This is a genomic window from Commensalibacter sp. M0268 (genome assembly GCF_016101925.1).
Taxonomy (GTDB): domain Bacteria; phylum Pseudomonadota; class Alphaproteobacteria; order Acetobacterales; family Acetobacteraceae; genus Commensalibacter; species Commensalibacter melissae.
On record NZ_JACFPQ010000001.1, the window covers coordinates 634,385 to 692,055 of the forward strand.

Annotated in this window: 55 protein-coding genes and 1 tRNA gene (2 of these 56 running past the window's edge); 35 read left to right on the forward strand and 21 right to left on the reverse strand. The window is 37.0% G+C overall.

Annotation, left to right across the window (positions count from 1 at the left end; genetic code table 11):
- The 5 genes in view from H3R28_RS02850 to H3R28_RS02870 are tightly spaced (each overlapping or abutting the next) and all read left to right on the forward strand, a layout consistent with a single transcriptional unit that may run on beyond the window.
- Positions 1–145, forward strand: partial view of a sel1 repeat family protein gene (locus H3R28_RS02850; protein WP_198208891.1) — the 3' end only. 1,091 nt of this gene lie to the left of the window's left edge; the window shows 145 of its 1,236 coding nt (coding positions 1,092–1,236); its start codon lies beyond the left edge, outside the window; the stop codon is at positions 143–145.
- Positions 142–2,094, forward strand: coding sequence for a vWA domain-containing protein (locus H3R28_RS02855; RefSeq protein ID WP_370552812.1), 1,953 nt, complete (start codon positions 142–144; stop codon positions 2,092–2,094). Before H3R28_RS02850 ends, H3R28_RS02855 begins: the two co-directional genes overlap by 4 nt.
- Complete coding sequence (locus H3R28_RS02860; protein ID WP_198208889.1) at positions 2,094–2,804, forward strand: ABC transporter ATP-binding protein; 711 nt, start codon at positions 2,094–2,096, stop codon at positions 2,802–2,804. The genes H3R28_RS02855 and H3R28_RS02860 overlap by 1 nt, the downstream gene beginning before the upstream one ends.
- Positions 2,797–4,023, forward strand: a complete 1,227-nt coding sequence (locus H3R28_RS02865) for an ABC transporter permease (RefSeq protein ID WP_198208887.1) — start codon at positions 2,797–2,799, stop codon at positions 4,021–4,023. The genes H3R28_RS02860 and H3R28_RS02865 overlap by 8 nt, the downstream gene beginning before the upstream one ends.
- On the forward strand, positions 4,020–5,594 hold the full coding sequence (locus H3R28_RS02870; RefSeq protein ID WP_198208885.1) for an SUMF1/EgtB/PvdO family nonheme iron enzyme: 1,575 nt from the start codon (positions 4,020–4,022) through the stop codon (positions 5,592–5,594). Before H3R28_RS02865 ends, H3R28_RS02870 begins: the two co-directional genes overlap by 4 nt.
- 78 nt (positions 5,595–5,672) lie before the next feature.
- On the opposite strand, the gene H3R28_RS02875 is transcribed toward H3R28_RS02870, so the two are convergent.
- Positions 5,673–7,181, reverse strand: a complete 1,509-nt coding sequence (locus tag H3R28_RS02875) for a carboxylesterase/lipase family protein (protein ID WP_198208879.1) — start codon at positions 7,179–7,181, stop codon at positions 5,673–5,675.
- A gap of 277 nt (positions 7,182–7,458) precedes the next feature.
- Between H3R28_RS02875 and H3R28_RS02880 the strand changes: the two genes are divergently transcribed.
- Entirely contained in the window at positions 7,459–8,130 is a 672-nt protein-coding gene (locus H3R28_RS02880) for a glycine zipper domain-containing protein (protein ID WP_232351169.1), read from the forward strand.
- A gap of 29 nt (positions 8,131–8,159) precedes the next feature.
- Positions 8,160–8,624 (forward strand): hypothetical protein, encoded by a 465-nt coding sequence (locus H3R28_RS02885; RefSeq protein WP_155565516.1) that lies wholly within the window; start codon positions 8,160–8,162, stop codon positions 8,622–8,624.
- 7 nt (positions 8,625–8,631) lie between these two features.
- On the opposite strand, the gene H3R28_RS02890 is transcribed toward H3R28_RS02885, so the two are convergent.
- The 7 genes from H3R28_RS02890 to H3R28_RS02920 all read right to left on the reverse strand — a co-directional run bounded on the left by H3R28_RS02890 (position 8,632) and on the right by H3R28_RS02920 (position 16,739).
- Positions 8,632–9,648: a HoxN/HupN/NixA family nickel/cobalt transporter gene (locus H3R28_RS02890; RefSeq protein ID WP_198208877.1), complete on the reverse strand. Its 1,017-nt coding sequence runs from the start codon at positions 9,646–9,648 to the stop codon at positions 8,632–8,634.
- 81 nt (positions 9,649–9,729) lie between these two features.
- The gene (locus H3R28_RS02895) at positions 9,730–10,065 is read right to left on the reverse strand and encodes a DoxX family protein (protein ID WP_110438064.1); all 336 of its coding nucleotides are present in this window, start codon (positions 10,063–10,065) and stop codon (positions 9,730–9,732) included.
- A 159-nt stretch (positions 10,066–10,224) separates the two neighbouring features.
- The gene (locus H3R28_RS02900) at positions 10,225–11,253 is read right to left on the reverse strand and encodes an isocitrate/isopropylmalate dehydrogenase family protein (RefSeq protein WP_198208875.1); all 1,029 of its coding nucleotides are present in this window, start codon (positions 11,251–11,253) and stop codon (positions 10,225–10,227) included.
- A 96-nt stretch (positions 11,254–11,349) separates the two neighbouring features.
- The gene (locus H3R28_RS02905; RefSeq protein ID WP_198208874.1) at positions 11,350–13,107 is read right to left on the reverse strand and encodes an aminopeptidase P family protein; all 1,758 of its coding nucleotides are present in this window, start codon (positions 13,105–13,107) and stop codon (positions 11,350–11,352) included.
- A 22-nt stretch (positions 13,108–13,129) separates the two neighbouring features.
- On the reverse strand, positions 13,130–13,636 hold the full coding sequence (locus H3R28_RS02910; protein WP_198208873.1) for a GNAT family N-acetyltransferase: 507 nt from the start codon (positions 13,634–13,636) through the stop codon (positions 13,130–13,132).
- Positions 13,633–14,538: a 50S ribosomal protein L11 methyltransferase gene (locus tag H3R28_RS02915; protein ID WP_198208872.1), complete on the reverse strand. Its 906-nt coding sequence runs from the start codon at positions 14,536–14,538 to the stop codon at positions 13,633–13,635. Before H3R28_RS02915 ends, H3R28_RS02910 begins: the two co-directional genes overlap by 4 nt.
- Positions 14,535–16,739 carry an ATP-dependent helicase gene (locus tag H3R28_RS02920; protein ID WP_198208871.1) on the reverse strand — a complete coding sequence of 735 codons (2,205 nt, stop codon included), beginning with the start codon at positions 16,737–16,739 and terminating at the stop codon, positions 14,535–14,537. Before H3R28_RS02920 ends, H3R28_RS02915 begins: the two co-directional genes overlap by 4 nt.
- Positions 16,740–16,822: 83 nt before the next feature.
- Between H3R28_RS02920 and H3R28_RS02925 the strand changes: the two genes are divergently transcribed.
- From H3R28_RS02925 to H3R28_RS02950, 6 genes are all read left to right on the forward strand, one after another.
- Positions 16,823–17,533 (forward strand): JAB domain-containing protein, encoded by a 711-nt coding sequence (locus tag H3R28_RS02925; RefSeq protein ID WP_198208870.1) that lies wholly within the window; start codon positions 16,823–16,825, stop codon positions 17,531–17,533.
- Positions 17,534–17,561: 28 nt separating this feature from the next.
- Positions 17,562–18,350 carry an N-formylglutamate amidohydrolase gene (locus H3R28_RS02930; protein WP_198208869.1) on the forward strand — a complete coding sequence of 263 codons (789 nt, stop codon included), beginning with the start codon at positions 17,562–17,564 and terminating at the stop codon, positions 18,348–18,350.
- The gene (locus H3R28_RS02935; protein WP_370552813.1) at positions 18,290–19,186 is read left to right on the forward strand and encodes a shikimate dehydrogenase; all 897 of its coding nucleotides are present in this window, start codon (positions 18,290–18,292) and stop codon (positions 19,184–19,186) included. The genes H3R28_RS02930 and H3R28_RS02935 overlap by 61 nt, the downstream gene beginning before the upstream one ends.
- A gap of 9 nt (positions 19,187–19,195) precedes the next feature.
- Positions 19,196–19,792, forward strand: a complete 597-nt coding sequence (gene coaE / locus H3R28_RS02940) for a dephospho-CoA kinase (RefSeq protein WP_198208867.1) — start codon at positions 19,196–19,198, stop codon at positions 19,790–19,792.
- Positions 19,789–20,484, forward strand: a complete 696-nt coding sequence (gene dnaQ / locus H3R28_RS02945) for a DNA polymerase III subunit epsilon (protein ID WP_155571953.1) — start codon at positions 19,789–19,791, stop codon at positions 20,482–20,484. The genes coaE and dnaQ overlap by 4 nt, the downstream gene beginning before the upstream one ends.
- A gap of 136 nt (positions 20,485–20,620) precedes the next feature.
- On the forward strand, positions 20,621–21,646 hold the full coding sequence (locus tag H3R28_RS02950; protein ID WP_198208865.1) for a lipid A deacylase LpxR family protein: 1,026 nt from the start codon (positions 20,621–20,623) through the stop codon (positions 21,644–21,646).
- A 7-nt stretch (positions 21,647–21,653) separates the two neighbouring features.
- Here the strand turns inward: H3R28_RS02950 and H3R28_RS02955 are convergent, their stop codons facing one another.
- Positions 21,654–23,033, reverse strand: coding sequence for an MATE family efflux transporter (locus H3R28_RS02955; protein ID WP_155580450.1), 1,380 nt, complete (start codon positions 23,031–23,033; stop codon positions 21,654–21,656).
- 92 nt (positions 23,034–23,125) lie between these two features.
- Between H3R28_RS02955 and cysS the strand changes: the two genes are divergently transcribed.
- Entirely contained in the window at positions 23,126–24,481 is a 1,356-nt protein-coding gene (cysS, locus tag H3R28_RS02960; protein WP_198209494.1) for a cysteine--tRNA ligase, read from the forward strand.
- The gene (locus H3R28_RS02965) at positions 24,478–25,245 is read left to right on the forward strand and encodes an RNA methyltransferase (RefSeq protein ID WP_196424250.1); all 768 of its coding nucleotides are present in this window, start codon (positions 24,478–24,480) and stop codon (positions 25,243–25,245) included. The genes cysS and H3R28_RS02965 overlap by 4 nt, the downstream gene beginning before the upstream one ends.
- A gap of 5 nt (positions 25,246–25,250) precedes the next feature.
- Here H3R28_RS02965 and H3R28_RS02970 read toward each other — a convergent pair whose 3' ends face one another.
- Positions 25,251–25,781 carry an HdeD family acid-resistance protein gene (locus H3R28_RS02970; RefSeq protein WP_110438050.1) on the reverse strand — a complete coding sequence of 177 codons (531 nt, stop codon included), beginning with the start codon at positions 25,779–25,781 and terminating at the stop codon, positions 25,251–25,253.
- A 172-nt stretch (positions 25,782–25,953) separates the two neighbouring features.
- Between H3R28_RS02970 and H3R28_RS02975 the strand changes: the two genes are divergently transcribed.
- The 3 genes from H3R28_RS02975 (at position 25,954) to H3R28_RS02985 (ending at position 29,380) form a co-directional block, all read left to right on the forward strand.
- Positions 25,954–26,880: an SEL1-like repeat protein gene (locus H3R28_RS02975; protein WP_198208864.1), complete on the forward strand. Its 927-nt coding sequence runs from the start codon at positions 25,954–25,956 to the stop codon at positions 26,878–26,880.
- A 243-nt stretch (positions 26,881–27,123) separates the two neighbouring features.
- Positions 27,124–27,741: a 30S ribosomal protein S4 gene (gene rpsD, locus H3R28_RS02980; RefSeq protein ID WP_155566844.1), complete on the forward strand. Its 618-nt coding sequence runs from the start codon at positions 27,124–27,126 to the stop codon at positions 27,739–27,741.
- Between the two features lie 91 nt (positions 27,742–27,832).
- On the forward strand, positions 27,833–29,380 hold the full coding sequence (locus tag H3R28_RS02985; RefSeq protein ID WP_198208862.1) for a peptide chain release factor 3: 1,548 nt from the start codon (positions 27,833–27,835) through the stop codon (positions 29,378–29,380).
- Here the strand turns inward: H3R28_RS02985 and H3R28_RS02990 are convergent, their stop codons facing one another.
- Positions 29,381–30,082 (reverse strand): NUDIX hydrolase, encoded by a 702-nt coding sequence (locus H3R28_RS02990; protein WP_198208860.1) that lies wholly within the window; start codon positions 30,080–30,082, stop codon positions 29,381–29,383.
- Between the two features lie 35 nt (positions 30,083–30,117).
- Positions 30,118–30,191: transfer RNA gene (locus H3R28_RS02995), tRNA-Gln, on the reverse strand.
- Between the two features lie 192 nt (positions 30,192–30,383).
- On the opposite strand from H3R28_RS02995, the gene H3R28_RS03000 reads away from it, so the two are divergent.
- From H3R28_RS03000 to H3R28_RS03015, 4 genes are all read left to right on the forward strand, one after another.
- Complete coding sequence (locus H3R28_RS03000; RefSeq protein ID WP_122123623.1) at positions 30,384–31,382, forward strand: Ppx/GppA family phosphatase; 999 nt, start codon at positions 30,384–30,386, stop codon at positions 31,380–31,382.
- A gap of 36 nt (positions 31,383–31,418) precedes the next feature.
- A complete protein-coding gene (locus H3R28_RS03005) occupies positions 31,419–32,138 on the forward strand; it encodes an RlmE family RNA methyltransferase (protein WP_198208858.1) in 720 nt (239 codons plus the stop codon).
- 179 nt (positions 32,139–32,317) lie between these two features.
- A complete protein-coding gene (gene guaB, locus H3R28_RS03010; RefSeq protein ID WP_155565499.1) occupies positions 32,318–33,802 on the forward strand; it encodes an IMP dehydrogenase in 1,485 nt (494 codons plus the stop codon).
- A 38-nt stretch (positions 33,803–33,840) separates the two neighbouring features.
- Positions 33,841–35,136, forward strand: coding sequence for an RsmB/NOP family class I SAM-dependent RNA methyltransferase (locus tag H3R28_RS03015; RefSeq protein ID WP_198208855.1), 1,296 nt, complete (start codon positions 33,841–33,843; stop codon positions 35,134–35,136).
- Here H3R28_RS03015 and H3R28_RS03020 read toward each other — a convergent pair.
- Entirely contained in the window at positions 35,133–36,377 is a 1,245-nt protein-coding gene (locus tag H3R28_RS03020; RefSeq protein WP_155565497.1) for a sodium:proton antiporter, read from the reverse strand. The genes H3R28_RS03015 and H3R28_RS03020 overlap by 4 nt on opposite strands.
- Before the next feature lie 204 nt (positions 36,378–36,581).
- On the opposite strand from H3R28_RS03020, the gene H3R28_RS03025 reads away from it, so the two are divergent.
- Complete coding sequence (locus H3R28_RS03025; RefSeq protein ID WP_110438040.1) at positions 36,582–37,298, forward strand: response regulator transcription factor; 717 nt, start codon at positions 36,582–36,584, stop codon at positions 37,296–37,298.
- Positions 37,299–37,302: 4 nt separating this feature from the next.
- On the opposite strand, the gene xth is transcribed toward H3R28_RS03025, so the two are convergent.
- Complete coding sequence (gene xth, locus H3R28_RS03030; RefSeq protein WP_198208853.1) at positions 37,303–38,097, reverse strand: exodeoxyribonuclease III; 795 nt, start codon at positions 38,095–38,097, stop codon at positions 37,303–37,305.
- Positions 38,098–38,546: 449 nt separating this feature from the next.
- On the opposite strand from xth, the gene uvrC reads away from it, so the two are divergent.
- The 3 genes from uvrC (at position 38,547) to H3R28_RS03045 (ending at position 41,802) form a co-directional block, all read left to right on the forward strand.
- Entirely contained in the window at positions 38,547–40,409 is a 1,863-nt protein-coding gene (uvrC, locus tag H3R28_RS03035; protein WP_198208852.1) for an excinuclease ABC subunit UvrC, read from the forward strand.
- Between the two features lie 94 nt (positions 40,410–40,503).
- Entirely contained in the window at positions 40,504–41,082 is a 579-nt protein-coding gene (gene pgsA / locus H3R28_RS03040) for a CDP-diacylglycerol--glycerol-3-phosphate 3-phosphatidyltransferase (protein ID WP_110438037.1), read from the forward strand.
- An 87-nt stretch (positions 41,083–41,169) separates the two neighbouring features.
- Positions 41,170–41,802: a hypothetical protein gene (locus H3R28_RS03045; protein ID WP_155565493.1), complete on the forward strand. Its 633-nt coding sequence runs from the start codon at positions 41,170–41,172 to the stop codon at positions 41,800–41,802.
- Here H3R28_RS03045 and H3R28_RS03050 read toward each other — a convergent pair.
- Complete coding sequence (locus tag H3R28_RS03050) at positions 41,799–43,049, reverse strand: adenosylmethionine--8-amino-7-oxononanoate transaminase (RefSeq protein ID WP_198208850.1); 1,251 nt, start codon at positions 43,047–43,049, stop codon at positions 41,799–41,801. The genes H3R28_RS03045 and H3R28_RS03050 overlap by 4 nt on opposite strands.
- 77 nt (positions 43,050–43,126) lie before the next feature.
- On the opposite strand from H3R28_RS03050, the gene H3R28_RS03055 reads away from it, so the two are divergent.
- The 4 genes from H3R28_RS03055 to rpmG all read left to right on the forward strand — a co-directional run bounded on the left by H3R28_RS03055 (position 43,127) and on the right by rpmG (position 46,699).
- Entirely contained in the window at positions 43,127–44,299 is a 1,173-nt protein-coding gene (locus H3R28_RS03055; protein WP_198208848.1) for a pyridoxal phosphate-dependent aminotransferase family protein, read from the forward strand.
- Between the two features lie 2 nt (positions 44,300–44,301).
- Positions 44,302–44,967 (forward strand): hypothetical protein, encoded by a 666-nt coding sequence (locus H3R28_RS03060; RefSeq protein WP_198208846.1) that lies wholly within the window; start codon positions 44,302–44,304, stop codon positions 44,965–44,967.
- Positions 44,960–46,375 (forward strand): dethiobiotin synthase, encoded by a 1,416-nt coding sequence (bioD, locus tag H3R28_RS03065; protein WP_198208844.1) that lies wholly within the window; start codon positions 44,960–44,962, stop codon positions 46,373–46,375. Before H3R28_RS03060 ends, bioD begins: the two co-directional genes overlap by 8 nt.
- A 156-nt stretch (positions 46,376–46,531) precedes the next feature.
- Positions 46,532–46,699 carry a 50S ribosomal protein L33 gene (gene rpmG, locus H3R28_RS03070; RefSeq protein ID WP_008853818.1) on the forward strand — a complete coding sequence of 56 codons (168 nt, stop codon included), beginning with the start codon at positions 46,532–46,534 and terminating at the stop codon, positions 46,697–46,699.
- Positions 46,700–46,798: 99 nt separating this feature from the next.
- On the opposite strand, the gene H3R28_RS03075 is transcribed toward rpmG, so the two are convergent.
- Together H3R28_RS03075 and eno are read right to left on the reverse strand one after the other, a co-directional pair.
- On the reverse strand, positions 46,799–47,128 hold the full coding sequence (locus H3R28_RS03075) for a septum formation initiator family protein (protein WP_122123610.1): 330 nt from the start codon (positions 47,126–47,128) through the stop codon (positions 46,799–46,801).
- A gap of 35 nt (positions 47,129–47,163) precedes the next feature.
- Positions 47,164–48,453 carry a phosphopyruvate hydratase gene (gene eno, locus H3R28_RS03080; RefSeq protein WP_198208842.1) on the reverse strand — a complete coding sequence of 430 codons (1,290 nt, stop codon included), beginning with the start codon at positions 48,451–48,453 and terminating at the stop codon, positions 47,164–47,166.
- Positions 48,454–48,661: 208 nt separating this feature from the next.
- On the opposite strand from eno, the gene H3R28_RS03085 reads away from it, so the two are divergent.
- Positions 48,662–49,138, forward strand: coding sequence for a DUF3429 domain-containing protein (locus H3R28_RS03085; protein WP_198208840.1), 477 nt, complete (start codon positions 48,662–48,664; stop codon positions 49,136–49,138).
- On the opposite strand, the gene kdsA is transcribed toward H3R28_RS03085, so the two are convergent.
- The 4 genes from kdsA to tpiA are packed head-to-tail and all read right to left on the reverse strand — an operon-like array spanning position 49,119 to position 52,729.
- The gene (gene kdsA, locus H3R28_RS03090; RefSeq protein ID WP_198208838.1) at positions 49,119–49,955 is read right to left on the reverse strand and encodes a 3-deoxy-8-phosphooctulonate synthase; all 837 of its coding nucleotides are present in this window, start codon (positions 49,953–49,955) and stop codon (positions 49,119–49,121) included. The two genes, H3R28_RS03085 and kdsA, sit on opposite strands and share 20 nt — an antisense overlap.
- Positions 49,952–51,583, reverse strand: a complete 1,632-nt coding sequence (locus H3R28_RS03095) for a CTP synthase (RefSeq protein ID WP_198193154.1) — start codon at positions 51,581–51,583, stop codon at positions 49,952–49,954. The genes kdsA and H3R28_RS03095 overlap by 4 nt, the downstream gene beginning before the upstream one ends.
- A gap of 56 nt (positions 51,584–51,639) precedes the next feature.
- Positions 51,640–51,933: a preprotein translocase subunit SecG gene (gene secG, locus H3R28_RS03100; protein ID WP_155580432.1), complete on the reverse strand. Its 294-nt coding sequence runs from the start codon at positions 51,931–51,933 to the stop codon at positions 51,640–51,642.
- A gap of 40 nt (positions 51,934–51,973) precedes the next feature.
- Positions 51,974–52,729 (reverse strand): triose-phosphate isomerase, encoded by a 756-nt coding sequence (gene tpiA / locus H3R28_RS03105; RefSeq protein ID WP_198208836.1) that lies wholly within the window; start codon positions 52,727–52,729, stop codon positions 51,974–51,976.
- Between the two features lie 210 nt (positions 52,730–52,939).
- Here tpiA and H3R28_RS03110 point away from each other — a divergent pair, with 210 nt between their 5' ends.
- The 4 genes in view from H3R28_RS03110 to trpD are tightly spaced (at most 39 nt apart) and all read left to right on the forward strand, a layout consistent with a single transcriptional unit that may run on beyond the window.
- Positions 52,940–54,862, forward strand: a complete 1,923-nt coding sequence (locus H3R28_RS03110) for a peptidylprolyl isomerase (RefSeq protein ID WP_198208834.1) — start codon at positions 52,940–52,942, stop codon at positions 54,860–54,862.
- A 21-nt stretch (positions 54,863–54,883) separates the two neighbouring features.
- Positions 54,884–56,395 (forward strand): anthranilate synthase component I, encoded by a 1,512-nt coding sequence (gene trpE, locus H3R28_RS03115; protein WP_198208832.1) that lies wholly within the window; start codon positions 54,884–54,886, stop codon positions 56,393–56,395.
- A 39-nt stretch (positions 56,396–56,434) separates the two neighbouring features.
- The gene (locus H3R28_RS03120; RefSeq protein ID WP_198208830.1) at positions 56,435–57,037 is read left to right on the forward strand and encodes an aminodeoxychorismate/anthranilate synthase component II; all 603 of its coding nucleotides are present in this window, start codon (positions 56,435–56,437) and stop codon (positions 57,035–57,037) included.
- A gap of 2 nt (positions 57,038–57,039) precedes the next feature.
- Positions 57,040–57,671, forward strand: the 5' portion of a protein-coding gene (trpD, locus tag H3R28_RS03125; protein ID WP_198208828.1) for an anthranilate phosphoribosyltransferase. It continues 445 nt past the right edge of the window; 632 of the gene's 1,077 nt are visible here — the first part of the coding sequence; its start codon is at positions 57,040–57,042; the stop codon falls past the right edge of the window.

A 57,671-nucleotide genomic window follows, 5' to 3' on the forward strand; every position in this document is an offset into this window, starting at 1 on the left:
AGCGGCACGATATTTCCAGATGGCTGCACAAAAAGGGTCTCAAGAAGTTAGTGCCCCACGTCAAGCATTGTATGACTGGTTAAGTAAAAAAGCTGAAACGGGGGACGAAATGGCCCGTCTTACGTTAAAGGATTTTTGGCAGTGAGAAAAATTCTGAATAAATCATTAATTCTTTCGCTATTGTATTTTTCAGCAATAGAAAGTTCCTCAGTTATTCTTGCTGATCCTGCTGTTTCCCCATCCTCCACACCATTGCTTATGGAAGGAAAACATAATCTTTATCAAAAAATCATAACTAGACCTGGTGTTGTCTTATCAGATTCACCTTCAAATCAGAATGCGAAACCGATTGAGGGCTTCAAGGTTTTTTATGTTTATAAACGTCAGAAAGATACACAGGGAAATGAAGATTGGTTGCAGGTTGGAAGCGATACCCAGGGTCATATTGTAGGCTGGGTGCCAGCTGATAAAGTAATTAACTGGGCGCATACAATGGTTGGTGCCTTTACCAATCCGGCTGGACGCGAGCGTTCATTGTTCATGAAAAATGAACAGGATGAAAAACAGATATTGCTGGATCAATCTGGTGGGGATAAAGCCAAGGAATTAGCAAGAAATGCACTGGCCGGTAATCCTGGTCCGGTGATAGCCATGGAACCTGAAACATATGTAGATATCACTCATAATTTCTATTTGTTGCCAATTCTTGATGCCCAGCAGATAGATCGTCCAAGTGGTCCTCCATTACGTTTGCTTCATGTCGTTTCTGCTCCGTCACAAAAAAGCAAACCTGATTCATCGCCAGCGAATTTGAGGAATTTCAAGGCCAGTTTGGTGTTTGTTATGGATACGACTGTAAGTATGGAACCCTATATTGAACAAACTCAGGCAGCGGTTAAATCATTGATTAATTCAATAAAAAATACAGCGGTTAAAAATAATTTTCGTTTTGGATTGGTTGCCTTTCGGGACAGTTTGAAAGATAATCCGTCACTGGAATATGAAACAAAGGTTTTTGCAAGACCCGATTTCAAGCAACCTGTGGATAGTGTTAACAATGCCATAGCTTCTGTTCATGATGCAAAAGTTTCGTCAAAATCTTTTGACGAGGATGCTATAGCTGGAATTAAAACCGCACTTGATGAAATTGACTGGAATCAATCAGCTGGTAAATATATTATTCTGGTGACGGATGCAGGTGCAAGGGAGGCAAATGATCCTCACAGTATAACTAAACTGGGAATTGAAGAGATCAAACAGCTTGCTGAATCAAAAGGTGTTGCTGTATTTGTTGTTCATTTATTAACACCTGCAGGTCAGAAAATCAATAACCATATCAGGGCCGCAAGCCAATATAGAAAGCTAAGTCAGTTTGGTACGGCTGGATCCTTATATTTTCCTGTTAGGGGGGGGACACCAGAGGCTTTTTCAGTAGTAATTCAGACCCTTACAATGGCATTATTGCAACAGGTAGCGGATACAACAGGTCGACCTATAGCAGGATTGAATCCGTCAAAGAAAAATGCTCAATCTAAAAAAGCAGAGGATCAAATCAAAGTTGTCAGCCAAGCTATGCGTCTTGCCTATATGGGTAAGGAAGAAAATACTTCCGTTCCTGATATGATTTCGAGTTATACAACAGATCGGGATCTGACTAATCCAGTAAAAAAGGCCATTGAAGTACGTGTTCTCTTAACCAAAAATCAGTTGTCAGATTTAGCCCAATCTTTACAGATCATCTTGAAAACAGGATTAGCGGGAAGAACCGAACCACAGACGTTTTTTACCCAACTTCGTTCAGCCTTTGCAACAGCGGCCCGTGATCCGCAAAAAATTTCCCAATCTAAAAATATTGGCGGGTTACTGGGAGAATATTTGCAAGGTTTACCTTATAAGTCGGATATCATGAACATTTCGGAACAGGATTGGCTGGCAATGGGAGCAATTGCGCAAAGAACAGTTCTGAATAATGTCGAAAGTCGTTTACGACTTTATCAGGAATATGAGTCTCATCCTGATCTTTGGGTACAGTTAACTGGAAGCAAAGATCCTGGTGAAGCGGTTTATCCTGTTCCCTTGGAAGCCTTGCCTTGATGAGAGAATTTTTGGGAAATCCCTTTATTTTTCTTGATAATGTTGCATATGAATTTTCTGACGGAATCAAAATCAATATTGATCATGCAGAAATTAAACAGGGTGATCGTATACTTATTTCCGGTCCTTCAGGATGTGGTAAAAGTACGGTATTGGGAATGTTATCCTTATCCTTGAAACCGACAAAAGGACGTAATTTCTATTTTGAACAAAATGATATTTTAAAATTATGGAATAATTACAGACGGGATCAATTGGCTCATTTAAGGTCAGCATATTTTGGTTTTGTTCCGCAAACAGCGGGCCTAATACCTTTTATAACTATAAAGGAAAATATAACTCTACCCTTATCGATTATTGGAAAAAAGAACAAAGTCTGGTTTGATCAGTTGATTACCTATCTTGAAATTGGACCAATTTTATCTAAAAAGCCATGTCAGGTATCTGTTGGCCAGCGTCAAAGGGTGGCTGTTGCAAGAGCATTAATCAATAGACCCATGATTGTTTTAGCGGATGAACCCACGGCTTCTGTTCATCCCACTCTAGCCGACGAAATTTTACATTTATTGGTTGAGACAGTAACGGAGGCTGGATCCGTTTTAATCATGACCTCACATGATGTTAAACGGGCGTTACAATATGGTCTAAAGGAGATGGCGTGTAATATTGACAATAAAACGAAAATAACACGGTTACGGATCCATGCATAAAAATCTGCATTTATTTTTATCCGCTAAACTTGCCTGGAAAGATTTGAAAAATGAACCAATTTTATCGTTATGCCATATTCTGGGCATTGTCGCAGTTTTAGCCCCTTTAATTGTCATTGCCGGATTAAGAAGTGGTGTATTAACCAGTATTAGGCAATCATTGCTTGAAGATCCTCATGTCAGGGAAATAGTCACAATATCCAATCGTAGTTTTTCCCTTAATGATATAAAGAACATTAATTCAAATAACGATATTGCATTTATCATGCCTCGAACCCGTACACTGGCAGCAAGTTTGTTTATGGAAAATATGACTGACAAGAATAATGGTGATGGCAGGCATATCATGTTAGTACCTTCAGCCAAGGGTGACCCCTTGTTAGGTAATATTTCAGCTTTTATACAAAAAAATGATGAAATTTTTTTATCAGCCTCAGCGGCCAGCTATTTGCATATTCATGAGGGAGACCAAGTAAATGCCATTCTTGAAAGAATATATCATAATACTAAACAGCAAATAAATTTTCCTTTGAAAGTCGTATCTGTATTGCAACCCTCCGTTACAGATAAGGATTGCGCCTTTGTATCCTTGTCTTTGGCTGTTGCCGTGGAAACCTATCAGGATGGTATTGAAGACTGGCCCGTTCAAGTTAATAATTTCAAAATACCGCCAAATATCATGTATTCTGGTTTCCGGTTATATGCCAAAAATTTGACTGATGTGCCAAAATTAGACAGGAATCTACGTAATAACAATATAGATATCATATCAAGAGCAGGAGATGTTTCTGGATTATTATCGTTAACACAACGCTTGCAATATCTTTTCATTTTAATCGCGTCATTAGGAGGGGGCGGTTTATGTATTTCATTGGGATCTGGCCTTTGGGCAAATACCGAACGTAAACACAGATCTCTGGCTTTATTGCGCTATTCTGGATTTTGTTCATTGGATTTAATTTTTTTTCCACTTTTTCAATCTTTTATTCTTGCATTTTGCGGTCTGGCGATTTCGTTCGTTGCCGCGATAGGAGCAGGAGAACTGATTAATCATTTATTTAAAAATATTCTACCACAAAATCATGTTTTATTTTTGTTGAATAAGGAATTGATTTTGGCAACTATCTGTTTAACCTTTGGGGCAAGTTTCATAATCAGTTTTTTATCGGGAAAGAGAGCGGCCAAAATACAGCCATGGGAAGGGGTAATTGCTTTATGAAACAAATTGTTTTGATTATTGGACTTGGTATTGGATTTTTTCCTACTATTTCAAAAGCAATAAACGCATCATGGCCAAGTAAATTTATAGATATCCATCCAATGAAGGATGATTTTGCCTTGCCATTGCCTTGTGGAGGTAAAATGGTTTTTCGTAAGGTTGAAGTGCCAACAGAAGGTGGAGTTTTGGATGATTTACCAATTCAGATAGGACAATCTGAAACCCAGCAAGGTTATAGCGATTATATAAGGCAAGCGCAGCTTGCAGCACCATTTTCGAGCGGGGTGAATGGAAGTAATTTCTATTATATTGGGAAATATGACGTTACAAGAAATCAATATGATGCCATTCTAGATCAGGATTCATGTAAACAACCCGATCAGTCAGGACAGAAAGCAGTCAATAATATTTCATGGTTTGAGGCTCAAAATTTTGCGGAAAATTGGTCTGTTTGGCTATTGCAACATGCTAAAAATTCATTGCCAAAGCGTGGTAATAAATATGGTTATATCCGTTTACCTACAGAAGCGGAATGGTATTATGCTGCTCAGGGAGGCAACAAGGTTAGCGAAACGGATTTTCTTGCACCAACATGGCCAATGCCAGAAGGAATTGAAGAATATGTTATGGCTGGTTCGGAACTGGCAAATGGTCAGGTTCAAACGGTAGGTAGCATGAAACCAAATCCTTTGGGGTTATATGATATGTTGGGAGAAGTGGGGCAAATGATGCAGGATTATTATCACTTGAATCGTGTGGGACGTCAGCATGGATTAACAGGTGGAATAATAGTAAAAGGTGGAAATTATACATTTAATCCATCGGATCTCAATACGGCATTACGTGAGGAAATCCCTCTATATGACCAAAATACCAATCAACCGACACATCTCGCAACCATGGGTTTTAGAGTTGTTATTTCCGCACCTACATTGGGTAGCCTGCAAGAAACCAATCAGGCTTCATCAGAGTTTGATCAATTATTGCAAAAATCTCAAAAAGTGACAGCCAATACGCATCAGCTGATTGATAAGCTGAAGAAACAGACAACAGAGGCATCCTTAAAGGCCGGACTTGAACAGATATCAACACAACTGGATCAGGATGCCAGAGCTCGTAATGATTTCTTGGCGGCAACCATGCGTGCCCAAATTGAAGCGGCATCCGCTTTGGCATTAAATATTTGGGAAAATCAACATACAATATTGATTTTGGAAAAGGAATTATCGCTTTTGAATATGTTGAGCCAAAAACAAAAAAACGATATAAAATCAAACATTATCAATCATAAACAAATCTTAAATAATTCAATTGACGGGTATTTGGAAACTATCCGTAAAATAGCAGATTCATCATCGATTATTGATAGAAAAAAACAATTCACCATGATTGAAACAGCATATAAAGCTAGAAAACTCAATAATCTGGCGTTTTTTGCCAATCGAATACAGGTATTGCTCTCTTTACCAAAAAGTAAGTGGACAAATGTATATGTGCTGCAAGATATGAAAAATATTCAGTCAAATCAGGCAAGAGATTCTGTAAACATCAATAATAAAAACAATAATTGAAGTCCGTAAACTTAGTGTTACAGACCTCGAAAGAGAATCATGAGACAATACAGATTTGATCTCTTAGTCAGGATTTTTTTATTTTTTTAATGCATTTTCAATATAATCCAATCTCGATTGAAATGGATCAGTTTCAAATTTGATACCGGTTGTTGAAAAATTGAGTAATTTATCAGGATGAATTTTAAATTCGTAAAATTCCGATAATCCGTCTACTTTAGGTTTTGAATATTTTGCAAAATTGACCCAGTATTTTTTTATTGCTTCTGACATGGCATTGTCTTGAGGTGTCAAGGATGAGTATACTTTGTTCAACGTTCCAAAAACATAGGGTAATTCTGATGCATGAGGTGCCCCATAGGAAGTATAAGGACGGGCCGAACTGGTAATATAGGAAAAACGATAGCGATAGACAGGAACATTTTTACTGGCAATTTGTTGTGTCAATAACCGGGTCGGTTCAAGAATTTGAATATCGGCCATAAATTGATGCAAAATTCTGGTTTCGGATAATTTTCCATTCGGATTATAAATTTTATTGAGATCCTCTATATTCATTCCCAGCTTGCCTGCCATACCTTTCAAACCGGATTGGTTAATCATAAAACCATCACCACTCGTATCACCGATTAATGTAGGAACAGGATAAAAAGCACCTTTTTCAAAAGCACTATCAAGGGATTGCTTCAACATGATACCATCAATAATCAATCCTGAAAAATAGTCAGGTTGTAGATCATCTAAATTCAATTTATCGACAATGGTTTCAGCAGGTAGCTTACGCAAGTTTTCCAAAGCATATTCATCGTTTTGGATATTATTTTTTTTTGCGAAATTTAGGCCTGTTTTTTCTGCGTCATCAATGGTTCTGGGTGGGAAAAAGCGTGAATGCCCTGTTCCAGATTGAATAATGGCCTTATTAAATAAACCTTTTGCCTCTGAAATGGTCATTAGGGATATAATTGAGGCGCCGCCGGCAGATTCGCCAAATAAGGTGATATTATCGCTATCCCCCCCAAAAGAGGAAATATTTTTCTGTACCCATTGTAAAGCTGCAATTTGGTCCATAATTCCATAGTTTGCCCATTTGTTCTCCTCATTTTCTTGCTGCAAGTCCGGACGTGCAAAAAAACCAAAACGTCCAAGTCTGTAATTGAAAGTGACAACTATAACCCCTTCATTTGCCATTGAACTGCCATCGAAGATTTCCTGATTACTTCCGCCGGAAACAAAACCACCGCCATGAATCCAGACCATTACAGGATATTTTTTTTGGGTTTCGTTTTTTTCAAAAAAGGATTTTGGCATCCAGATATTAAGATATAGACAATCCTCGCTTGTTATAGGAAAGGTTTCTTTCTTATCCCATCGATTGGGATACTGACTGCAATTTGGTCCATATTCAGTGGTTGTTTTGATTCCCTGCCAAGGCTGAACAGGCTGTGGGGGAAACCACCTGAATGAACGAACAGGAGGCGTGGCATAAGGAATCCCTTTGAAAATAGCTAGTTGGTTATCAAAATATCCCTGAAGTTTTCCTTGATTATTTAATTCAATAAAAGGATGTGATGTTGATGCTGAAGTCATTGTAATAAGTGCCAAAGATGATAAAAATGTGAGAAAAAATTGAAATATTACTTTTTTTAAAAAAGGGTATTCATACATGCGTATTGTACTTTTTTATGAAATGAACAAATCTGAATGTTTATAGGCCAGTTAACTCAAATAGTATAAATAAATATCTCTTTTATGATATAATTATCACCTTACAACAATTATCGTGATTCCAAAATTTATTAAAGGATTGGATCATGAACTTATTTGGTTTAGATTATTTGTATTTAATAAAATATTAAGGTAACGTATGTCCAGATCCTATTTTACTAAAATTATTATTGGCTGTTTCTGTTTTTCATTAATGGCATGTACACCTGCCTATAATCCAAATCTATCTCCCGAACAAAATCGACAAATACAAAGAAATTCCCAATTCAATCAAACGCTTGGGACAGGAGCATTGAGCGGTGCAGCTCTTGGGGCTTTGGTGGGAGGTTTGGCTGGTCATGGTAAGGGGGCTTTGATTGGTTCATTAAGTGGAGCGGCATTGGGAACCGGTGCTGGATATGCTGTTGCACATCGTACAGAAAATCAGCAGTTACAGGAAGATCAATTGAACAAACAAATTGCCGCCGCTCATCAGATAGCTTTGAATGCAAGTAATGACGCGCAACAGGCATCGCTTCAGGTTGCTCAGTTACAGAGACAACTGGCAAACCTTAATAAACAGATAGCGTCAAAACAAATTACTGTTAGACAATATAAACAACAATTATCTCATTTTAATAATCAAAAAGCCCAATTAAACAATAAGATAAATTATTATTCTAAACAAAGTGACCAAATGCACCAATACGCTCAGATAGCTCATGATAATCGTTTTGAGCAGGAAGCACAATCAACAGATGCAGCAGTTAGCCGTTTAAAATATGCCGAGAATATTTTAGTGAATGGCATGAACAATCAACCTGCAGGTTGATTAAAATAAATTTTCAAAAGGATTTATTAATGAAATTCTATCAATTTATCATACCCTTAACTTCATTCATGATATTAACAAACTGTTCCAATCCTCAAAGTTGTGATCCTGATAAAACAAATTTTTTTAGCGGATTGGGATGTTCTGTTGGTAATGGTTATAATAAACGCTCCCAGAATTTGAATAATCAATTGCAATATGAACAGCAAAATGCGGTAAACCAACAACAGAATGCGGCTCAGGCTCATTCACAATCCATTGAATTGCAGTCCAGGTTAGAACAAAGACGCAATCAATTGACTCAAATAGATAATCAGGCTTGGGCTGCACGGAAAAAATTGCAGGATGCTCGAGCGAATCATAGTTTGACGCAACAACAGTTAAATCAGAAACAAAAATTGCTGGATAATTACAATGCAAGAAGATCCAGGGTAAATGATGATCCTTCACAACAGGATCTAAATGCTCTGTCAGCAATCTTGGGTAAAATGTAATGAATAATTAGGTAGCTTTCCTAAATTTATGAAATATTGTAAAGGATGAGATCCAGCAGAGTATAAATATACTGATAATTATGAAACCTGCAGACCCTAGATTTTCTTGTAATTCTTGAATTTGATCCCAAAAAAATCCGGAAAGCTTGAATTTTTCCTGTAACAACCCTAGAATTTCAATTCCACCAATGACAGTCGCGATAAAAATTGAAAGGCCAGTCATGGTTAGATTATACCATAATTTCCTTAGTGGTTCTTTAAATGCCCAATTATAGGCACCTGTCATAACAATACTGTCTGTAGTGTCAATCAGGGTCATTCCGCAAGTAAATAAAAGCGGAAAAACCATAATATCCCACGTGGCCATGCCTTTAGCTGCCTGTATGGCGGCAATTCCCAATAAACCGATCTCGGTTGCAGTATCAAATCCCAAACCGAAAAGAAAACCCAATGGTAACATATGCCATTCCTTGGACACCATGCGAAAGGCGGGTTTTAAAATTCTCGATATAAATCCTCTTGAAGCGAGTATATTATCCATATCCTCGACTGAATAGAATTTATTTGCACGAAAATCTTTGAATATTTTCCAAATTTTCAAAAATATAAAAAAATTGATAAATGCTATAATCAACAAGAAACTGCCGGATACCAAAGTCGCTAGGGTACCACCAATTAATTGGAATTCATCAATTTGTGTTTTGAACCGATTGGCAAAAATTGCAACGAGCAGACAAAAAAGAATAACTATACTTGAATGACCAAGAGCAAACCATAATCCAGTGGCAAGGGAAGGTTTTTTATGTTGGGTAAATTGTCTGACAACATTATCAATGGCAGCAATGTGGTCTGCATCCACTGCATGACGCAAACCGAATACCCAAGCCAAAAACGCTGTGTTGAGAAGAAGAGGTGATTGGTAAAATGATTTCAGGGCCCAAATCCATGCAAATATATTTGCAAGTATCAAGAAAAAATAAATGGAAATGACAGATTTTACCGGACGTTTAGGAGAAATTCGCATCAAAATCCTTGAGATATATATTAAAACCCCTTTTATTAAAGTAATTTAACCTTAAATAAAAGGGGCATTAAGATTCAGATTTTAATTTTTTTTACACCGTAAAAGCGAGAGAGCGGCAAAAATACCAACACCATCAAGAGCGAGATCCTGTTTTCTTTTATGCTTCAAACCTGCAGCAAACATGCATGTTGCAGCTGCCAATAGGGTAAGAGCGCCCAATTTAGAGGTTTTTTTGCATAAAAGCATTGATGCCCCAGCAACTTCAAGGCCACCAACTATTTTCATATTGGTTTGAGACCAATTCATTTCAGAAAATCTTTTTTCTTGGATGCTAGCGCCTAAAACCTTGCTTGTTCCACATGCAGCAAATCCCAAACCAACAAGGGTTTTAAAGATTTTTTTGCAACATTTAGCCATAATTATAATCTCCTAAATATGAATATTTTGTAAATAAGTGTAACAATTACCATTCCAAGAAATTAAGTAAATAAATTTGAAATGAACTTATTTAAAACTGTAAATATATTTTACAAAATGCCTGTAAGAAAATCTATATAAATCGAAGATTATGATAAATTAAGCTACAGCTTGTTTTAATGCCGCCGTAATTTCTTTCGTAGTTACATTACCTCCCAGATCACGGGTTCTGACTTTATCCTCGACAACAACCTTATGAATTGCCTTATCAATTCTTTTTGCAAGATCGTCACGTTTAACATGTTTCAACATTAAGGCTGCGGCTCTCAACACAGCGATAGGATTGGCGCAGTTTTTACCTGCTATATCTGGAGCGGAACCATGAACAGCCTCAAACATGGCCGCTTTTTCACCGATATTAGCGCCTGGTGCAAGACCCAGCCCACCTGTTAAACCTGATGTCAGGTCTGATAGAATATCCCCGAAGAGATTGGTTGTAACGATTACATCGTAGGTTTCGGGTTTTATAACCAGTTCCATCGAACAGGCATCAACAATACGTTCCTCACAGGCAATTTTACCTTCGTATTCCTTGGCAACCTTGCGACCCTCTTCAAGAAACAGACCGCATAATTCTTTAAGAATATTGGCCTTGTGAACAAGTGTAACCTTTTTACGATTGTTTTGCACTGCATAATCAAAGGCAAATTTAACAATTCTCCGGCATTCTTTACGTGAGGTGTAACCTGCACATGTGGCGATGGCTTTCAGATCATTATCAACAGGAATATGATTTTCCATGGCAGCATAAAAACCTTCGAGATTTTCACGTACTACAACAATGTCAATATTATCAAATCTGCCACCCTGAATAAGAGTTTTGGTGGGACGAACATTTGCATAAAGTCCGAATTCCCTGCGTAGGGTAACATTGATTGAACGGTAACCTTTACCTACAGGTGTTGTCAGGGGCCCTTTCAATACCAGGCCAGTTTTGTGAATACTCTCGATTGTTGACTGAGGTAATGGATCGCCTGATGCATCCACGCCAGCCATGCCCGCAAGTTGTCTGTCCCATTTGAATGGTGCCTGAATGGTATCGAGAATTTCGATAGTTGCACCAACAATTTCGGGACCTATTCCATCGCCTGGGATAAGGGTGGCTGGAATTAGAGATAGATTTGACATGATTGTACCTTTGAATGATTCTAAATAAAAATTAAATCTATGTTAATTTCATATATTTTTTATCATCGATCTCGGGGTTAATAAAGGCATCAACTATCAAATGAACGTGCACATTTTCATGAGCCATGTTTGCTCGTTTTTATTCAGATGAGGATAGATCAAATCGGTAATTTGTTTATGATAATTGTTTAACCAATTTTTTTCCTGTGGGGTTAACAAAGTTGAATTTATGATTTTCCAGTCAAAAGGGACAAGCGTTAAGGGTTTAAATTTCAAAAAGTTATCATAAGGAGCCTTGCAAACAAGTAAAAGGTTTTCAAGACGGATACCATGATGTCCAGCAAGATAGTATCCTGGTTCATTGGAAAGAATCATTCCTTCTTTTAGGGAAATAGGAAAGGGTTGTGATGATATTCGACAGGGACCTTCATGTACGGAAAGATAACTTCCCACACCATGACCAGTTCCGTGATCATAATTCAAACCGTTCTGCCATAAAGCGTAACGTGCCAATACGTCAAGTTGACTCCCTGTTGTTCCAATTGGAAAAACGGCTGATGAAAGTGCGATATGGCCTTTTAGAACCATTGTTGCCTGTTCACGAATTAAGGAGGAAGCAAATTTTTTTCCCATCCAAATGGTGCGGGTGATATCTGTGGTTCCGTCTTTGTACTGTCCGCCACTGTCAATAAGGTAAAGCTGATTTTCCCTTATAATCGAGTGGTTTGTTTTTGTTGCTTGGTAATGGATAATCGCACCGTTGGAACCGGTGGCAGAGATTGCCGGAAAACTCTCTTCTTTGTAAAATTTTCCCCCGGTTTCTATTCTGAACTGGTTGAGTTTTTCTGCCACTACAGTTTCAGATTTATCAATACCATGTTTCTCAAGCCAGAATAAAAAACGGCATATTGCAATACCATCCCTGATATGGGCATTTATGGCACCTTTTTGCTCAACTTGATTTTTGCATGACTTGGGCAACAGAATGGGATTTGTACGATAATGAATTGATATTTCTTGTTTTTTGAGAAGTTGAATAAATCCTATCGGTGTCTGATTTTTATCCAATCCTATGACAAAAGATTTGATTTTTCTTAAATCTGCATATATATCATTTCGTGAACATAATTTTACAGTGTGACCGAGAAAATCTGACAGTGTTTCGGAACATTGTTCCTGATCTGCATATAAACATACGTGATCTCTATATAAAATTGCATAAACAAGTGGGATAGGGCTATATGGAACATCGGAACCACGAATATTAAGAAGCCAGCATATAGAGGCTGGATCACAAAATATAAATGCATCTTCATTGTTGAAAAGTAGTTCTTTTTGCAATTTTTCGATTTTATTATGATGTGATAAACCAGAAAATTCCAGAGGATGAGGTTCAATAGGTTGATTAGGATAGCCAGGTTGATCCAGCCAAATTGTGTCTATTGGATTATCAGTGATTGGAACAAATATTATTTTATTATTTTGTAGTGATTCCAAGTTTTTTTGACTCATTAATCTTGGGTCATATCCTAATTTTAATTTTTGCAGATGATTGTGATCTAAGATCCATGCAAGAGGTGATTTATGGGAAATATGGTGATATTCCCATAATTCTTGGTCAAGCTGCTGTTGCATTTGAAGAATATAGCGTCCATCTGAAAATACAGCAGCATTATCCGGCAATACAATAGCCATGCCTGCACTTCCCGTAAATCCAGTCAACCACGCAAGGCGTTCGGCATAAGGGGCGACATATTCATTGAGAAATTCATCCCCGCGATTGATTATAAATCCGTCAAGATGATCTTTTTTTAGTATGGAACGAAGCGAAGATAGTTTTTCTGTATGTTGCATAAGATGATTTTATTCAAGGTTATTAATGATCTGAATTTATTATTTTGTACATGAACAATAGATCCAGCCATTTTTCAAATTTTATTCCTGTTTGCGGTAAGATACCTGCATGTTTGAATCCGAACCATTCATGTAATCGTATCGAGGCTTGATTATTGGCGGTTATGGCAGCGACCATGACATGTACATTATTTTGGGAGGCATAATTCACAAGATGCTTCATCAGTTTTTTGCCAAGTCCTTGGCCCTGAGCTTCCGGAATCAGATAAACCGAATGCTCAACAGTATGTTTATACCCGTCATAGGCCCTGAAATGTCCATATGTGGCAAAACCGAGGATTTTTTGCTGTTCATTGACGGCAACAAAAATCGGGAATCCCTCTTTCTCATGGTTTTCGAACCATACTAGCTGTTCATCATAGGTGCGGACTTTTGTCATCCAGAAAGCCGTTCCATAAATGATCTCTCGATTAACGATCTTGAGGATACTGTTAAGATCCGTAATTAATGCATGGCGGATTTGAATCATGTTTCTCTCGGTTTTTTAAGAATTAATGTCGCCCAATGTCCCTGTGTAACTTTGTCTTCAAGCTTCAGACCCTGTTTTTGATGTGCGGACAATACCATTGCTGTTTGGGATACAAGTAGACCCGATAATATTGCTATACCTTCAGGTTGTAAATTTCTGGCTAGATTTCTGGCCATTTTACATAAGGGACGTGCAAGAATATTGGCAAAAACAAGATCATATGGGGCTTGCTTTCGAATTGAAGGTGTCAGCCAACCATTACCAACCTTACAATGGACGAAATTCCCCAGTTTGTTTCTTTTAATATTTTCTCGGGCAGCTCGAACGGACCATGGTTCAATATCAACAGCCAGAACCTTTTGATGGAATAAGGCAGCTGCAGCCATTGCCAAAATTCCTGAACCACATCCAAGATCAAGAATTTTACGAGGTTTTTTATAAGCGATTTTTTCAAGGGCAATTAGGCATCCACGAGTTGAACCATGTTCACCAGATCCGAAAGCCACACCTGCATCAAGGGTTAAAACAACACGTGAAGAAGTGATTGGATCGTTTAAATGCGTGCCACGAATAATGAACATATTACCCACTTTTTGTGCAGGAAAAGATTCATAGGTTTTTGCAAGCCATCCTTCTGTTTCAGTGGAATGTTTTTGGATTTCTGGAAAGAACTGGGTAAGGCCGCTTGCTAACGTAATTGCATTGTTAAGCTCTTTATCTCCATAGCCTGTATCCTTGATTCCTTCCAATCGCCAAAGATTCTTGTCTTCATTTTCTTCAAATATTCCTACGGTCGGGCAAACCGTGTTCAGAGCCTGTTCGAATATTTCAATATGTTTTTCTGGAACAATTAGTGAAATGGTTTCAAGCGCATTGGCATGCCGTTTAGTTTTTAATGTCATGATGTTTCCGTCACAAAGCTGTCTATAACGTTTTTAATTCCGGTTTTATCGAAATTGATTTCAAGTTTATTCTGTTCAGTCTTTAAAACAGTTCCATAACCGAATTTTTGATGAAACACACGGGCACCTACAGGAATATTTTTAGATTTTGGCAAATTTTGGCGTTGTTTATTCGGTGTAAAAATATTTCCAAAAGAAATGGTGACTCGGTTTTTTTTTCCAAAATTCAAATTATGAAAATAATTTGGATTACTATGGTTTCTATTGATTCTGATTGACGGATTTAAAATAAACTGGCTGGGTAGTTCTTCAATGAAACGGCTGGGAATTGCTGATTGCCAGTTTCCATAAATCTGGCGGTTTGCGGCATAGGATATCACCAGATTTCGCTTGGCACGGGTAATGCCAACATAAGCCAAACGTCTTTCCTCTTCCAAGCCATTTAATCCATTTTCATCCAGTGTGCGTTGTGAGGGAAAAAGGCCTTCCTCCCATCCCGGCAAAAAAACAGTATCAAATTCAAGGCCCTTGGCGGCGTGAAGTGTCATTAAATTGACCTTGTCCTCTCCACTCAGTTCATCATTATCCATTATAAGAGAGATATGCTCCAAGAATTCATTCAAAGATTGAAATTCGGACATCGCCCGGAAAAGTTCCCTGATGTTTTCAAGTCTGCCTTCTGATTCAACAGAGTTGTTTTGCTGCCACATCTCAATATAGCCGCAATGATGAATCAGGTCATCAATCGCTTTTAGATGACCATCTTTTTCACTTGTGGATCTTGCCATTTCAAGTTGAAGCATCAGTTGATTCAGTTCACTCGCTACCTTACCCCTGATTATTTCCTGATTTAATGCTTGCTGTGCTGCCATCGTTAGGGAAATATTGGACTCTCGGGAAAGCAGATGTAATTTCTGAAGGGCGGCTTTGCCAATCCCGCGTTTCGGAACATTAATGATTCTTTCAAATGCCAAATCATCTGACGGCTGGGCGACAGTGCGCATATAAGCGATGACATCGCGTATTTCAGCACGTTCGTAAAACCTTACCCCGCTAATGATTTTATAGGGTATTCCCAATTTAATCATGCATTCCTCAAAAGGACGGGTTTGGGAACTGGTACGCATCAGGATTGCCATATCGCCAAATTGTTGTTCCTTTTTGTGAAAATCAATAATATTTTTACAAATGATTCTTGCCTCTTCATCGGAATCATAGGTTGAGAGAATTTTAACTTTTTCTCCTTCAACGGTGGCATTGGCAGCGTGAAGAGTTTTTCCCAATCGCTGCGAGTTAAATGATATCAAGCCTGATGCGGCACCAAGGATAGAGGAGGTTGAACGATAATTATTTTCCAAACGGATAATTTTAGCCCCTGGAAAATCCCTTTCAAATCTCAAAATATTGGTTATATCTGCCCCACGCCAGGAATATATGGATTGATCGTCATCTCCCACACAGCAAATATTGGCTTCTTGTCCATTTTTTTGGGCTAATAATTTTAACCACAAATATTGTATCATATTGGTGTCTTGATATTCATCAACCATAATATACGTAAAATAACGCTGATATTTTTCCAAGATATGTTGATGCTGGCTAAAAATATTAAACATATGCAGTATAAGATCGCCAAAATCACATGCGTTAATTTCCCGCAGGCGTTTTTGATAATGGGCATAAATTTTCTTGATTAGGGAATTTCCGGATTTATTTATTTCATCATTAGGCAAGTTATCCGGTGAGTAACCCTTGTCTTTCCAGAACTGGATTGTACCAAGAATTAACTGTGGGGATATTTTTTTTGTGTCGATTGAATAAGCGGGTGTAATTTGCTTGATTAGGCGTAATTGATCATCTGTGTCCAGAATGGTGAAATTAGAGGTTAATCCGACAAGTGTAGCATTTTCCCTTAACATCCTTGCACATATTTTATGAAAACTTCCCAACCATAATCCCTCGACTGGCTTATTTATAAGGCTGGCAATTCTTTCGCTCATTTCTCTTGAAGCTTTATTGGTAAAAGTCACCGCTAAAATCTGATTGGGATACGCTTTTCCTGAAAGGAGAATATGGGCAAAACGTGATGTTAAAACACGAGTTTTACCGGTTCCGGCACCAGCCAGCACTAGAATAGGACCTTCTGTTGTTTCAACAGCTTTTTTTTGCGTTTCGTTAAGTTGGCTTAGATATTGGGTCATTACGCTTTACAGGATTGAATTAATTTTCAATATTGTTGATAAGGTGATTGATGAAATCAAATGATAACAGGTTGAACATATTAATGGATCATAATTCTTCTTTACCCTCGAATGATAAAGGAAGCAAACCTTTTAAAAATTTGGACGGTAGGGGACATCGCAACCGTATGCGTTCAAAAATTTTATCCAGGGGAACAGATGTTCTCGAAGATTACGAGATCCTTGAAATGCTGTTATATTCAGTCATTCCCAGAAAGGATACAAAACCTTTGGCAAAACAGTTGATTAACCAGCATGGTTCTTTGGGGCATGTTATCAAAGCAAATACAGATTGTATTGATCAGATCATATACAGTAAGAGATTTACTGAATTGATACAATTCATTCAATTGGTGGCTTTGCGTTTATGCATGTCTGATTTAATTGTGCCAACAAGTTTTAAACGCTTGAATGAAATGGTTGTTTTTTTGGAAAAAAACTTTCCAAAACAGAATAAAATCAATCTTAAATCCTTGAGGATAATTTATTTAAACAGTCAATATAACTTCATCAAAGAATATTTTATGGTGTATCCATCAAAAAATTCTGTTGCGTCTATACTAAAGAAAGCAATTGAAAATGATGCGACTCAAATTGTATTGGTACATTATGTTAATGAAGAAATAACTCCTGATATGAAATATCAGATTGAACAATTCTCCAAAATGTTGCAATCAAAGGTTGGTTTTTTTGATTTGAATCTCAGTGAACATTTATTTTGCGTTAATCATCATTATGTTAGTATATTAAAATAATCCAGAACCCAACAAACTGACTGCGTTTATGTTTTACAATTCAAAATCATCCAGTATTTTATCAGTCAATGATCCTGATCCTGTGAATATGATAAACCGGCATTCGATTTCACCCTTTTTGATTATTTGTGATCATGCAGGGAAATTCATTCCTGAAAAACTAAATAACCTTGGATTGGAGCCAAATGATCTTGAGCGACATATTGCTTTTGATATTGGAATAAAAGGGGTAGGAAAAAAACTTGCAAAAAAATTAAATGCCACGTTAATTCTTCAAAACTATTCAAGACTTGTCATTGATTGCAACAGAAATCCAAATCATGAAAACCTGATTATTGAAATTAGCGATAAAACAGTTATAAAAGGTAATCTTGATTTGTCTGATAAGGAAAAAAAATCACGTGTTTCATCAATTTACAATTCCTATCATGCTTGTATTGAACAGGATATTGAACGTCGACAAAATGCGCAGATTTCAACGTGTTTAATAGCGCTGCACAGTTTTACACCTCAAATGGATAATATTGAAAGACCCTGGCATGCGGGTATTTTGCATGATCGTTATCCGGAATTCGGATTAATATTCAAAAAATATCTTGAGCAATATTATGAATTTCCAATTGGAGATAATGAACCCTATCGATTAAATGAGAAGAATGATTATTCTGTACCTTGTCATGCGTTTGGAAGAAAATTGCCATATTTGGAACTGGAGATTCGACAGGATTTAATAATATCGGAAATTCAGCAAAGGGAATGGGCGGATCGTCTGGCTTACTTATTGCCACTGACTTTACAGGAATACGGAAAACGATGAATATTATAACAGGAAAAGCTAAAGTTGCTGCGGTTCTTGGGTGGCCAGTTGAACATTCCCGATCCCCCCTGCTTCATAATTTTTGGTTGAAACGGTATGGAATTGATGGGGTTTACATTCCTCTGGCCGTTAAGCCTGAAAATTTCAAAAAAGTCATAATTGGCCTGTCAGCTTCGGGGTTTAAAGGATGCAATATAACCATCCCCAATAAAGAAATTGCCTTTTCATGTTGTGATGAGGTTGATGAAATTGCAAGGAAAATAGGTTCTGTCAATACCTTGACTTTTAAAAATGACGGTAAGATATTTGGCACTTCTACAGATGGTGCTGGTTTTATAGAATCCCTTAGAGATCATAACATCAGAATTAAAAATTGTAATGTACTAATACTTGGAGCAGGTGGGGCTGCACGTTCGGTTATTTCATCGCTGGCCCATGAGAAAGCGAAGATTACAATAGCAAATCGCACAAATTCCAGGGCATTGCAGCTTGCTCAAGATCTTGGGACAGGTAATGTCATCGCATGGGATACCTGGACATCTTTATTGGGTCAATATGACTTACTGGTAAATACTACCTCTTTGGGAATGGAAGGGAAAGAAAGTTTTGATTTTGATCTATCCAAAGCAAAATCAGGTTTGGTTGTTACGGATATTGTCTATGTTCCTCGTTTAACCCCTTTGTTAAAAGTGGCAAAAGAATTCAATTTGAAGACCATTGAAGGATTGGGAATGCTGCTTCACCAGGCCCGTTTCGGTTTTCGCGAATGGTTTGGAGTGGATCCCAAGGTTGATTCCGAGACAATCGAATATGTTGCCAAAACAATTAGAGAATAATATTTCATTATGAAGATATTGGGCGTAACAGGTGGAATGGGTATGGGTAAAACCACGGTATGTTCCCTGTTGCGTAAAGAGAGTTTCCCAGTTTTTGATGCTGACCATGTTGTGCATCAATTACAGGGATCTGATGGTAAAGCTTTACCACTTCTTGCCAAAGCTTTTCCCGGGTCAGTGCATGACAATATACTTGATCGATCCTATTTGAGGAAATTAATTTCACAGGATCGGAATAATCTAAAAAAAATTGAAAACATTATTCTTCCATTGGTTGATATGGAACGAAAAAAATTCATCCAATTTTGGCAGGGAAAAAGAAAATTATGGTGTGTATTGGATATTCCCTTACTGTTCGAAAAAAAGATAGATCAAGTATGCACCAAAACTCTTTTGGTTAATGCACCAAAGCAAATTCAAAAAATACGCATTATCAATCGAGGTGGAATTTCATGGCAACAGGCTGAAATACTTATTTCCCATCAGCTTCCCAATAGTTTGAAATGTCAATGGGCGGATAGGGTTATTCAAACAGGATTGAATAGGGCATATACTTACATTCAGGTAAAGCGCTTGGCTATATTAATGAAGAAAGATCAATTATGAAAAAAAGGTCTGTCCTTTTTGATACAGAAACAACAGGTGTCAATCCAGATAATGGCGATCGAATTATAGAAATTGCCGCAATAGAGTTAATCAATGACTTGCCAACAGATAATTTTTATCATGTTTTGATTGATCCAGAGCGAGATATTCCTGTTGAGGCAACACGAATTCATGGATTTACAATTGAAGATCTGCAAGGTAAGCCAAAATTCAAGGATATTGCTGACGAGTTTCTGAATTTTATTCAAAATGATCCCCTGATCGCGCATAATGCACCGTTTGATTTTAAATTTGTAAATTCAGAACTGAAATATATCAATCGTCCAACATTATCTCTGGACAGAATGGTTGATACCTTACAAATTGCCCGCGCTCAATATCCATCCTCGCCAAATAGCCTGGATGCATTATGTCGACGGTTTTCAATAGATTTGTCAGAACGCACAACACATAACGCGTTGTTGGACTGTAAATTATTGTCAGAGGTGTATATTCAGCTTACGGGAGGCCGTCAGAGAGGATTGAGCTTTGATAATCAAACAAAGGAAAAAATAAGAAAAACCTATAAAAAAAATCATATTCATCAACCCGTTTTCATGAAAGCCACTGAAAAAGAATTGAAGATTCACAAGGAATTTTTGAATGAGAAAATACCAAATGCCTTATGGAATCATTTTATGGATAAAAATTGATTATTCAATAATTTAATTTGTGAATAGGTTGCATATTAAGAAAATAATCTTTTATTTTAATATACTATATTCAAATTTTGTTTTTTGATTTTATAAGTTTAGGTTAAATAGAATATTTAGAGTCAAAAGGTTGAAAATGGGCAAACGGGATCATTTGTCATTAACAAATTTATTATCATGTTTTTCCATCTATTCAATGGGTTTATTCTATTCTCATCCTTCTTTTTCAACACCAAAACAAGATCCATATAATACCCTAACAATACAATGGGAAAATGATGCAGCCTCAACCTTGAAAGGAACGTCTGATCAATATTATACAAACGGACTTAGAATAGGGTGGACATCTCCTACTGACACGTTGCCTCAACCTGTTGCGGATATGAACACGTTTCTTTTTGGAAAGGGAATGCAACGAATTCATTGGGGATTGCAGCAGTCGATATTTACACCACGTGATACTCAATCGAGCCAGAGATTGCCACATGATCGACCTTATGCTGGGGTTTTATTAACAACCGTTAATCTTATAAGTGACACGGATGATACGAGGAGTGTGTTTGGTATTCAAGCCGGTGTTTTAGGCCCCGGAGCTATGGGACGTCAGGTTCAAAATGGTTTTCATGCCATTACTGGGGATCACAGAAACCGTGGCTGGCACAACCAGTTAAAGAGTGTGCCCGTTTTTCAGGTTCAAATGGGTAGAACATGGAGATTTCTCGCAGGGCATGCTGGACCGGTTGATTTTGATATCTTACCTTCAGCTAATGGTGCAATGGGGATTTATAGAATTTATGGGCAAATCGGTTCCCTATTCCGTTTTGGACAGGGTCTTGAAAGTGATTTCGGACCTGCAAGAATTGGTTCGGGAAATGACGGTACTGATGCCTATGTTGGAACCCGTTTTGTTAACTGGTATTTATTTGGTGGTGTAGATGGTCAGGCTGTAGCCTATAATGCTACTTTGCAAGGGGATCCCTCTAAATCACATGCGCAACATGTTTCAAAAAGATCAGATGTTGGCGAAATTCTTGCAGGGGCCGCTTTAATTATCAAAGGATATAAAATCGCTTATACCCAAACTTGGCAGACCCAAGAATTCAGGGGACAAAAAAGTGGATTATTTAATTATGGATCTGTTTCCGTATCCTTTAAATTTTGATTTTTTTCTAACGTAAGGCACGTTCCATTATTCTGCTTGGGCGATAGGTAAGATAATAAAAACGTGCTGTTGCCAATACAGCAATAACAGCAAGGCCAATAGCCATGCCTGTCCACAATCCTGGTGCTTTATAGTTCAATGAAAATGCAAACCAACCACTCAGTGTATATCCAATTACCCAATAGCTTATCAAAGCAAAGATCATTGGGATTGTGGTATCTTTCAATCCGCGTAATGCACCCATCGCAACGCCTTGCATACCGTCAACAATCTGGAAAAGAGCAACAATTTTCAATATAACGATCGCAATTTCAATTGTTGATTGATTACTGACTGAATGAATATCAATAAAAAGGCTGACAATGGTTTTCGGGAAAATGAAAATGATTATACCAATCAGCCCCATAAAAACAGAACCAAGACCGATAGATAAAAAACCTGAATTTTTCGCATACAAAGGTTTTTGAGCGCCAACCCAATAACTTACCCGAACATTGGCGGCCTGAGAAATGGCAAGGGGTATCATGAACGTAAAAGTGGCAAAGCTGTTGGCAATTTGATGGGCGGCAAGTGCATCGGTTCCTAGTAGTCCTGCCCGGAAAGAAGTTGCAAGGAAAAGAAGCATTTCAGCTGCTGAACTGACACAGATGGGCAACCCCAGACGCATCAAGGGTAAAAGCAAGGATAAATCAATTTTAAAAGGATAAAGATATTGTTTTAAATTCTTTTTGCAATGGGTTACTCCGATAAATAAAATTGTTGAAACCCACAAAGTAATTGTGCTGCCAATTGCTGAACCATACAAGCCCATTTTAGGGGCGCCCCATAAACCATAAATAAAGGCTGCATTTAACAAGGCGTTGATAATTGTAGTTAAAGGTGTTATTTGCAAAAGAATTTTCGAGGCATTAAAAGCTGGTAAAACAACTCTTATTAAACCTGTTCCAACAAGAACAGGGGGCATACCCCATAAGAGAATATCCATAAAATGACTGGATTTTGCAATCATATCAGGATTTTCACCTGTCCACATCAATATAAAGTTTGTTGATTTCAAAAGAAAATAGCAGGGAATACAGAGAATTAATCCAAATATATAGGTTGTCCAATAAATTTTGGATATCTGAGAAATTCTTTTTGATCCTATATATTCAGCAATTAAAATTGCAGCTGAACTCAACGCCGATTGCAAAACAACACAAACAGTAAAAAATAACTGTGTTGTAAATCCACCGATTGCTAAGGTTTCTTTATCGACTTTTCCCAATAAAATCGTATCGGTTACACCCATAGCCATTTGACATAGTTGGGCAAATGCGATTGGTATGGCAATAAAAAAGATCGCAAAAAGTTCTTTTTTCAGAAAAGCTGGTTGAGAAAGTTGCATTATATTTATTTATGACTAATAAAGAATAAAGATTTAATTTATTGAGTGTTGTTTGGACACAATCGAATACAGGATATGAACAAGGTAAAACAATGAATAAGCCAGAAATTTCTCTATATGACAGTCGTCATCATAAAATTTTACCTTTTAAACCATTAGATTCTTTAAATATCCGTTTATATTTTTGTGGCCCTACAGTATACGATTTTTTACATATTGGCAATTTGCGTGCAATGTTAACAGCCGATATTTTGGTAAGATTGTTGCGGAAAATTTATCCTAAAGTGACTTATGTACGTAATATTACGGATGTTGATGATAAGATAAATGCCCGTGCCAGAGCCAATCATGAATCTATTCAAGCATTGACCTGTCGAACGATTGAAGAATTTCATAAAGATATGGCTTCAATGTTTATCTTGCCCCCTGATATTGAACCAAAAGCTACAGAACATATTGAAGACATACAAGAGATGATTATCAGTCTTGTCAGTCAGGGATATGCCTATGAAGCTGATGGTCATGTTCTTTTCTCTGTCCATCAATACAAGAAATATGGGAGTTTATCGGGCCGCAATCCAGATGAATTGCTGGCTGGGGCAAGAGTTGAGATCGCGACCTACAAAAAAAATCCCGGTGATTTTGTGTTATGGAAACCTTCAAATGAGGATGAACCAGGATGGGATAGTCCTTGGGGAAAGGGTAGGCCAGGCTGGCATATTGAATGTTCTGCAATGTCCCATCGTTACCTTGGTGAAAATTTTGATATTCATGGCGGTGGTCAGGATCTGATTTTTCCCCACCACGAAAATGAATGTGCACAAAGTCTATGTTGTTTTCCAGGCAGTCAGTTTGCCAATTATTGGCTACATAATGCCATGTTGTTGGTAAATGGTGAAAAAATGTCCAAGTCTCTGGGCAATTTTTTTACAATACGGGAAATATTGACAAAGCATAATCCAGAAGCATTACGGTTATTATTATTGCAATCTCATTACCGTTCTGTTTTGAATTTCACTGATGAAGCCTTAAAAGATGCTAAAAAGGTTATGGATCGTTTCTATCGCGCCTTGTTGCCTTATGAACAGAATTCTAATTCAGAAATGGATTTACCAGAATTAGTCATGGATGCTTTGGCAAATGATTTAAACACACCCCAAGCTTTGGTGTATATGCATCAACTTGCAGATAAAGCCTTACAAGGTGATGAACATTCTGCCTTAAAATTGAAACGGGCGGGTCAACAGCTTGGCTTGTTTAATAGTCTACCAACTCAATGGTTTCAAGATATTGATAATGAAGATGAGATTAAGATCTTAATTCAAGAAAGAAATAATGCAAAAAAATCGAAAGATTTTATCAAGGCGGATAAAATACGTGACCAGCTCAAAGTTCAGGGTATCTTATTGGAAGACAGTCCACAAGGTACGACATGGAGAAAAATATGACAGGTCGTGATGGTGGTGCTGATTTGATTCCAGTTGGAAATACACCTGTCGTTATTTTGGTTCGCCCACAGCTTGCTGATAATATTGGCAGTGTAGCTCGAGCGATGGCGAACGGGGGATTGTTCCATTTGCGGTTGGTGGCCCCGCGAGATGGATGGCCACAGCCAAAAGCCTGGAGAGCAGCATCTGGTGCAGACCGTTTATTGGATCATACAAAAGTTTTCGATACGGTAGAAGCCGCTGTTGCGGATTTACAGCATGTTTTTGCAACCTGTCCCAGACCTCGTCAAATTATCAAACCTTTATTAACGGCGCGTGGTGGCGCATGTGAAATGCGGGAAATGACCAATCGTGGATTGAAGATCGGTATTTTGTTTGGGCCAGAGCGGACCGGGTTGGAAAATGAGGATTTTGTTCAGACTGATTATTGGATCCGTTATCCCTTGGATCCAAGATTCATGTCATTGAATTTATCACAAGCCGTTATGATTATGGCTTATGAGTGGTGGATGTCCACTGAAGAAACACCGGAGCGCCAGTTGCAGACTAACAAAACGCATATCGCTACTAAAGGAGAGCTGAATAATTTTATGAATCATTTGATCAGAGAGCTTGATCATTGTGGATTTCTACGCAATCAGGAAAAACGGCCAGGAATGATTCGTAATCTGTATCATCTTTTTCAAAGGGGGGAAGTGACAGAACAGGAATTACGAACCCTTCATGGTGTTGTGGCGGAATTGGTTAAGGGCCCCATGAAATAATTAAATTATTTGATTTGGGATTTGAGCGTAAAGCCAAGTTGCAACCATGCAGTTCCATTGAAGATAAGGTCAAAACCAACCATGAATCCGATAAACCACAGGCCGTTTATTGGATTGACAAAAAGAATAAATCCTAAAATCAAGCCAAGAATACCACTGAATACCAACAACCCCCATCCTTTGGTATTTTTATTGTTAAAGGCAATCATAAGACGCATGATTCCACCAAAACAAAAACAAATACCAAGAAAAATGGTAATTATAACCGAACCATTAACAGGTTCACGAATCAATAATATACCGCCAATAAGATAAATGATACCGCATAGGGCTGACCAGAGAAAACTGCTCCAATCTTTAAGATAACAGGCGTGAATGAGTTGGGCCAAACCTGTAATAATTAATAAAATTCCAATAATTATAACCATTGCAATTGTTACAAAAACCGTGTCAATTAGGCACAGAATGCCGGTAATCAAACACAATATTCCCAATCCTACGAACCATTTCCATTTTTGGGCTATTAATTGATCCATTATGATCTCCGAAAAAATATTTTATAATTTTGTAAAGCGGTTAATTGTAGTTAGTTTAATTTTTTTTATGAAATTAATCTATTTATTTATTAATAAAATCAGTCATAATTTGGTATGAACAGATAGTTAACGATATTTTTTTATTTCATTTTATAAATCATTAAGGTTCATAATGAAAAACATTATTGTTATTCTTGCCGCTACTTTTTTTATATGTACATATCCTGTTCGTTCCCATGCATATGAAAGCCATTTATCATACTGGTTCGGTCAATTTGAAAAAATTCTCTATCTACCCTCTGCTGAATATTGTTACAGGTTAGGTGTAATTTATTTAACGGGTAAAGGGGTTCAGAAAAACGATAGATTAGCCCTTATATTTTTTACACAATCTGCCAGCGGAGGATTTGCGCCAGCACAATTTGTTTTAGGTCGGTTTTATGCCTTGGGTGTTATTGTGCCGCAAGATTATAATAAAGCGATTGAATGGTTTAACTATTCCGCAGGACAGGGGAATGCTGAAGCGCAGTTTTATTTAGGTAATTTGTATCAGAATGGTGAAGGGATTGAGCAGAATTATGACAAGGCGTTTGATTATTTTCATAAGGCTGCTTTGCAAGGGAATCTAATGGCTCAATCCGCTCTTGGAATTATGTATTTAGAAGGTAAGGGATGTAAAAAAGATTTTTCCAAAGCCTTTCAATGGACCCGTAAATCTGCAGAACAAGGAAATAGTTTTGCCCAATATATCCTGGGATCATTGTATGATACAGGTAAAGGCACAGATTTAGATTATTTCAAGGCGAAAGAATTGTATCAGAAGTCAGCTGATCAGGGATACGAGGGCGCCTTATACAAGTTGGGAACAATGTATGAAGCGGGTCACGGTGTATTACAAGATTTTCAGACGGCTCTTTTCTATTATCATAAAGCTGCAGATCAAGAAAATACGGATGCCCAATTGCGACTTGGGGAAATATATCATGAAGGGAAGTTGGTTCCTCAAGATGAGGCCGCGGCAAAAGAGTATTTTAAACAATCATGTTTAAATAGATCTCAAAAAGGCTGCGACAAATATCGGTTGTTGAATACGAAATAATTTTTAAATTTTTTTTAATATTATTCAAACTGTTAATTATTTGACAATTCATTAAAGTTTGAATATATAGGCTTCTACTGCCAGAAAAGTGGTTTATTTTTATCCAAAGAAGTGATGAGGTTACTTTGTATCAAATATAAACCCGTCTTTGATGCGAGTTAAAGAACTACTGGTACAATAAAATCTAATATTGCTTTACCTCAATGCGATATTTAACATATATAAAGAAAGATATTTAGACGTATGAGTAAGCGTTTACAAAGCAAATATAAAATTAACCGTCGTTTAGGGGTTAATTTGTGGGGACGTGCTAAATCACCGGTTAACAAGCGTGAATATGGTCCTGGTCAACACGGTCAACGCCGCCGTGCAAAGCCTTCCGATTTTAGCGTTCAGTTAATGGCTAAACAAAAACTCAAGGGATATTACGGAAATATCAGTGAAAAGCAATTCCGTCGTTATTACGCTGAAGCATCTCGTCGTAAAGGTGATACTTCTGAAAACTTGATCAATTTGTTGGAACGTCGTTTGGATGCTGTAGTTTATCGGTTAAAATTTGCATCCACTCCATTTGCTGCACGTCAGTTCATTAACCATGGACATGTTTTAGTAAATGGCAAGCGTGTTAATATCCCATCATATTCTTTAAAAGATAATGATGTTGTTGAAGTTAGGGAAAGATCAAAACAACTTGCCATTGTACTGGATGCAGTTCAAAGTAAAGAACGGGATATTCCTGAATATTTAGAGGTTGATCATCGTCAAATGAAGGGTTCATTTGTTCGTACGCCAAAATTAAATGATGTTCCATATCCTGTAACTATGGAACCCAATTTGGTTGTCGAGTTTTATTCTCGTTAATCACATTTTATTTTTATACAAAAATGCCGAGCAATTTTTTTGCTCGGCTTTTGTGCGTTTATTGTTTTCAATATAAATTTAGGTCTGCTTGATGTTAGATACAGTTCAGAGTCTGGATAAAGAAATTTCCCGTCGTCGCACTTTCGCTATTATTTCCCATCCTGATGCGGGTAAGACGACTTTGACTGAACGTATATTGCATGCTGGTGGGGCTATACAGATGGCGGGAAATGTCCGTGCTAAAAGGGAACAGCGTCGAACTCGTTCGGACTGGATGAATATTGAAAAGGATCGCGGTATTTCAGTTGTAACTTCTGTTATGACGTTTGAATATGGTGGTTGCATTTTTAACTTGTTGGATACGCCTGGCCACGAAGATTTTTCTGAAGATACATACAGGACTTTGACGGCTGTTGATGCCGCAGTTATGGTTATTGATGCGGCAAAAGGGATTGAGGCAAGAACACGGAAACTTTTTGAAATTTGTCGTTTGCGCGATATACCGATTGTAACCTTTATCAACAAGATGGACAGAGAATCTCAGGATCCTTTTGAATTGCTAGATGAAGTGGCCTCTACACTGGCTCTTGAAACAACACCTTTAACATGGCCTGTGGGACGGGCTGCCAAATTTTTGGGTGCTTATGATGTTCGGAAACAAACCATGCGCCTAAAAGAGGGAATTCCAGAAACAGATGATCGTGTTATAGCATTAAAAGAAGAAGTGGAATTGGTTAAGGCTGCTCTGCCGGAATTTAATATTGATGATTTTAAGGCAGGTTTTTTAACTCCGGTTTTTTTTGGAAGTGCGATTAAGGAATTGGGGGTTCATGATCTTTTGGATGCATTGGTTGAATTTGGCCCAAGTCCACGAAATCAGGAAAGTGATCAACGTCTGGTGGCGGCAAATGAACCATCAATGACTGCTCTTGTATTTAAAATTCAGGCAAATATGGATCCAAATCATCGGGATCGTATCGCCTTTGCCCGTATTTGTTCTGGACGTCTAGAACGAGGTATGAAATTGAAACATACCCGTACAGGAAAAACTTTTGCGTTACATACCCCTCAGTTTTTCTTTGCACGAGACAGACAATTGGCAGAGGAGGCTTTTGCGGGAGATGTTGTTGGAATTCCCAATCATGGCACATTACGTATTGGAGATACCTTGACGGAAGGAGAGGAGCTTCAGTTTACAGGAGTACCCTATTTTGCCCCTGAAATACTACGACGGGTTCGCCTTGCTGATGCGATGAAAGCCAAGAAATTAAAACAGGCATTAATTGAGCTTGCAGAAGAGGGCGTTGTCCAGCTTTTTAAACCACAGGACGGGTCTTCGCCTATTGTTGGTGTGGTTGGAATATTGCAACTTGATGTCTTACAGACGCGTTTGAAACATGAGTACGGCGTTGAAATAGGATTTGATACTGTATCTTTTACACAGGTCCGTTGGCTTGAGGGTGAAAAAAACAAAATTGAGAAATTTATTAATTCCAACAAAAGTGCCATTGCTGATGACATAGACGGAGATCCAGTATTTCTGGCCACTTCTGAATTCATGATGCAACGGACTGTTGAAATGCAAAAAGACTTAAAATTTCATGATATCAAACAGATCGGCATTGTTAAAAACAGCTAGTCATATCCTATTATTATCTTTATAGCTGGCCTTGATTAAATATCTGGTGGATGGAATTATTGGTTTAGGTAAAAGGGTTAAATCGGATATGCATATAAGTTCATCATATTCTGAGTTGCCTTTTTTTTGCCAATAATTATATATTTGTTGAAAATTCAAGTGTGTTTTCAGCATTATTCCGATATCGATTATTCCTTTTTCGGGATGTTGAGTTGCAATAAGAATGCGGCTATTTGAAAAAAAATCTTTTTTTAATCCAAGTTCTTCTCTTGCCTCCACAAATAATTGTTCATGCAAATTTACAGTTTTTTCTTCATGACGTGATTCCACGCTACCCGCAGGGGCACATTGCCAGTAATTGGGTAGATAAACGCTGTTACTGTTTCTTTTTCCAAGAATAAAACCATTATCGCAAAAAATTAAACCTGTTACAGCCAAAGGTTTAAGACAAAGAAATTCATTGAATTCCTTATTTTCCATTTGGGCCGAAACATATCTATATTCTGTCCAATATCCCGTTATTTGATGGGGGAATATCAAAGTAACGGTAAATACACGTCCATTAAACAATTTTGGGTATAATCTTTTTTTGGCAACCCATAAATTTTCAATCCGTTTTTCAAGATTTATAGATAATTCAGTTTTATAATCTATAAGTTTTACGGAACATTCTGGGTATAAAGCAAATGTTTTCCATTCCATTTTATTATCTTTGAATGTCATAACGGAAACATTTTTGGCTGGGAGACCTGGATTCGAACCAGGGCTGACCGGGTCAGAGCCGGTAGTTCTACCGCTAAACTATCTCCCAATATATTTAATGTGGATGCTTATATCATGTAAAAAATTATAAAACAAGGGTATGGTAAAATAAATTAATTACAAAAATTTTTAGTTATTTTAATAAAAAAATCCAAATTAATAATAAATTGTGTTAATATTAAGGAGCTATACAAAAAATAAGGAATTAACTTTGACTGGATAAAGTAATTAGGGCGTAAATATGTTTGCGGCATTGGATTTAGGCACAAATAATTGTCGTCTGCTGATCGTGTCATCTGATCGTGGCAGGTTGAGAATTGTTGACCATTATAATCGAGTAGTTCGATTGGGTGAGGGATTGTATGAAACAGGTCAGTTGAGTCAAGCTGCCATGGAACGTACAATGGTCGCGCTCCGACATTGTGCATCCAAAATTGAAGGTAAAAGATTTTCCGCCTTTTATGCTGTCGCTACCGAAGCTTGTCGACGCGCCTCAAATGCTGATCATTTTCTTAGTCAGGTTTTATATGAAACAGGACTGAACATTAAGGTTATTTCACCACGGGAAGAGGTTGAGCTGGCTTTGGCCGGCTGCAATTCATTTTTATATGACAATGTGTTGAAACGTAATAAGACCAAGGCACTATTATTTGATATTGGAGGTGGTTCCACTGAAATTGCATGGGTTAAAATTGATTTTGCGCGACGAAAATATATTTTGATTGGATGTTTCAGTATACCTGTTGGCATTCTTACGTTAAGAGAGCAATTCAATATTGCCACCTTGCAGAATTACTATCAAATGTTTGATTTTGTTTTATCCAAGGTCATGGAATTCGAGGCCATTCACCGTATTCAGGCAGAGATTGTAAGAAATCAGGTTCAATTCATAGGGGTAAGTGGAACTATAACCACCCTTGCAAGCATTTTGTTAAATCAAAACAAGTATAATCGTGCGGCGATTGATGGTTTGTCTTTGCAAACAGCCCAACTTAAGGAAATAATCAGGACTTTGCTAGATCAGAAATTCAAAGAGACTGAAATTCTTTCCGACCGATATAAAAAAAGAATTCATTATCTTTTACCTGGATGCGCAATATTTGATGCCATACATACCTTGTGGCCCGCCAATGACATTGTCGTTGCCGATCGGGGTATTCGGGATGGAATAATTGCCAAAATGACGACAAACAAGTTAAGAAACTATTATAAAAATCATCATTATTTGTTAAACCAGTAATAAATTTAATTAATCAGTATAATTAAAGTAAAAACTATGAATAAAGATAATGCGAATTCGAATTCGCGCAAAAAAAAGAAATCGCGTTTTGATACTGGATTGACGGTTACCTTAAAAAAAACAAAAGGACGTTCAACATCTCAACAAAGATGGTTGACGCGTCAGTTGAATGATCCTTATGTAAAAGCTGCGCAACAGCATGGCTGGCGGTCCCGTGCCGCTTATAAGCTAATAGAGTTAAATGATAAATTTCATTTTTTAAAAAAGGGAATAAAGGTTGTTGATCTGGGTGCAGCGCCAGGAGGATGGTCTCAGGTTGCGGTATATCACAAGGCATCCAAAGTTGTAGGTATTGATTTGTTGCAAGTTGAACCAGTTATGGGAGCTGATATTTTTCAGGGAGATTTTACAGAGCCCCATAATCTTGAAGTTTTACTGGATAAATTAGAGGGTAAGGCGGATCTGGTCATGTCTGATATGGCCCCTAATACGACAGGACATGCAGCAACGGATCATATAAGAATAGTTAATTTGACAAAACAGGCTTTGGACTTTGCAATAAAAATTTTAAATTTGAATGGAGTTTTCATTGCCAAAGTTTTCCAGGGGGGAAGTGAAAAATTGATGTTAAATAACCTCAAGCGATCCTTTAAAATTGTAAAACATGCAAAACCTCCAGCAAGTCGTAAGGAATCCAGAGAGTTATATGTGATTGCTACAGGGTTTAAAGGGAATAATTCCGAAGATAAATCGTGAATGTGTTGATAAAATTTCAAGGATAATTTGATTTTGTCACTATTTGACACAAAATTGATTTTTGACTTGTCTAATCACAATTTTTTAGGTATGAAGAATTGCCAATAATTGGAACCCGATTTTTTTCGGTTATCCCTTTTTATCTTTAATTTTCTAATTTTTAATAAAGGGTACCATAAATGGCACATTCTTCTATTTCCCAAAAACATATTCGAGAAGCCCTTGCTTTTGATGATGTTTTGATTATTCCAGCAAAATCTAATGTATTGCCTAATCAGGCTGATGTTCGGTCCAATTTGACCCGATCTATCCGTTTGAATATACCCTTGATTTCATCAGCCATGGATACAGTAACAGAATGTGCAATGGCCATTGCTATGGCACAAAATGGAGGAATAGGGGTTATTCATAAAAATCTATCCATTCAGGAACAGGCCAATCAGGTCAAGCAGGTAAAGCGCTTTGAATCGGGAATGGTGGTTGATCCGGTAACTGTTCATCCTGAACAGACTTTAGAAGAAGTCATTGCAACAATGAAACGCCATAACATAAGTGGACTCCCTGTTATTGAAAAAAATACGAATCGGCTTGTTGGTATTGTCACGCATCGTGATGTCCGGTTTGCAACAAATGCAAAACAACCCGTTGCGGAGTTAATGACAAAAGATAACCTGGTTACAGTCAAAGAGGGTGTGAGTCCCGATGAAGCTAAAAAACTGCTTCATCAAAATCGTATTGAAAAATTGCTTGTCGTTGATAAAAATGATTGTTGTGTCGGAATAATGACTGTCAAGGATATGGAAAAATCAGTCGTTTACCCTTTGGCCAACAAGGATCAATATGGTCGTTTACGTTGTGCTGCTGCCACAGGTGTTGGTGAGGACGGATATAAACGGGCTGTCACGCTTATAGAGGCTGGTGTTGACGTTTTGGTCGTAGATACGGCACATGGACATTCCCAGGGTGTTTTGGACTCGATAGGGCGCCTCAAGAAAAATTATGCTGACGTTCAAATTATTGCGGGAAATATTGCGACACCAGAAGGTGCTCAAGCATTGATTGATGTTGGCGCTGATGCAGTAAAAGTTGGAATTGGTCCAGGTTCAATTTGTACAACCCGTGTTGTTGCAGGGGTAGGAGTTCCCCAATTTTCGGCAGTAATGGAAGTGTCTGAAATTTGTCATGCTGCCAATATTCCTTTAATAGCAGATGGTGGAATTCGCACGTCTGGCGATATTGTTAAAGCTATCGGTGCGGGTGCAGATGTTGTCATGATTGGATCTTTACTGGCAGGTACAGATGAAGCCCCTGGTGAAGTATTTCTATATCAGGGACGTTCCTATAAATCATACCGCGGAATGGGAAGTCTTGGTGCCATGGCTCGTGGATCTGCTGACCGTTATTTTCAACAGGATATCAAGGAAAGCCATAAGCTTGTTCCTGAAGGCATTGAAGGGCAGGTACCATACAAAGGGGCGGCAGAAGGAGTTATACATCAGATGGTTGGCGGCTTGAAAGCAGGTATGGGATATACTGGCAATGCGACGATTGAAGAAATGAAAAAAAATGTTCAGTTCCGTAAAATTACGGGAGCGGGATTGAGGGAAAGCCATGTTCATGATGTTGTAATTACGCGTGAAGCGCCTAACTATCATCATAATTAAATAATAAATTTGTCTATCAGATATTTAAGTAAAGACGTATGACCCCTTCAGCACAAATTTCGGCAGTGATTGAACTGCTTTTAGCTATTCAGAAAGAAAAATATATTCCGGCAGATTCAACAGCCAATCGGTTTTTCAGGCGCCGCCGTTATATTGGAGGAGGGGATCGTCGTTTTATTTCAGGCAAAGTTTGGGAAATTTTACGTTGTTACCGAAAGTTGGAATGGTGGCTGAAAAGAATAGGTAGTCCGATCAATCCTCGTATGATGGTCGCAGCTTATTTGGTTTTGTCAGGAAATTCTATACCTAAAGTGCATAATTTTTATTCGGGTGAAAAATATGCGCCATTATTGTTGAATAGTAACGAAATTTTATATTTGCAATCTTTGGTAAACAAACCGTTTGTTTCCGATGAAATGTCCAAAGCGGTAATTTATGAAGTTCCAGATTGGGTATATCCTATCATAAATGGCCAATACGGGGATCAGACAGAAAAAGAACTTTCAACGTTGTTGGAACCAGCTACTCTTGATTTGCGCGTCAATTTTCTAAAAGTGGAAGATCGATATAAGGCTAGGGAGATTCTAGCATCTGAAAATATACAAACAGAATTAATGAATATTTCTCCATGGGGATTGAGAGCGCAAGGAAGACAATCCATAACATCCACAAATGCTTTCAAAAATGGTCTGATTGAAATTCAAGACGAAGGTAGCCAATTAATTGCACTCATGACCGGTGTTAAATCGTCAATGCGTGTCCTGGATTATTGCGCGGGAGCCGGAGGTAAAACGTTGGCTATGGCGATGATGATGGAAAATAAGGGGCATATTATTGCATCAGATATCTTTCCCGCTCGGTTAAATGCCGCTCAAAGTCGTTTGCGAAGGGCAGGTGTTTTTAATTGTGAAACCCATATTTTTGCTGAAGATGCAAAATGGTTAAAAAGGCGTGTTGAAAGTTTCGATCGTGTTTTGGTTGATGCACCTTGTAGCGGTACCGGAACTTGGAGACGTAATCCTGATGCGCGTTTAAGGTTTAAGGAAAATGATTTATTGGAACTTGTTGAAATACAGGCCCACATTCTTGATTCTGCAGCCAGAATGGTAAAAAAAGGTGGAAGGTTGATATATGCAACCTGTTCAATATTACGTCAGGAAAATCAAGATCAAATCAATAATTTTTTGGAAAGAAATAACAATTTTTCACTCGTAGAGCCTGATACGATTCCAGAATTGTTACCCGAAGAATTCATGAAGAAAACAAGTTTTCAATTAACACCAGCGCAAAATCAAACGGATGGTTTCTTTTGCACGGTTATGGTGAAGAATTAATTTATTTCTTTCCTGTAAAAATAATTAACAACATATTCCATGGTTAATCCCTGAATTAAAACGGTTAACACTACGCACCCATAACATATGAGCAAGATTTCATTTTTTGGAAATATATTGGGGAGAGATAAGGCTATTGCCAGGGAAATGCCTCCTCTTAGTCCTCCCCATGTTAGAATGGAAATCAAACCCTTCGGGTTTGAATCCTGATATAATAATACAAAACCACTTAGACTGAGGGCTATGAAACGTGTAATTGCCAGAAATGGAAAAGCCAGGAATGTGATAACCAGAATATGATAACTGAAAGGGATGATGACAATCTGCAACCCAATTATCAAAAATAGCATTGTGTTGAGGATTTCATCAATTACATGCCAGCAGTAAATAACCGAATCACTTTTTTCCGCAGGCTGTTTTTGAAGATGGTTACCGATCAATAAACCGCTTGCCACGACTGCAATGGGACCTGACATGTTAAGATCACTTGCGATAGAAAAGGTACCTGCCGCCAAAGCCAGTGAAAATAATATGGTAATTTCGTTGTGGGACAATCGTCTGATTATAAAAATAACAATGGTGGCCGTTATAATACCCAGAAGACCACTGCCAACAATCTCTTTTATGCTAATCAAGAATAGACTGGTTGTGGATGGGGTCTTTTGATGAATGATTACGGATAAAAATGTTGTAAAAGCAATTAAAGCTATACCATCATTGAAAAGACTTTCTCCAGCAAAAATTGCTTGTAACCGTTTGGAAAGGCCTAGTCTGCCGAACATACTGATAACTGAAACCGGATCTGTCGGGGCTATAATAGCGCCTAGGGTGAGACACCAGAGTAAAGAAATGGGAATAGAAAATAGATAAAACAGAACCCAAAAAACAAGACCGAGAAATAATATCGATAATAAAGTGCCAATAATTGTCAAGGAAGCAATATTATAGCGAGCTTTCCACAACTCATGTAATGAAATTTGCAAACTTCCTGCAAAAAGCAGAAATGCTAGAGCGCCATTGAGAAGCAAAGTGGGAAAATTGATTTGTGAGATAATTTTTTGTGCAAATGAATATCCGGAAACAAATGAAAGGAAATAATCCGAGATAAACAGGATTATTGAAAATATGAATGCGGCAATCATGATCCCTATGGTCATGGGAAGTTTGAGATATTTTAGATTAATTGCCCCGCAAATTGCGGTAAGAAGAAACAATAAAGAAATAAGGGTCAGGATACTCATGTTAATTTCCCTTTATTATCATAGATATAATTTTAGGGTAATTTGAGTTTAAGTAAATTATTTTTGAGCTATAAAATTAAAAATTTTTGTAATTTTTAGTTAAAAATTATTAAAAATTAACGTAATTTTGAGTATAAAGATACTAATCTCTAACTTCATCCTTATATGTAATAGGGATATGGTTTTAAAAGAAGGGTAAATTCAATGACAGGCATTCATCCTGTTTTAGTGGTTGATGATGATCCAAAGTTAATTGAAACGCTAACCGAACAATTGCAAGAAAATCAGGAATTTGAGGTTTCAAGTGCCTTAACGGTAAAAGAGGCTAAAAACAAAATTCTGGATTCTGATAAGCATTATGATGCAATCATATTGGATGTGATGCTTCCAGATGGCGATGGATGTGATCTATGTGCCTATTTACGTAAGGAAGGTTGCAGAACACCCATTATTATGCTGACAGGTTCAGATAATGAAGAGGATGTTGTAAGGGGGCTTGATGCAGGCGGTAATGATTATGTATCAAAACCATTTCGCATTGCCGAGTTACTGGCAAGATTAAGGGCACAGATGCGTATTTTTGCTAGTAGTGAGGATGCTGTTTTCACAATTGGCAATTATATTTTCCGTCCGTCTGCAAAGTCGTTGCAGGAACAGGATTCAAATCGTCGGATCCGTTTAACTGAAAAAGAGGCTGCCATACTCAAATTTTTATATCGGTCAGGATCAAGACCAGTACCAAGACAAGTTTTGTTGAATGAGGTTTGGGGATATAATTCAGCGGTGACAACCCATACACTTGAGACCCATATTTATCGTCTACGCCAAAAAATCGAGCCTGATCCTTCGAATGTAACTCTTCTGATAACTGAGGCTGGTGGATATCGGCTGAGCTCAATTTCTGATAAAAAAGAAGAATAGTTATTTATTTTAATTCAAGCATGATTGGGACATGATCAGAAGGTTTGTCCCAGTTTCTAGCCTCTTTAAAAACCTGAATTTTTTTTAGGTGTGATCGTAGATCTGGGGAAATCCATAAATGATCCAATCTTCTTCCCCGGTTTGATTTTTCCCAGTTACGGTTTCTATAAGACCACCAGGTATATAGTTTTTCGTGGGGAGGAATTATTTCACGCATTGCATCAATATAACCCGTATGTAACCATTGATTGAGTTTTTCAGTTTCAATTGGTGTATGACTGACAATTTTCAATAATTGTTTGTGGTTCCATACATCATTTTCCAAGGGTGCAATATTAAAATCTCCTACAAGAATTGAACTGGTCTCCTTATTTTGAGAAAACCATTCTTTTGTTTCTGTCAGGAAATCTAATTTATGTTTGAATTTGGGATTTATAGTTGGATCAGGTTCATCCCCACCTGCAGGAATATAGAAATTATGAAGGTTTATTTTTTTATTTTTATAATTGAATTGAACTGAAATATGTCTGCAGTCTCTTTTACCGCACCATTGTCTGGTATTGGAAACATGATATCCTAATGGATGTTTTGATAAAATACAAACGCCGTTATAACTTTTCATTCCTTTAAAAAGACAATTGTGAAAACCGAGCAATTCTATTTCAGATCGGGGAAAAAGAGGATCAGGGACTTTTGTTTCCTGAAGGCATAAAATATCGGGATTTGCTAATCCTATCAGTTGTTTTAACAAGGGCAAGCGTAACCTTAATGAATTAATGTTCCAACTAATAATACGCATATAGAAATTTCAAATTTGAAATGGGAAATTGATTATAATTTAAAATAAATTCTAATTAAGAGAAGAAAGTCAATTTAGGAATTTAATCAGAAAATGTCCAGTAAAAAATAAATAAATCTTAATATTAAAAATTGTGGATAATTACATAATTGAAATTAAAATTTTCATTTTGTCCACTATTGGACTTGACAGTGATTTTAGGGTTTGTGATAAATTAGTTAAAAATATTGAATAATTCCATGTAACAACAAAAATGATTAAAAATCAATGAGTTATATTAATTGCTTAAAAATTAGGCAAAACATATAAGGGCTTGATAAACTGCCTTTTACATCCATATATTAGATATTCATCCATAGAGTTATCCACAAGATCAGTGGAGAAGTAAGATAAGTCTTAGAAAATAAAAGGATAACAGAACTTATTTGTGATGATGGAAAAAAAATGCAATGAAACTTCATGATTGCAAACCTTTGGATTCGTATAAGGGAACTAAAGCAATTAAGCATGCTTTGAAAACAATGCCCGAAACGGCAGGGGTTTATCGTATGCTTAATGAAAAAGGGGAAGTTTTATATGTTGGTAAAGCAAAAAATTTAAAAAAACGCGTATCCTCCTATACACGCTTGACACAATTGACCGAGCGTATACGTAAAATGATTTTGCAAACGACTTCCATGGAAATTATAACCACCTATACGGAAGCTGAGGCTCTACTACTTGAAGCCAATCTGATTAAAAGTCTTAAACCACGATATAATATTTTGTTGAGGGATGATAAATCATACCCCTGGTTAGTTATAACAAAAGAAAAATGGCCAAGAATTGATAAACATCGGGGAAAAATATCCAAGAAAAATTACTATTGGGGGCCGTTTGCTTCGGTTGGGGCAGTCAATCAGACTCTTGAACTTTTACAGAAAATATTTCTGCTAAGAAGTTGTGAAGACAGTATTTTCAATTCCAGAAAGCGTCCATGTTTGCTTTATCAGATCAAACGATGTTCTGGTCCTTGTGATAATCGCGTTAGTAAAACAGATTATGATAATCTTATAAATCAAGCAAAATCATTTCTTTCTGGAGAAACAAACATTATTCAGCGGCAATTGGCTACCGAAATGGAGAAGGCGTCAGAACAATTGGATTTTGAACGTGCCGCGGTGATGCGTGATCGTATTCGGGCCTTTACCTATGTTCAAACAAATGGAGTAATTAATCCTGCTACAATTGACAACGCTGATATAATAGCATTTGCGCAAAAAGGTTATCTAACCTGTATTCAGGTGTTTTTTATTAGAGGGGGAAGAAATAATGGCAATCGTGCTTTATTCCCGATACAAACAGAGGATCAAAGCCCCGAAGAAATTTTGGACGCCTTTTTGGGACAATTCTATGAAAATAAGCCGCCGCCATCACAAATATACATGAATATTAAATTATCTGATCAAGCGCTGATGAGTAAGGCATTAAGTATGAGGGCATCGAAAAGGGTAAGCTTGTATGTACCAAAAATAGGGGAGAAAAGGGCAGTTGTTGATCATGCGGTACATAATGCCCATATGGCGCTTGATCGTAAATTGGCTGAAACTGCATCACAAACAAAATTATTAGAACAGGTTCGTGATATTTTTCATCTGTCTGATATACCGAAAAGAATTGAGATTTACGATAATAGTCACATAATGGGTACCAATGCATATGGGGCAATGGTTGTGGCTGGACCTGAAGGTTTTATCAAGTCTGGTTATCGTAAATTTTCAATTAAATCTGATATCACCCCTGGAGATGACTTTGGTATGATGCGTGAGGTTTTATTCAGACGTTTTAACAAGGGTAAAATGGCTGATTGGCAGAATTTCCCTGATTTACTGTTAATAGATGGTGGTGCGGGACAGTTTTCGGCTGTTGATGCAATTTTGAAAGAGCTCGGGATTGAAAATGTCGCCTTGGTCAGTATTGCCAAAGGGCCGGACCGGAATGCAGGGAGAGAGTGGTTTTTTACACGTTATCAAAATCCTTTTCAATTGTCTGAAAGAGATCCTGTTCTGTATTATCTGCAACGATTAAGAGATGAGGCGCATCGATTTGCCATTACTACTCATAGAGTGGGAAGATTAAAAAGCATAGAAAAATCCGAACTGGATTCAATTCCGGGTATAGGTAATAAGAGAAAACGTAATCTACTAAACCATTTTGGTTCTGCCAGCGCCGTTAAAGAGGCCAGTGTTGCGGATTTAGAAAATATTCCAGGTATTAATAGAATATTGGCTGAATCAATATATGATTATTTTAGACCTGGTGTATATAAGTAACAAATATAAGAAAATATATATTTTTTATTCCATTTTTTTTATAAAATGTTAAATAACTATTTTGATAAATGTTCAGCCGTGATCCTAAATAGAAATGTTTTATAATTTACCTAATTGTCTTACCTTGTCCCGTATAATTATAATACCATTGGTGGCTGTTCTTGTAATGGTTCATAAGCCGGTAACAGATTTATTGGCTTGTATACTATTTATTATCGCTGGTATTACGGATTATTTAGACGGTAAGCTTGCCCGTGCATGGCAACAGCTTTCCGACTTTGGAAAAATGTTTGATCCCATTGCGGATAAATTACTGGTGGGTATCATATTGATTGTTATGGCTGGTTATGATCGTCTTCCATACGGTGGACTGATTCCTGCAATGATTATCTTGGCAAGAGAAATACTGGTCAGCGGATTAAGAGAATATCTTTCCTCTTTCGAGATCAGCCTACCTGTCACAAAACTGGCAAAATGGAAAACAACTTTTCAAATGGTGGCTATTGGTTTTTTACTTGCTGGAGATAGCAGTGCAGAATTATTGAACATTAACTGGTTTCCGGTTAATGTTATCGGATCGATATTATTATGGATTGCGGCAATTTTAACTATTATTACGGGTTGGGGTTATATTCATACGGGTATCAGATTTATTAATAAAACGGATTTTTAAAAAGCTTATATTTGAATTTTATCTTGTTGGATATGTATTTTTTTAAATTATGTATCATCAAATTTTTAAAACGGATGGAGAACAATCATGCGGAATTATGCTGCACTTATTACCACATTTTTGATATTAAGTGGGTGTTCCGGGATAGATAAATTTTTTGATGATACCGTTTCTTTACCAGGAAATAATCCCGAGGCTCCAGAAGGATATGCGGAAAATATGCAAAGGGTAAAAGGCAATATGGCGATAGCTACAACCCCTTTGTTACCTCAAAGTGAAAATATTTGGCCCTCTCGTCCTCCTGCATTACCTACGTTGAGTGATGTTGCGAGTGATGATAAAAGTTTCTCCCTATCAGATTACAGTAGAGCGGCAGGTGGTGATGTAGACAGCGTAACGCATGATCAAATCAATAAGCAATCTGTTCCTGTTGATTTTCCAGAAGATGGTAATCTGAATGTTGGGGAACAATATCAGATCAAAAATGGAATGACGGATTTCATCAATGGAAGGCTGCCTGACTCAATTAAGGATCAGGGAGCGAAATATATTGAAAAAGGTAAGGACGCTCCAGTAATCGTTCCGAATGGCGATGGAACCAGTACCATTATCAATTCCAGGGGTGTTGTAAAGATTATCCCGGATAGTCAATTGCCGACATCTAAAAATGAAAGTAAAAAAGGTAAAAATAAATCATCAAAAAATGATGGTGAAAATTAATATTCATGTTTGATAACATCATATATTGAATTAGTTAACAAGGATAATTCTTCAGGTGTTATGGTGAAAGAGGGTGTAAGATAAACGATATTTCTGAAGGGACGTATCCATACATTTTGTTGGATAAATTTTGTCTTTAGACGGTTTAAGTTTGAAATATTGTATAACTCAACAACGGCAACGGCCCCTTTTACCCTAACATCCTTGACATTTTTTAAATTTTTACATTGTGTTAATTCTTTTTTCATTTGTCTTTCAATGGAACTGACTGCATTCTTCCAATTGTATTGATCAAAAACTTCCAAGGATGCATTGGCAGCGGAACAGGCCAGGGGATTGGCCATAAATGTTGGCCCATGCATCAGGGCATGTTGATCACTATCAGATAAAAACCCGTCAAATATATATTCTCTCGCAATTGTTGCAGCCAATGCCATCGTGCCTCCACTTAATGCTTTTGAAAGTGTAATGATATCCGGAATGACATCTGCCTGTTCACAGGCAAAAAAACTTCCCGTTCTGCCAAACCCGGTAAAAATTTCGTCAAATATCAATAAAATTTCATAATGATCAGCTTGTTTTCGCAAAAATCTTAAAATTTCTGGAGAATGAAATAACATGCCTCCAGCTCCCTGTATCAAAGGTTCAATTAAGATTGCAGCAATGGTTTTGTGATGTTTTTCTAGAAACTGAATGAAATCTTTTTGTTTCTCCGAGGTATCAGGCAAAGGAATGTTGAATTGGTGGGGAATAATATTCTTGAATAAATTATGCATTCCTTCTTCAGGATCACAAACCGCCATTGTCGCCATGGTATCACCATGATATCCACCATGAAAAGAAATGATTTTGTTTTTGATATTGTTATTTTGGTTTAACCAGAATTGGGCAGCAATTTTTAGTGCCACTTCCACAGATACGGAGCCTGATTCAGAAAAAAAAACTTTGTTTAAATCTCCAGGCAACAGGTTTGCCAGATGTTTTGCCAAATCAATTGCAGGTTGATGAATAATGCCACCAAACATAATATGAGGCATTAGTTCAAGTTGTTTTTTTACCGTTTTGATAATATGTGGGTGATTATACCCATGACAGGCTGTCCACCATGAAGCAATACCATCAATCAATTTAGCTCCATCATTTAGGATAATTGTACTTCCATGCGTGGCTTTTGCAATAATTGGGACATTACAATTATTCATTTGCGTATAGGGTAACCATATATTTTTTAAAGTTGAATGAAACATGGGATTTTGCCTATAATTGTTAAGATAGAGTTTGCATAACTAAACAAAAATTTTTAAAACTTGAAAAGACTAACTTAATGAACCGATTTGATATTTTTTTTTCTCGGGAATTAGACAAAAGAGCTAAAGAGGATTTAAAAAGAGAATTGTCAACATTTGAAATAATTGATTCATTACATATAAAAAATAAGGGTAAAAGTTATATAAATTTTTCCAGTAATGATTATCTGGGATTATCAAACAATGCAAATTTAAAAATTAAAGGTGAGGAGTTTTTAAGACAATATGGTACTGGAAGCGGGGCATCCAGATTAATTACGTCCAATGCTTCATATTATGGTAAAATCGAGGAGAAACTAGCTAATTTTCTAGGAACTGAAGCGGCATTAATATTTCCATCAGGTTGGCAGGCAAATGTCGGGGTTGTTGCTTCCCTCATTGAAAATTTTCCAAAACCAGTATGGGTATTTACGGATAAATTGAATCATGCCAGTTTGCATTATGGATGCAAAGCTGGTCAAGTTAGGCAGATCCGTTTCAATCACAATGATCTTGACCATCTACAAACACGATTGAAAAAAATTGAGGGGGAAAAAGGTTCAAGAATAATTTTAACGGAAACCATATTCAGTATGGATGGTGATGTCTGTGACTTGAAAAGATTGAGATCAGTTGCCGACCAGTTTAATGCCTTTTTATTTCTAGATGACGCACATGCAACCGGAATATTTGGAAGTAAAGGCGAGGGATTGGCTCCTGCCTTTGCTGATTTAACGATGGGAACATTTAGTAAAGCGTGGGGAAGTTTTGGGGCCTATATAGCTGGATCCAGAGATTTATGTGAATGGCTGGTGAATTTTTGTTCTGCTTTTATCCACACGACTGCTTTGCCCGCCGCCATAATGGGTAGCATCGAGGCAGCACTAGAATTAATGCCTTCATTAACAAACCAACGTGCCTTTTTGGTTAAACAGGCTGAAAAGGTTAGAAAACAATTAGAGTCAATGGGATATCAATGTGGTCAGTCTATTTCACATATAATTCCCATTATTGTCGGATCACCGATAAAGGCCCAATTAATGGCAAATGCTTTGAAAGAAAAAAATATCTGGATTACCCCAATTCGTCCACCCACCGTTCCCTCTTATGGAAGTCGTTTACGATTGACCCTTAGTGCTGGTCATCGAGAGGATGAAATAGAGTATTTACTAAAATCTTTTCATTCAATTGATCTAATTTCAATTCATTGATCATGAAAAATAATTATCGTTTGCTATTTGTCCATGGATGGGGATATTCATCATCATTTTGGCAAAAATTACAAAATAATCTAAAAGAATACCACTCGGAAACAATTGATTTGGGTTTTATGGGGAAAAACACGGGTAAAAATTGTAATCTTAAATCAATTTTAAACTTACAAGAGAAATATATTGCTGTAGGACACTCTTTAGGTATTTTATATCTCTTAAAAAATTTTTCTTTTCGTTTCAAATATTACGTGGCTATTAACAGTTTCGCCAGATTTTCCAGAGATCCTACATTTCCGAAAGGTGTGGCATTAAGGGTTCTGGATCGTATGTCCAGAGGATTATCCACTGATTCAAATCTTATAATGAAACAGTTTTATCAGCAATGTGGTCAAGTAGTAAATTTTTTGCCCAGCTTTAATATTGAAGAATTGCAAAAAGGACTTGAATTTCTTAAATTTGGGGATGTTCGAAGTATCATTCCACAGATCAGAAATAAGCTCACAGTTATAGCTTCAAAAAAAGATCCTGTTGTTAATGAAACCATGACCATACAATCATTTCAAGAGTGCAATTATTTGTGGCTTGGCGATGATACACATATATTGCCTTTATCAAAAACGAATGCCTGTGCGGAAATCATCAGAGAACTTATAAATAATGTCTAGAAATTATAAAGAAAAAATAATCAAAGCTTTTGATCAGGCGGATCAATATGAAAAATTTGCCTCTATACAAAAAATTGTTGCGAAAAAATTGTCTGATTATATTCGGAAGCAATTCAGAACTTCAGTCGATCGTAAAGAAAAAATATCAATTCTTGAAATTGGTTGTGGAACTGGATTATTAACTCAATATCTTATCGATTTTTTTCCTGATGCACATTTTGTATTGACGGATATATCACCTAAAATGCTGAATCGTGCAAAAAATAAGTTCAAAAACCATAAATACGATTTAACATTTAAGCTTATGGATGGTGAATATCCAGAATTGGATGAAAAATATGATTTGATTTGTTCAAGCCTGACTTTCCAATGGTTTGATAATGTTGCAAGTGCAATCAGCACTCTTACAAATTATTTGAAACAAAATGGCTATTTGATTTGTTCTACCCTAACGTTTGAAACGTTTAAAGAATGGCGTTCTATCTATAACGACAATGATTTTAGCTGTAATTTACAGACTTATCCATCAATTGAAGCTATTCAATCAGTTTGGCCAGAAACAGGAACCGGTCGTTGGGAAACTGATGAGATCATTGTTCAAATTGACACAGCAATTGATTTTTTCAAAGGACTTCGTTCTATAGGAGCTTCTGTTCCTCTCGAAACCTCAAAACCCTTGAAGTTATCTCAGTTTAAGAAAGTGCTTTCTGATTTTAGTAAAAATTACAATTATTGTTCTTATCATATAGCCTATGGTGTTTTCCGTAAATTTTCCGCTAAAGGTTTTTTTGTTACGGGAACTGATACAGATATTGGAAAAACACTAATTTCTGCATGTTTAACAAAATTGCTAAATGCGGTTTATTGGAAACCTATTCAAACAGGTTTAAATTGCGATATTGGAGATACAAATACAGTTTGCCATTTAGCCGAACTTTCCGAGACACAATATTTATCCCCAATTATAAAATTGCAAGCACCTTTATCTCCAGAAGATGCTGCAAGACTGGAAAATTGTGAGTTAAGCCTTGATCACGTGAATGTATCTGATTTGAAACAAGAAAACAAATACATAGTTGAAGGGGCGGGTGGGATTTTTGTACCTATCAATGATCATTTGTTTATCATTGATCTTATTGAAAAGATTAATTTACCTGTTATAGTTGTAGCCCGAACTATTTTGGGAACATTGAATCATACCCTAATGACAATCGAGGCTTTAAGAAATAGAAATATAAAAATTTCAGGGGTAATTTTAAATGGCCCGTTGAACGAAGATTGTAAAAATTCTATAATAAGTCATGGAAAAGTCAAGATTTTGGGACAAGTGCCTTTTCTATCAAATGTAAATCCAGATAATCTTTCCACGTTATGTGAATGTATTTCCATTCCTGAAGAAATGGTCTAAAATCCGTAAAATATTATGAACAAATAATATTTGACAAAATCTTAAAATTTTGTAAGTAAGTTGAATTAAAGAATAGACTTGCTTTTATATGTAAAATATAACTCTAAAATATATAGTTATATTTTAGTAAATCAGCCTGATCAAAATGAGGACAGAATGGCGAAAAGTAACACAATACAAATTAAATTGCTTTCAACGGCGGAAACTGGTTTTTTCTATGTAACCAGAAAAAATGCAAGAGCCCATACCGGCAAGATGGAATTGAAAAAATACGATCCAGTTGTTCGTAAACACGTTGTTTTCCGTGAAGCAAAAATTAAGTAATTAATCTTAAATTAATTTATGGATCAAAAAGAAACTTTGACTATTGATTTAGTCAGGGTTTTTTTCAGATTTGTTTCAATAAATCACTAATCTTTTATATTAATAAAGATGTTCATTTGTTTTATAAGGAATAACAATTTCTTCCTGGTTTGAATAACTTAACATAACCCGTGTTCGTTCATCTAAAAGGTCTGCATCAAGGGCATTTTCTTTTAATCCTTTAACTCTTCTTTCCCAAGCCGCTTGTTCGGAAATTGCATCTTGCTGACTTTGCTGTGCTCTTATCATCTGTTCCTGTTGAATATGATAACTTTTTAGGCCATGATCCCCATCAAAGGTATTTTTTACAAAATATGCTGTCAGTAACAAGAAGAAAAGGGGAGGAATCGTTGCTTTTACAAATCTTTTGATTGCATGAATGATATGCATTGATTTTCTCCCCGTGTTTATCAATTGAAAAAGAATTACAAGGTTTCTAAAGCTCTAAAGGCGTTACGACCGGCATATTTGGCTGTATTTCCCAAATCTTCCTCAATTCTGATTAATTGATTATATTTTGCCATGCGGTCAGAACGGGAAAGGGAACCGGTTTTAATTTGTCCTGCATTGGTTGCAACAGCCAAATCAGCAATAGTAGCATCTTCAGTTTCACCAGAACGGTGGCTTACAACGGTTGTATAACCATGACGATGCGCCAATTCCATCGCCTTGAAAGTTTCAGATAATGTTCCGATTTGATTGACTTTAACCAACAATGAATTACCTACATGGGCTTTAATTCCCTTTGCAAGTCTTTCAGGATTGGTTACAAATAAATCATCGCCGACCAATTGGATTTTATTTCCCAGTTTTTGTGTTAATTCAGTCCATCCTTCCCAATCATCTTCAGCACATCCATCTTCTGCAGAAATAATCGGGAAACTGTTGCAAAGTTCGGCAATATAATCAACCATCTGACTGGAATTGAAACTTTTCCCTTCACCTGTCATATTATATTTACCGTCCTTGAAAAATTCTGAAGAGGCAAGATCTAGCGCCAAGGAAATCTCCTCACCAGCTTTGTATCCAGCTTTTTCAATAGCTTTTACGATATAGGACAATGCTTCATGTGCTGATTTGAGGTTAGGGGCAAATCCACCTTCATCACCAACATTCGTGTTTAGTCCCGCTGCTTTAAGGTCTTTTTTCAATGCATTGAAAACTTCAGAACCCATGCGCACAGCTTCAGCAATTGAAGAGGCTCCGTGAGGAACAATCATGAATTCTTGAATGTCGATAGGATTGTCGGCATGCTTACCACCATTCAGGATGTTCATCATTGGAACTGGAAGAATATGTGAATATGGAGAACCTATATAACGATATAATGGAAGACCCAATTCCTCTGCTGACGCCTTGGCAGCAGCCATTGAAACACCCAAAAGCGCATTAGCGCCAAGACGTCCTTTATTCGGAGTACCATCGAGTTCAATCATGGTTTGATCAATTTGCAATTGATCCAGGGATTCTAGACCAACGATTGCTTCGAATATTTCGCTATTGACGTTTTTAACAGCTGTTTGAACACCCTTGCCATTATAACGGTTTTTATCATTATCACGAAGTTCAACGGCTTCATGAACGCCGGTAGAAGCACCGGATGGAACAGCGGCACGTCCAATAACGCCTGTTTCCAGTTCTACATCGACTTCAATTGTTGGGGTTCCGCGACTATCGAGGATTTCCCGAGCATGAATATCAACAATTGTACTCATTATTTAATCCTTACATTTTTATTTTTAATAAGAGTAAAAATTTGTATTTCCAAATCTATTTAACTAGATTGATAACTTAGTAAAATGCCAAGAATATTGGACATTTTGTTAAACATTACCAAGTATAATCAAGAAATGGTCAAATTGCCAGCTATTTACAATATTCAGCTAATTTTAAAAAAAATAATTGATCATTATGGAGAAATCTATGAATCGTATTCCCTTTATATTTTTTATTACAGGAATACTGTCGCCTTTACCCTTGTTCTTAATGACAATTTTCATTCTATTTTATCCTGCTTCTGTTTCAATTCAAAATCTGATAATTTCTTTTGTCAGTTATGCGGTAATTCTTTTGTCTTTCACTGGGGGAATAAACTGGATACTTGCAATGCAAAAACCAATTCTCTATTTGCAATCAGAGAGTGAGGAAATAAATAAAAAAAGAATGTTGCTGGCCATATCACCCTGCATTATAGGTGAAATAACAATTGTACTGACAATTTATAAATATGATCTGATCGCAATTTTTCTTTTGATATCAAGTTATATGCTATTATTCTCTTATGAGAAAAAAATTTATCTTTCCAGCGAGTTGCCAGGTGGATATTATTCAATTCGCTGGATATTGACAATCATGATTGAAGTTTGTTTGATAAGCGCTTTTATTGCCCGTCTGATTTAACAATTTGATCAATTTTAATCAAGGTTTTCATTAATGGGGCAACATCTTTTAAATGTAACATGTTTGGTCCATCGCTCGGGGCCTGATCTGGATTCTCATGCGTTTCAATAAACAGACCTGCAACTCCCACAGCAACAGCGGCTCTGGATAAATATGGAACAAATTCTCTCTGACCACCAGATGATCCTCCCATTCCACCGGGTTGCTGAACAGAATGGGTAGCGTCAAATATAACTGGATAGCCTGTTTGCGCCATTATAGGCAATCCCCGCATATCGTTAACCAGCGTGTTATATCCAAAAGATGTGCCACGATCGCATAGCAAAATATTTTCATTGCCTGTAGATGCTATTTTTTGGGCTACATTTTTCATGTCCCATGGTGCAAGAAACTGACCTTTTTTGACGTTGACAACTTTTCCAGTTTTCGCTGCAGCTATCAACAAATCCGTTTGTCTGCATAAAAAAGCAGGTATTTGCAATATATCTACAACTGATGCCACTTCCGCACATTGTTCTGGTAGATGAATATCAGTCAAAACAGGAATTTTCAACTTTGACTTTACCTCTTCAAGAATGGATAGACCCTTATCCATTCCTAGCCCTCTTTTCGTTTCAATACTGGTGCGATTAGCTTTATCAAAAGAACTTTTATAAACCAGCCCAATATTTAATTCCCGACAAATATTTTTTAAAATACCAGCCGTTTCAAGTGCATGATCTAGAGATTCAATTTGACAAGGACCCGCAATTAATATGAAAGGCAAATTATTTGCAAGTGTCAGGGATTGAACATTGACTGATTTATTCAGAATCATTTTGGAATGGCCTGTTCTGTTGCAGCTTTAATAAAGCTTGAAAAAAGAGGATGAGGTGAAAATGGCTTGGATTTGAGTTCGGGATGATACTGTACTGCAATAAACCAGGGATGGTCGGTATATTCTACGATTTCTGGCAAAACACCATCCGGAGAAAGTCCTGAAAATCTAAGGCCGGTTTTTTCAAGTTGATCTTTGTAATGAATGTTAACTTCATAACGATGACGATGCCGTTCTTGAATCTTGACATCTCCATAGATTTCGGCAACTTTTGAATTTGGGGTCAAAACAGCTTGATAAGATCCCAAACGCATTGTGCCTCCCATATTATTTCCTGAATATCGATGTTTGACCTGATCAGCATCAATCCATTCAGTTAAAATACCAATAAGAGGTTCATCCGTTGGTCCAAATTCAGAAGAGGAAGCATTTGTAAGATTTGCCAGATTACGGGCACATTCAATAACCGCCATTTGCATTCCAAAGCAAATACCAAGGAAAGGGATATTATGCTCCCTTGCATATTGTATGGCCTTGATTTTGCCTTCGCTGCCACGTTCACCAAATCCACCAGGAACCAGAATGGCATTTGCATTTTCAAAAAATCCGGAAAGATTATCCATTGTTTCAAGTTTTTGGGCTTCAATCCATTGCAAATTGACTTTAACCTTATTGGCAATTCCACCGTGAATTAACGCTTCAATGAGGGATTTGTAACTATCGAGCAAGGCAGTATATTTACCCACGATTGCAACATTAACCTCTGAACGAGGATGACGAATGGCATCGACAATTTCCTGCCATTTGCTCAAATCAGGTTCAGTTTGATATGGTAAATTGAAATGTTTCAACACTTCCGTATCAAGTCCTTCTTTATGATAGGCAATTGGACAGTCATAAATAGTGTCAACGTTTAAGGCGGGGACGACAGCTTCAGGTTTTACATTACAAAAATTCGCAATTTTTTGTCGTTCATTTTTGGGAATAGGGCGATCGCAACGACATAATAAAATTTGGGGTTGTATTCCAACATTCTGCAATTCTTTGACAGAATGCTGGGTAGGTTTTGTCTTAAGCTCACCCGCTGAAGCAATCCATGGTACAAGAGTGAGATGAATGAATAATGTATGATCTGTTCCGAGTTCATTTTTTAATTGTCGTATGGCTTCAAGAAAAGGAAGACTTTCAATATCACCGACTGTTCCCCCAATTTCAACCAACATGAAATCCACATCTCCAGAATTGTTAAGGATAACGGACTTGATCGCATTAGTAATATGGGGAATTACCTGAACGGTTGCGCCTAGATAGTCTCCACGTCTTTCGCGCATGATTACATCAGAATAAATACGACCCGTTGTTGCATTATCATTTTTAGTTGCATTGACTCCTGTAAAACGTTCGTAATGACCCAAATCCAGGTCGGTTTCAGCTCCATCATCCGTAACAAACACTTCCCCATGTTGGTAAGGGCTCATGGTACCCGGATCCACATTCAAATAGGGATCAAGTTTTCTCAGTCGGACAGAATAACCACGAGATTGCAATAAACTTGCCAAAGCGGCAGAGGCAATGCCTTTGCCTAATGAGGATACAACACCACCAGTAATGAATATATATCGTGTCATGCAGCTTTCTTTACACGGAGTAGCTTTTATAAGAGTTGAAGTAATTAAGGGAAAAACTATTTTTGGGGAATGTTTTTTTCATTGGGCACTGGTTGTGCAAGTATATCATTTGTTTTGGTCGAAGCCCCCTTGTTCATAACAGCCATTGTAATGCATAAGATCATAAAAATTGCTGCAAGAATCGCTGTAGTGCGAGTCAAAAGATTGGTTGTTCCTCGACCGGTCATAAATGCCCCCATGCCTTGACTGGTTCCAATACCTAATCCTCCACCTTCACTTCTTTGAATTAAAACAATTCCGATCAGTGCAAAGGTTACGATTATATGCAAAATTAATAGAGCAGTCATCATGGTGTATATTTACTTTCACAATCGATAGGGATAATAATGATTAAGACCTAATAAATTCTTGAGCTATGTCAATTAATTTTATGAAATCATCAGGAACAATGCTGACACCTCCAACTAGAACACCGCCCAGTTCAGGAGTGGCATAAATATCCCTAACATTACCAGGTTTTACAGAACCCCCATATAATATAGATATTTTTTTACCATTTTCTCCATATTGAGCAACAAGTTTTTTGCGAATGAATTGAATCATTTCAGAAATCTGATCATTATTGGCTGTTAATCCGGTACCAATGGCCCAAATAGGTTCATAAGCGACTAACCCATTAAAATCTTGAGGTAGGGAACCTTTTAACTGTGCCTCTACAATTTTTTCTTGTTGGTTTGTTTCTCGCTCTTGTTTGGTTTCACCGATACATACAACAGGTAATAGCCCTTTGTTTTGTGCAGCGATTGTTTTTTTTAAAACCAGTTGATCACTCTCCTGATGATCTTTTCTCCGCTCAGAATGACCCAAAATAACGTATTTCACTCCAATATCCTGTAACATGGCAGGGGAAATATCACCCGTATGTGCACCTTTATCTTCAAAATGGCAATCCTGAGCACCAAGTTCAAAAGGGCTGCTTTTGATCATTTCTTTAACAAGTTGTAACTGGGTGAACGGTGGGCACACGACTGTCTTTGCAAAATTCTGATGATTTGTTGCATAGGTAAGCAAGGTTGAAACAATATGTTTTGCCTCTTGGGTTAATCCGTTCATTTTCCAATTACCAATAATAATCGGGCTGCTCATTTTAATATACTCCTTTGAATAAGGTAATGTTTGATAATCAGGATAGATAAGATATAAAGCTTATAGTATATAATGTGGATATGTTATGAAAGGATGTTTTTTAAAGCTGTTTATGAATAATATTTTCAAATGTTTTTGTGGATCAGTTTGGTCTTATCAATTATAGAATGATTCATTATCAATTAAAATAACGCGGTTGGGTTATATCACATGTTATCTCGGTTAAGGCATTTATTTATTGATTCCTGGTTTGGGCGAATTCTCGTCGCACTCATATTTATTGTATTTGTTGGATGGGGCGTCAGTGACATATTCATGAATGTCTGGAACAATGGCCTTAATGGTGATCCTAATGTTGTTGCCAAGGTTGGTGATAGAAAAATTTCTGTAATGGAATTGGATAACCTTTCCCAAAAGCAAATATACCGAGAGGCTATGAAAGAGGGATATTCAGATATTTCCCAAATTCCACCCATAGTTAAAAATATGACAATTAATCAAACGTTGCAGCAGCTGATTTTGCAAAATATTTTGATTAATAACGCTCATTCATTGGGGCTTAATGTTCCTGATACGGTGATTAGAGATACAATCTGGAATATGCCTGAATATCAAACAGACGGAAAATTTGATCGTGATAAATTCAATTTGCAGTTAAAAGCGGCAAATATATCCGAAAAATATTTTCTTTCCATGGTTCGGGATCAAATATCCATTCAAAACATGATTGATCCAATTGTATCGGGGGTTAAAGTTTCTGATAGTTTTGTGCAGCCCTATTATCAATTTTTGAATCAGACGCGAAAATTATCCTTTGTTTCAGTGCCATATAGTCATTTTCATTCAGGAGAAACGCCAAAGGAAGAAATATTGAAGCGTTATTATGACAATCACTTATGGGAATTTAAAATTCCTGAATATAGAAGGGTAAAAATTGTCATTCTATCGCCTGATACAATAGCCAAAAGTCTGGAGATTGATGATAAAAGTTTACATCAAGCCTATGAATACAAGAAAAAGCAATTTGTTCATTCTGAAGCCAGAAGTTTTCAAGTCTTGACTTTTAACCAGCAAAGTCAGGCGCAGACAGCATCTGTATATTGGCGTCATCAAAACAACTGGGAAAAAATACAGGAGTATGCGCATAATAATCAAGGAACGGCTTTGGAAATGACAGGTCTAGAAAAAACGGCAATTCCTCTGCCCGAACTGGGTAATGAGGTTTTCAATGCAAATCCTGAAACAGTGACAGAACCATTCAAAACAACTTTAGGTTGGTCGGTAGTTAAAGTAACCCGGATACTACCTTCCAAAATTGTTAGTTTTGAACAGGCCAAATCACAATTGAAAGCTGAAATTGCAAATGAACAAGCCAAACAGGAATTGGGAAGTCGTGTTTCCAAATTACAGAACATTTTGGCAGAAGGAAGTAGTCTTGATAAAATTACATCTGATATAGGTGCTGATGCAGTGGAAGGAACAATTAATGAACAGGGATTGACCCTTAATGGAGAACAGGCACCTATACCAGCAAGTGGAAAATTCAGACAGAATATGTTGACCAAAATTTTCTCAACTGCCAAAAATACCTTTCCTTCTGTGATAGATGGCGGAAATAATTCATATTATGCATTTTTAAATGAGGATATATTGCCTGCTCATGAGGAATCTTATGATAAAGCAAAAAACAAGGTTATAAAAGCCTGGCAAAATGCAGATATTTATCATCAGGCAAATATTGCCGCTACAGACATATATAAAGCTGTTTTTGTTCAGAAAAAGAAACTTGAAGAAGTAAAGTCAGGTTTTCCCTTACAGTTAAGTCAGGGATTTACTAGACAAAAGCCAGCCCAGAATCTATCGCCAGTATTGCAGAATGCAGCTTTTTCAATGAAACTTGGTGATGTCACTATGATTAAATCAAATGATGGTTTTGTGGTGGCAAGTTTGAATTTGATTGAAACACCGCAATCGAAAAATGATCAGAACAACTACCAAATTTTGAAAGATAAATTAGTTCAGTCTTTACAAACCGATATTGAGGCTAGTTATGCAATATCATTAGAACAATCAAGTAAACCCACAATCAATAAAAAAGCGCTTGATGCGTTAATTGATCAGCTGAGCCATTAACTCAAAAGGGATTAAAATTTCGTGTTGAATGAAGATTTTCAGATTAATCAACAAAAAACAGTAATATATTCAATTAAATCAGCTGATTTACTGACCCCTGTTGCTGCGTTTTTAAGATTATCCGAATTGGTTGGAAAGAATCTGACCAATATTTTTTTGTTGGAAAGCGTGCAAGGAGGAATAAACAAAGCACGTTATTCCATTATCGGTTTATTTCCCGATTTGATATGGAAATCTATAGATGGAATTGCCTATATTAATCGAAATCCATTAGACAGTGCGAAAAATTACATTAAGGAAAATAAAAAGCCTCTGGAATCTCTGCGTGCATTGATTTCTGAAAGCCAATTAGAAATTGATATGGATATTCCACCCATGGTTGGTGGGATCTTTGGATATTTGGGATATGATATGGTCAGACAGATGGAAGATCTGCCCAATCCTCCGGCCAATGATCTTCATTTGCCTGAAGGAATCATGATCAGACCTTCTGTTTTTGCAATTTTTGATGCCGTTAAGGACGAACTGATTTTGGCGGCACCTCTAAGGGATACGTCAGACAAAACAGAATTTCAGGCAAAAAAAAACTTGCAAAAAATTCAAGAAGCATTGGCTGAGCCTTTTCCTTTAGAGCAAAAAATTTCGAATATCAATCCATTAACATTACCAAAACCGCAATCAACATTAACCAAAGATCAGTTTAGGGATATTGTTCAAAATATCAAAAAATATATTTATGATGGTGATGTCTTTCAGGTTGTCCCCAGTCAACGCTTTTCTGTTCCTTTTGCTTTATCACCAGTATCATTATATCGTGCGTTAAGACGAATCAATCCGGCACCTTTCTTGTTTTGTCTTCAACTTGAAAATTTTGCCCTGGTTGGCTCGTCACCTGAGATTCTTGTCAGGTTAAGAGGTGGAAAAGTAACGGTTCGCCCCTTGGCGGGTACTCGTCCAAGAGGTAAAAATTATGAAGAAGACCTCAAGTTAGAAAAAGAATTGTTGGCTGATAAAAAAGAATTGGCCGAACATCTTATGCTGATTGATTTGGGTCGGAATGATGTTGGGCGTGTCAGTGAAATTGGAAGTGTAAAAGTAACAGAAAAATTTGTTATTGAACGATTTAGCCATGTAATGCATATTTCATCAAATGTTGAAGGGAAATTGCGTAAAGGGCTAACCGCTCTGGATGCTTTGATTGCCGGTTTTCCAGCTGGAACATTGACGGGAGCACCCAAAATAAGAGCGATGGAAATTCTTGATGAGGTAGAACCAACACGCAGAACAACCTATGCCGGATGTATTGGCTATTTTGGAGCGGATGGAAGTATGGATACCTGTATAGGATTGCGAACAGCTCTCATTAAGGATCAGCACATGTATGTTCAAGCAGGGTGTGGGGTGGTTGCTGACAGCGATCCGGAAGCGGAATACCAAGAGACAAAACATAAGGCAAAAGCATTATTTCGTGCCGCTGAAGAGGCTTGGCGTTATACGTTTACCAACAAGAATTTTTCTAAAAAAGCAAATTAGTCATATGCTTTAATCAAATTTTTGGAATTCGAAGAAATCATGATTTTACTTATCGATAATTATGACAGTTTTACATATAATCTCGTCCAATATCTTGGTGATTTGGGATGTGACTGTCAGGTTTACAGAAATGATTCAATCTCTGTAAGTGAAGCCATATCATTAAAACCCGAGGCAATTGTTATCTCACCTGGCCCTTGTACACCTTCTGATGCAGGGATATGTTGTGAATTGATTAAAAGTGCCGCATCAAAAATCCCCATTTTGGGTGTTTGTCTTGGACATCAGGCTATTGGGCAGGCATTTGGAGCCAAAATTATCAAGACAAATCCCATGCATGGAAAAATTTCTAAAATCAAACATGATGAAAAAGGAATATTTAAGAGTTTGCACAATCCCCTAAAGGTAACTCGTTATCATTCTTTAATTATTGAAACGGAAAGTCTTTCTGATGATTTTAATTTAACGGCATTCACCGACGATCATATTTTAATGGCTTTGCAACATAAAAGATTTCCTTTATATGGTGTGCAATTTCATCCAGAAAGCATTGCTTCTGAACAAGGTCATGATTTATTGAAAAACTTCCTTTTTTTATCAAATGAATGGAATGAAAAAAAGTCATTGAAAAACAGGATTTAACTTTGTCTTTTACACATATTTTACAACAAGCCTTACAAGGACAAAAGTTTTCTACGGAAAAGTCCTATGAAATTTTCGAGCATATATTTTCTGGTAATGTTCCAAATGCTCAAATAGCGGCTTTTTTAATAATATTACGAATGCGGGGTGAAACGGTTGAAGAGCTTTTAGGGGCTGTTCAATCAATGCGTCAACGCATGCTGTCCATAAAACTGATTGATGATGAAACAATTGATGTATGTGGAACAGGCGGAGATGGACGTAGCACTTTGAATATTTCTACTGCTGTCAGTTTTGTTCTGGCCGCTCTTGGAATACCGGTTGCCAAACATGGAAATCGGGCACAGTCATCCAAAAGTGGTGGTGTTGATGTACTATCTGCTCTGGGTATTATGCCAGAGGATGATTTTGAAGTTATTGAAAATAATTTGCGTGATAATAAATTGGCTTTTTTATCGGCCTTTATTCATCATCCGGCTCTTAAAGAAATTAATATCGTACGTAAAGAACTTGGAATTCGGACTATATTTAATTTACTGGGTCCTTTATCCAATCCGGCAAATGTTTCATATCAAATGATTGGGGTATATCATGAAAAATGGTTGTATCCTCTAATCAAGGTCTTGCAAAAACT

What these genes read in the sequence shown, in the direction of transcription:
- H3R28_RS02860 (WP_198208889.1), top strand. Translation starts at nt 2,094, where the DNA reads ATGAGAGAATTTTTGGGAAATCCCTTTATTTTTCTTGATAATGTTGCA.
- H3R28_RS02865 (WP_198208887.1), top strand. Translation starts at nt 2,797, where the DNA reads ATGCATAAAAATCTGCATTTATTTTTATCCGCTAAACTTGCCTGGAAA.
- H3R28_RS02870 (WP_198208885.1), top strand. Translation starts at nt 4,020, where the DNA reads ATGAAACAAATTGTTTTGATTATTGGACTTGGTATTGGATTTTTTCCT.
- H3R28_RS02875 (WP_198208879.1), bottom strand. Translation starts at nt 7,181, where the DNA reads ATGACTTCAGCATCAACATCACATCCTTTTATTGAATTAAATAATCAA.
- H3R28_RS02880 (WP_232351169.1), top strand. Translation starts at nt 7,459, where the DNA reads ATGTCCAGATCCTATTTTACTAAAATTATTATTGGCTGTTTCTGTTTT.
- H3R28_RS02885 (WP_155565516.1), top strand. Translation starts at nt 8,160, where the DNA reads ATGAAATTCTATCAATTTATCATACCCTTAACTTCATTCATGATATTA.
- H3R28_RS02890 (WP_198208877.1), bottom strand. Translation starts at nt 9,648, where the DNA reads ATGCGAATTTCTCCTAAACGTCCGGTAAAATCTGTCATTTCCATTTAT.
- H3R28_RS02895 (WP_110438064.1), bottom strand. Translation starts at nt 10,065, where the DNA reads ATGGCTAAATGTTGCAAAAAAATCTTTAAAACCCTTGTTGGTTTGGGA.
- H3R28_RS02900 (WP_198208875.1), bottom strand. Translation starts at nt 11,253, where the DNA reads ATGTCAAATCTATCTCTAATTCCAGCCACCCTTATCCCAGGCGATGGA.
- H3R28_RS02905 (WP_198208874.1), bottom strand. Translation starts at nt 13,107, where the DNA reads ATGCAACATACAGAAAAACTATCTTCGCTTCGTTCCATACTAAAAAAA.
- H3R28_RS02910 (WP_198208873.1), bottom strand. Translation starts at nt 13,636, where the DNA reads ATGATTCAAATCCGCCATGCATTAATTACGGATCTTAACAGTATCCTC.
- H3R28_RS02915 (WP_198208872.1), bottom strand. Translation starts at nt 14,538, where the DNA reads ATGACATTAAAAACTAAACGGCATGCCAATGCGCTTGAAACCATTTCA.
- H3R28_RS02920 (WP_198208871.1), bottom strand. Translation starts at nt 16,739, where the DNA reads ATGACCCAATATCTAAGCCAACTTAACGAAACGCAAAAAAAAGCTGTT.
- H3R28_RS02925 (WP_198208870.1), top strand. Translation starts at nt 16,823, where the DNA reads ATGGATCATAATTCTTCTTTACCCTCGAATGATAAAGGAAGCAAACCT.
- H3R28_RS02930 (WP_198208869.1), top strand. Translation starts at nt 17,562, where the DNA reads ATGTTTTACAATTCAAAATCATCCAGTATTTTATCAGTCAATGATCCT.
- H3R28_RS02935 (WP_370552813.1), top strand. Translation starts at nt 18,290, where the DNA reads ATGGGCGGATCGTCTGGCTTACTTATTGCCACTGACTTTACAGGAATA.
- coaE (WP_198208867.1), top strand. Translation starts at nt 19,196, where the DNA reads ATGAAGATATTGGGCGTAACAGGTGGAATGGGTATGGGTAAAACCACG.
- dnaQ (WP_155571953.1), top strand. Translation starts at nt 19,789, where the DNA reads ATGAAAAAAAGGTCTGTCCTTTTTGATACAGAAACAACAGGTGTCAAT.
- H3R28_RS02950 (WP_198208865.1), top strand. Translation starts at nt 20,621, where the DNA reads ATGGGCAAACGGGATCATTTGTCATTAACAAATTTATTATCATGTTTT.
- H3R28_RS02955 (WP_155580450.1), bottom strand. Translation starts at nt 23,033, where the DNA reads ATGCAACTTTCTCAACCAGCTTTTCTGAAAAAAGAACTTTTTGCGATC.
- cysS (WP_198209494.1), top strand. Translation starts at nt 23,126, where the DNA reads ATGAATAAGCCAGAAATTTCTCTATATGACAGTCGTCATCATAAAATT.
- H3R28_RS02965 (WP_196424250.1), top strand. Translation starts at nt 24,478, where the DNA reads ATGACAGGTCGTGATGGTGGTGCTGATTTGATTCCAGTTGGAAATACA.
- H3R28_RS02970 (WP_110438050.1), bottom strand. Translation starts at nt 25,781, where the DNA reads ATGGATCAATTAATAGCCCAAAAATGGAAATGGTTCGTAGGATTGGGA.
- H3R28_RS02975 (WP_198208864.1), top strand. Translation starts at nt 25,954, where the DNA reads ATGAAAAACATTATTGTTATTCTTGCCGCTACTTTTTTTATATGTACA.
- rpsD (WP_155566844.1), top strand. Translation starts at nt 27,124, where the DNA reads ATGAGTAAGCGTTTACAAAGCAAATATAAAATTAACCGTCGTTTAGGG.
- H3R28_RS02985 (WP_198208862.1), top strand. Translation starts at nt 27,833, where the DNA reads ATGTTAGATACAGTTCAGAGTCTGGATAAAGAAATTTCCCGTCGTCGC.
- H3R28_RS02990 (WP_198208860.1), bottom strand. Translation starts at nt 30,082, where the DNA reads ATGGAATGGAAAACATTTGCTTTATACCCAGAATGTTCCGTAAAACTT.
- H3R28_RS03000 (WP_122123623.1), top strand. Translation starts at nt 30,384, where the DNA reads ATGTTTGCGGCATTGGATTTAGGCACAAATAATTGTCGTCTGCTGATC.
- H3R28_RS03005 (WP_198208858.1), top strand. Translation starts at nt 31,419, where the DNA reads ATGAATAAAGATAATGCGAATTCGAATTCGCGCAAAAAAAAGAAATCG.
- guaB (WP_155565499.1), top strand. Translation starts at nt 32,318, where the DNA reads ATGGCACATTCTTCTATTTCCCAAAAACATATTCGAGAAGCCCTTGCT.
- H3R28_RS03015 (WP_198208855.1), top strand. Translation starts at nt 33,841, where the DNA reads ATGACCCCTTCAGCACAAATTTCGGCAGTGATTGAACTGCTTTTAGCT.
- H3R28_RS03020 (WP_155565497.1), bottom strand. Translation starts at nt 36,377, where the DNA reads ATGAGTATCCTGACCCTTATTTCTTTATTGTTTCTTCTTACCGCAATT.
- H3R28_RS03025 (WP_110438040.1), top strand. Translation starts at nt 36,582, where the DNA reads ATGACAGGCATTCATCCTGTTTTAGTGGTTGATGATGATCCAAAGTTA.
- xth (WP_198208853.1), bottom strand. Translation starts at nt 38,097, where the DNA reads ATGCGTATTATTAGTTGGAACATTAATTCATTAAGGTTACGCTTGCCC.
- uvrC (WP_198208852.1), top strand. Translation starts at nt 38,547, where the DNA reads ATGAAACTTCATGATTGCAAACCTTTGGATTCGTATAAGGGAACTAAA.
- pgsA (WP_110438037.1), top strand. Translation starts at nt 40,504, where the DNA reads ATGTTTTATAATTTACCTAATTGTCTTACCTTGTCCCGTATAATTATA.
- H3R28_RS03045 (WP_155565493.1), top strand. Translation starts at nt 41,170, where the DNA reads ATGCGGAATTATGCTGCACTTATTACCACATTTTTGATATTAAGTGGG.
- H3R28_RS03050 (WP_198208850.1), bottom strand. Translation starts at nt 43,049, where the DNA reads ATGTTTCATTCAACTTTAAAAAATATATGGTTACCCTATACGCAAATG.
- H3R28_RS03055 (WP_198208848.1), top strand. Translation starts at nt 43,127, where the DNA reads ATGAACCGATTTGATATTTTTTTTTCTCGGGAATTAGACAAAAGAGCT.
- H3R28_RS03060 (WP_198208846.1), top strand. Translation starts at nt 44,302, where the DNA reads ATGAAAAATAATTATCGTTTGCTATTTGTCCATGGATGGGGATATTCA.
- bioD (WP_198208844.1), top strand. Translation starts at nt 44,960, where the DNA reads ATGTCTAGAAATTATAAAGAAAAAATAATCAAAGCTTTTGATCAGGCG.
- rpmG (WP_008853818.1), top strand. Translation starts at nt 46,532, where the DNA reads ATGGCGAAAAGTAACACAATACAAATTAAATTGCTTTCAACGGCGGAA.
- H3R28_RS03075 (WP_122123610.1), bottom strand. Translation starts at nt 47,128, where the DNA reads ATGCATATCATTCATGCAATCAAAAGATTTGTAAAAGCAACGATTCCT.
- eno (WP_198208842.1), bottom strand. Translation starts at nt 48,453, where the DNA reads ATGAGTACAATTGTTGATATTCATGCTCGGGAAATCCTCGATAGTCGC.
- H3R28_RS03085 (WP_198208840.1), top strand. Translation starts at nt 48,662, where the DNA reads ATGAATCGTATTCCCTTTATATTTTTTATTACAGGAATACTGTCGCCT.
- kdsA (WP_198208838.1), bottom strand. Translation starts at nt 49,955, where the DNA reads ATGATTCTGAATAAATCAGTCAATGTTCAATCCCTGACACTTGCAAAT.
- H3R28_RS03095 (WP_198193154.1), bottom strand. Translation starts at nt 51,583, where the DNA reads ATGACACGATATATATTCATTACTGGTGGTGTTGTATCCTCATTAGGC.
- secG (WP_155580432.1), bottom strand. Translation starts at nt 51,933, where the DNA reads ATGATGACTGCTCTATTAATTTTGCATATAATCGTAACCTTTGCACTG.
- tpiA (WP_198208836.1), bottom strand. Translation starts at nt 52,729, where the DNA reads ATGAGCAGCCCGATTATTATTGGTAATTGGAAAATGAACGGATTAACC.
- H3R28_RS03110 (WP_198208834.1), top strand. Translation starts at nt 52,940, where the DNA reads ATGTTATCTCGGTTAAGGCATTTATTTATTGATTCCTGGTTTGGGCGA.
- H3R28_RS03120 (WP_198208830.1), top strand. Translation starts at nt 56,435, where the DNA reads ATGATTTTACTTATCGATAATTATGACAGTTTTACATATAATCTCGTC.